Annotated in this window: 52 protein-coding genes and 1 tRNA gene; 29 read left to right on the forward strand and 24 right to left on the reverse strand. The window is 61.0% G+C overall.

Translation table 11 applies throughout. The annotated features are described in order from the left end of the window. Positions 1-311: 311 nt before the first annotated feature. Positions 312-1511 carry a tyrosine--tRNA ligase gene (gene tyrS / locus AC07SI_RS20345; RefSeq protein WP_065904579.1) on the reverse strand — a complete coding sequence of 400 codons (1200 nt, stop codon included), beginning with the start codon at positions 1509-1511 and terminating at the stop codon, positions 312-314. Between the two features lie 209 nt (positions 1512-1720). On the opposite strand from tyrS, the gene AC07SI_RS20350 reads away from it, so the two are divergent. Continuing rightward, a complete protein-coding gene (locus AC07SI_RS20350) occupies positions 1721-3139 on the forward strand; it encodes a peptidoglycan DD-metalloendopeptidase family protein (RefSeq protein WP_495006400.1) in 1419 nt (472 codons plus the stop codon). A gap of 3 nt (positions 3140-3142) precedes the next feature. After that, a complete protein-coding gene (locus tag AC07SI_RS20355) occupies positions 3143-4234 on the forward strand; it encodes an anhydro-N-acetylmuramic acid kinase (protein ID WP_495006401.1) in 1092 nt (363 codons plus the stop codon). 80 nt (positions 4235-4314) lie between these two features. On the opposite strand, the gene erpA is transcribed toward AC07SI_RS20355, so the two are convergent. Further along, positions 4315-4665 carry an iron-sulfur cluster insertion protein ErpA gene (erpA, locus tag AC07SI_RS20360; protein WP_003176443.1) on the reverse strand — a complete coding sequence of 117 codons (351 nt, stop codon included), beginning with the start codon at positions 4663-4665 and terminating at the stop codon, positions 4315-4317. A 146-nt stretch (positions 4666-4811) separates the two neighbouring features. Further along, on the reverse strand, positions 4812-5846 hold the full coding sequence (gene argC / locus AC07SI_RS20365) for an N-acetyl-gamma-glutamyl-phosphate reductase (protein ID WP_106802487.1): 1035 nt from the start codon (positions 5844-5846) through the stop codon (positions 4812-4814). A 136-nt stretch (positions 5847-5982) separates the two neighbouring features. Between argC and hemJ the strand changes: the two genes are divergently transcribed. The 6 genes from hemJ to coq7 all read left to right on the forward strand — a co-directional run bounded on the left by hemJ (position 5983) and on the right by coq7 (position 10451). Beyond that, positions 5983-6411 (forward strand): protoporphyrinogen oxidase HemJ, encoded by a 429-nt coding sequence (hemJ, locus tag AC07SI_RS20370; protein ID WP_106802486.1) that lies wholly within the window; start codon positions 5983-5985, stop codon positions 6409-6411. Between the two features lie 24 nt (positions 6412-6435). Beyond that, entirely contained in the window at positions 6436-7398 is a 963-nt protein-coding gene (locus AC07SI_RS20375; RefSeq protein ID WP_065904588.1) for an NAD(P)H-dependent flavin oxidoreductase, read from the forward strand. 69 nt (positions 7399-7467) lie between these two features. Then, complete coding sequence (locus AC07SI_RS20380; RefSeq protein WP_106802485.1) at positions 7468-8430, forward strand: DUF805 domain-containing protein; 963 nt, start codon at positions 7468-7470, stop codon at positions 8428-8430. A gap of 62 nt (positions 8431-8492) precedes the next feature. Beyond that, a complete protein-coding gene (locus AC07SI_RS20385; RefSeq protein WP_065904592.1) occupies positions 8493-9281 on the forward strand; it encodes an SDR family NAD(P)-dependent oxidoreductase in 789 nt (262 codons plus the stop codon). Positions 9282-9327: 46 nt separating this feature from the next. Beyond that, positions 9328-9666 (forward strand): histidine triad nucleotide-binding protein, encoded by a 339-nt coding sequence (locus tag AC07SI_RS20390; protein WP_010206940.1) that lies wholly within the window; start codon positions 9328-9330, stop codon positions 9664-9666. 137 nt (positions 9667-9803) lie between these two features. After that, positions 9804-10451: a 2-polyprenyl-3-methyl-6-methoxy-1,4-benzoquinone monooxygenase gene (gene coq7 / locus AC07SI_RS20395; RefSeq protein ID WP_017138087.1), complete on the forward strand. Its 648-nt coding sequence runs from the start codon at positions 9804-9806 to the stop codon at positions 10449-10451. 72 nt (positions 10452-10523) lie between these two features. Here the strand turns inward: coq7 and AC07SI_RS20400 are convergent, their stop codons facing one another. After that, positions 10524-10946 (reverse strand): OsmC family protein, encoded by a 423-nt coding sequence (locus AC07SI_RS20400; RefSeq protein WP_005792019.1) that lies wholly within the window; start codon positions 10944-10946, stop codon positions 10524-10526. 248 nt (positions 10947-11194) lie between these two features. Between AC07SI_RS20400 and crp the strand changes: the two genes are divergently transcribed. Beyond that, positions 11195-11839: a cAMP-activated global transcriptional regulator CRP gene (gene crp / locus AC07SI_RS20405; RefSeq protein WP_065904593.1), complete on the forward strand. Its 645-nt coding sequence runs from the start codon at positions 11195-11197 to the stop codon at positions 11837-11839. Here crp and AC07SI_RS20410 read toward each other — a convergent pair. The 14 genes from AC07SI_RS20410 to AC07SI_RS20475 all read right to left on the reverse strand — a co-directional run bounded on the left by AC07SI_RS20410 (position 11836) and on the right by AC07SI_RS20475 (position 27079). Beyond that, a complete protein-coding gene (locus tag AC07SI_RS20410; RefSeq protein ID WP_495006402.1) occupies positions 11836-12531 on the reverse strand; it encodes a lipoate--protein ligase family protein in 696 nt (231 codons plus the stop codon). The two genes, crp and AC07SI_RS20410, sit on opposite strands and share 4 nt — an antisense overlap. A gap of 157 nt (positions 12532-12688) precedes the next feature. Further along, on the reverse strand, positions 12689-13525 hold the full coding sequence (trpC, locus tag AC07SI_RS20415; RefSeq protein WP_213552735.1) for an indole-3-glycerol phosphate synthase TrpC: 837 nt from the start codon (positions 13523-13525) through the stop codon (positions 12689-12691). Then, positions 13522-14571: an anthranilate phosphoribosyltransferase gene (gene trpD / locus AC07SI_RS20420; RefSeq protein ID WP_065904599.1), complete on the reverse strand. Its 1050-nt coding sequence runs from the start codon at positions 14569-14571 to the stop codon at positions 13522-13524. Before trpD ends, trpC begins: the two co-directional genes overlap by 4 nt. A 9-nt stretch (positions 14572-14580) precedes the next feature. Next, positions 14581-15174, reverse strand: coding sequence for an aminodeoxychorismate/anthranilate synthase component II (locus tag AC07SI_RS20425; RefSeq protein ID WP_065904600.1), 594 nt, complete (start codon positions 15172-15174; stop codon positions 14581-14583). 10 nt (positions 15175-15184) lie between these two features. Beyond that, entirely contained in the window at positions 15185-16666 is a 1482-nt protein-coding gene (gene trpE / locus AC07SI_RS20430) for an anthranilate synthase component I (protein ID WP_213552734.1), read from the reverse strand. Positions 16667-16734: 68 nt separating this feature from the next. After that, entirely contained in the window at positions 16735-17553 is an 819-nt protein-coding gene (locus AC07SI_RS20435) for a phosphoglycolate phosphatase (RefSeq protein WP_495006403.1), read from the reverse strand. Continuing rightward, positions 17550-18224 carry a ribulose-phosphate 3-epimerase gene (gene rpe / locus AC07SI_RS20440; RefSeq protein ID WP_065904606.1) on the reverse strand — a complete coding sequence of 225 codons (675 nt, stop codon included), beginning with the start codon at positions 18222-18224 and terminating at the stop codon, positions 17550-17552. Before rpe ends, AC07SI_RS20435 begins: the two co-directional genes overlap by 4 nt. An 84-nt stretch (positions 18225-18308) precedes the next feature. Next, positions 18309-19457, reverse strand: a complete 1149-nt coding sequence (locus AC07SI_RS20445; RefSeq protein ID WP_120450178.1) for an iron-containing alcohol dehydrogenase — start codon at positions 19455-19457, stop codon at positions 18309-18311. A 209-nt stretch (positions 19458-19666) separates the two neighbouring features. After that, positions 19667-20491, reverse strand: a complete 825-nt coding sequence (locus AC07SI_RS20450) for an ABC transporter permease (protein WP_017739612.1) — start codon at positions 20489-20491, stop codon at positions 19667-19669. Positions 20492-20503: 12 nt separating this feature from the next. Beyond that, on the reverse strand, positions 20504-21736 hold the full coding sequence (locus AC07SI_RS20455; RefSeq protein WP_065904609.1) for an ABC transporter permease: 1233 nt from the start codon (positions 21734-21736) through the stop codon (positions 20504-20506). Positions 21737-21933: 197 nt separating this feature from the next. After that, entirely contained in the window at positions 21934-22974 is a 1041-nt protein-coding gene (locus AC07SI_RS20460; protein ID WP_106802479.1) for an ABC transporter substrate-binding protein, read from the reverse strand. 43 nt (positions 22975-23017) lie between these two features. Next, entirely contained in the window at positions 23018-24130 is a 1113-nt protein-coding gene (locus AC07SI_RS20465) for an ABC transporter ATP-binding protein (RefSeq protein ID WP_065904611.1), read from the reverse strand. A 306-nt stretch (positions 24131-24436) separates the two neighbouring features. Beyond that, complete coding sequence (locus AC07SI_RS20470) at positions 24437-25066, reverse strand: response regulator (RefSeq protein ID WP_065904613.1); 630 nt, start codon at positions 25064-25066, stop codon at positions 24437-24439. Between the two features lie 18 nt (positions 25067-25084). Next, complete coding sequence (locus AC07SI_RS20475; protein WP_495006404.1) at positions 25085-27079, reverse strand: PAS domain-containing sensor histidine kinase; 1995 nt, start codon at positions 27077-27079, stop codon at positions 25085-25087. Positions 27080-27156: 77 nt separating this feature from the next. On the opposite strand from AC07SI_RS20475, the gene AC07SI_RS20480 reads away from it, so the two are divergent. Then, entirely contained in the window at positions 27157-28131 is a 975-nt protein-coding gene (locus AC07SI_RS20480; RefSeq protein WP_495006405.1) for an alpha/beta hydrolase family protein, read from the forward strand. Positions 28132-28210: 79 nt separating this feature from the next. Here AC07SI_RS20480 and AC07SI_RS20485 read toward each other — a convergent pair whose 3' ends face one another. Genes AC07SI_RS20485 through AC07SI_RS20495 form a run of 3 tightly spaced genes read right to left on the reverse strand, consistent with a single transcriptional unit; the run spans position 28211 to position 30676 of the window. Further along, positions 28211-28978: a TerB family tellurite resistance protein gene (locus AC07SI_RS20485; RefSeq protein WP_495006406.1), complete on the reverse strand. Its 768-nt coding sequence runs from the start codon at positions 28976-28978 to the stop codon at positions 28211-28213. Position 28979: 1 nt separating this feature from the next. Continuing rightward, positions 28980-29654 (reverse strand): N-acetylmuramate alpha-1-phosphate uridylyltransferase MurU, encoded by a 675-nt coding sequence (gene murU, locus AC07SI_RS20490; RefSeq protein ID WP_065904621.1) that lies wholly within the window; start codon positions 29652-29654, stop codon positions 28980-28982. Then, positions 29651-30676: an aminoglycoside phosphotransferase family protein gene (locus AC07SI_RS20495; protein ID WP_065904623.1), complete on the reverse strand. Its 1026-nt coding sequence runs from the start codon at positions 30674-30676 to the stop codon at positions 29651-29653. Before AC07SI_RS20495 ends, murU begins: the two co-directional genes overlap by 4 nt. 130 nt (positions 30677-30806) lie before the next feature. Here AC07SI_RS20495 and AC07SI_RS20500 point away from each other — a divergent pair, with 130 nt between their 5' ends. From AC07SI_RS20500 to AC07SI_RS20550, 11 genes are all read left to right on the forward strand, one after another. Continuing rightward, entirely contained in the window at positions 30807-33617 is a 2811-nt protein-coding gene (locus AC07SI_RS20500; RefSeq protein WP_065904625.1) for an LPS-assembly protein LptD, read from the forward strand. Further along, complete coding sequence (locus AC07SI_RS20505; protein WP_065904630.1) at positions 33592-34932, forward strand: peptidylprolyl isomerase; 1341 nt, start codon at positions 33592-33594, stop codon at positions 34930-34932. The genes AC07SI_RS20500 and AC07SI_RS20505 overlap by 26 nt, the downstream gene beginning before the upstream one ends. After that, positions 34929-35918, forward strand: coding sequence for a 4-hydroxythreonine-4-phosphate dehydrogenase PdxA (gene pdxA, locus AC07SI_RS20510; RefSeq protein WP_065904632.1), 990 nt, complete (start codon positions 34929-34931; stop codon positions 35916-35918). The genes AC07SI_RS20505 and pdxA overlap by 4 nt, the downstream gene beginning before the upstream one ends. Further along, the gene (gene rsmA, locus AC07SI_RS20515) at positions 35915-36727 is read left to right on the forward strand and encodes a 16S rRNA (adenine(1518)-N(6)/adenine(1519)-N(6))-dimethyltransferase RsmA (protein WP_065904634.1); all 813 of its coding nucleotides are present in this window, start codon (positions 35915-35917) and stop codon (positions 36725-36727) included. The genes pdxA and rsmA overlap by 4 nt, the downstream gene beginning before the upstream one ends. Before the next feature lie 175 nt (positions 36728-36902). Next, positions 36903-37283: a Co2+/Mg2+ efflux facilitator ApaG/CorD gene (gene apaG / locus AC07SI_RS20520; RefSeq protein WP_065904636.1), complete on the forward strand. Its 381-nt coding sequence runs from the start codon at positions 36903-36905 to the stop codon at positions 37281-37283. Further along, complete coding sequence (locus AC07SI_RS20525) at positions 37283-38134, forward strand: symmetrical bis(5'-nucleosyl)-tetraphosphatase (RefSeq protein WP_495006407.1); 852 nt, start codon at positions 37283-37285, stop codon at positions 38132-38134. Before apaG ends, AC07SI_RS20525 begins: the two co-directional genes overlap by 1 nt. A gap of 29 nt (positions 38135-38163) precedes the next feature. Then, positions 38164-38493, forward strand: coding sequence for a thiosulfate sulfurtransferase GlpE (glpE, locus tag AC07SI_RS20530; RefSeq protein WP_065904641.1), 330 nt, complete (start codon positions 38164-38166; stop codon positions 38491-38493). A gap of 285 nt (positions 38494-38778) precedes the next feature. After that, complete coding sequence (locus tag AC07SI_RS20535; protein ID WP_003194732.1) at positions 38779-40701, forward strand: PrkA family serine protein kinase; 1923 nt, start codon at positions 38779-38781, stop codon at positions 40699-40701. Between the two features lie 113 nt (positions 40702-40814). Further along, a complete protein-coding gene (locus tag AC07SI_RS20540; protein WP_065904643.1) occupies positions 40815-42086 on the forward strand; it encodes a YeaH/YhbH family protein in 1272 nt (423 codons plus the stop codon). Beyond that, positions 42083-43648: a SpoVR family protein gene (locus tag AC07SI_RS20545; RefSeq protein WP_065904645.1), complete on the forward strand. Its 1566-nt coding sequence runs from the start codon at positions 42083-42085 to the stop codon at positions 43646-43648. Before AC07SI_RS20540 ends, AC07SI_RS20545 begins: the two co-directional genes overlap by 4 nt. Before the next feature lie 63 nt (positions 43649-43711). Then, the gene (locus AC07SI_RS20550; RefSeq protein WP_495006408.1) at positions 43712-44941 is read left to right on the forward strand and encodes a multifunctional CCA addition/repair protein; all 1230 of its coding nucleotides are present in this window, start codon (positions 43712-43714) and stop codon (positions 44939-44941) included. 57 nt (positions 44942-44998) lie between these two features. Here the strand turns inward: AC07SI_RS20550 and folK are convergent, their stop codons facing one another. Further along, positions 44999-45517, reverse strand: coding sequence for a 2-amino-4-hydroxy-6-hydroxymethyldihydropteridine diphosphokinase (gene folK / locus AC07SI_RS20555; RefSeq protein WP_065904649.1), 519 nt, complete (start codon positions 45515-45517; stop codon positions 44999-45001). Then, a complete protein-coding gene (folB, locus tag AC07SI_RS20560) occupies positions 45508-45861 on the reverse strand; it encodes a dihydroneopterin aldolase (protein WP_495006409.1) in 354 nt (117 codons plus the stop codon). The genes folK and folB overlap by 10 nt, the downstream gene beginning before the upstream one ends. Before the next feature lie 74 nt (positions 45862-45935). Between folB and plsY the strand changes: the two genes are divergently transcribed. Then, complete coding sequence (gene plsY / locus AC07SI_RS20565) at positions 45936-46505, forward strand: glycerol-3-phosphate 1-O-acyltransferase PlsY (protein WP_065904651.1); 570 nt, start codon at positions 45936-45938, stop codon at positions 46503-46505. Positions 46506-46537: 32 nt separating this feature from the next. On the opposite strand, the gene tsaD is transcribed toward plsY, so the two are convergent. Then, positions 46538-47563, reverse strand: a complete 1026-nt coding sequence (tsaD, locus tag AC07SI_RS20570) for a tRNA (adenosine(37)-N6)-threonylcarbamoyltransferase complex transferase subunit TsaD (RefSeq protein WP_065904654.1) — start codon at positions 47561-47563, stop codon at positions 46538-46540. A gap of 202 nt (positions 47564-47765) precedes the next feature. Here tsaD and rpsU point away from each other — a divergent pair, with 202 nt between their 5' ends. The 7 genes from rpsU to AC07SI_RS20605 all read left to right on the forward strand — a co-directional run bounded on the left by rpsU (position 47766) and on the right by AC07SI_RS20605 (position 57505). After that, a complete protein-coding gene (rpsU, locus tag AC07SI_RS20575) occupies positions 47766-47981 on the forward strand; it encodes a 30S ribosomal protein S21 (protein ID WP_002551877.1) in 216 nt (71 codons plus the stop codon). Between the two features lie 444 nt (positions 47982-48425). Beyond that, a complete protein-coding gene (gene dnaG / locus AC07SI_RS20580) occupies positions 48426-50396 on the forward strand; it encodes a DNA primase (RefSeq protein WP_065904655.1) in 1971 nt (656 codons plus the stop codon). Positions 50397-50463: 67 nt separating this feature from the next. Continuing rightward, a complete protein-coding gene (gene rpoD, locus AC07SI_RS20585; protein ID WP_495006410.1) occupies positions 50464-52314 on the forward strand; it encodes an RNA polymerase sigma factor RpoD in 1851 nt (616 codons plus the stop codon). A gap of 136 nt (positions 52315-52450) precedes the next feature. Further along, positions 52451-56194 carry an EAL domain-containing protein gene (locus tag AC07SI_RS20590; RefSeq protein ID WP_282397591.1) on the forward strand — a complete coding sequence of 1248 codons (3744 nt, stop codon included), beginning with the start codon at positions 52451-52453 and terminating at the stop codon, positions 56192-56194. A gap of 15 nt (positions 56195-56209) precedes the next feature. Next, positions 56210-56286, forward strand: a tRNA-Ile gene (locus tag AC07SI_RS20595). 169 nt (positions 56287-56455) lie between these two features. Further along, positions 56456-56974, forward strand: coding sequence for a hypothetical protein (locus AC07SI_RS20600; RefSeq protein ID WP_495006411.1), 519 nt, complete (start codon positions 56456-56458; stop codon positions 56972-56974). Positions 56975-57058: 84 nt separating this feature from the next. Then, positions 57059-57505 (forward strand): Lrp/AsnC family transcriptional regulator, encoded by a 447-nt coding sequence (locus tag AC07SI_RS20605; RefSeq protein WP_065904662.1) that lies wholly within the window; start codon positions 57059-57061, stop codon positions 57503-57505. Positions 57506-57671: the final 166 nt, after the last annotated feature.

The following is a 57671-nucleotide window of genomic DNA, read 5'->3' on the forward strand; positions in this document are numbered from 1 at the left end:
CTTTCGAAGATTTCTTCAACAACTTCAACCACTTGCGCTTCCGATCTCTCGTTAGCGGGAGGCGAATTCTACAGCGTCACACGCTGCTGTCAACACCTCTTTTTCTCCGCTTTCGACCGAGAAGATCGAAACGTTAATAGAGCCAAACACCACTGCTCTACCAACTCCTTCTGGGCTTCGATGAACTGAAGCAAGTCGCTGCCGAATCTCGCGTAACTCTTTGTTTACCAAGGAGTTTTCCGTTTCGACTGCGCCGGAAGTGGGGCGAATTATAGACAGATATAATTCGCCGTCAACACTTAATTTCAGGTTTATTCGGATTTGAGCGTAATACGCGCAAATGCCTTCTTCCCGGCCTGGCAGACGTGGGTAGCGCCCAGCGCGTATATAAAGGTGCGATCGACAACCTCACCATCTATACGCACACCACCGGAGCCCAGGAGGTCACGCGCAACCGCCGAGTTCTTGACCAGGCCTGCCTTATTAAGCACAGCAGCAATCGGCATCGCCTCAGCGGCAGACAGCTCAATCTCCGGCAGATCATCCGGCAGCTCGCCATCCTTCATGCGATTGCCCGCCGCGCGATGCGCACTGGCCGCTGCCTCTTCACCATGGAAGCGCGCAACGATCTCTTCAGCCAGCTTGATCTTGACGTCACGCGGATTGGCGCCCGCCTCGACATCGGCGCGCAGGGCATTGATCTCATCCATGGAGCGGAAGCTCAACAGCTCGAAGTAGCGCCACATCAGCGCGTCGGGAATGGAAACCAGCTTGCCGTACATCACGCCCGGCGCTTCCTGGATGCCGACATAGTTGCCCAGGGACTTGGACATCTTCTTGACGCCATCCAACCCTTCCAGCAACGGCATGGTCAGAATGCACTGGGCCTCCTGCCCATAAGCACGCTGCAGTTCACGCCCCATCAACAGGTTGAACTTCTGGTCAGTGCCGCCCAACTCAACGTCAGCACGCAACGCTACCGAGTCATAGCCCTGAACCAGCGGATATAGGAACTCATGAATGGCGATCGGCTGATTTGTCGAGTAACGCTTGTCGAAGTCATCGCGCTCAAGCATGCGCGCCACGGTGTACTGGGAGGTCAAGCGAATGAAATCCGCCGGACCCATCTGATCCATCCAGGTGGAGTTGAACGCCACCTCGGTTTTCGCCGGATCGAGAATCTTGAACACCTGAGTCTTGTAGGTCTCGGCATTGTCGAGAACCTGCTCGCGCGTCAGCGGCGGACGCGTTGCACTCTTGCCGCTCGGATCACCGATCATCCCGGTGAAGTCACCTATAAGGAAGATGACCTGGTGCCCCAGTTCCTGGAACTGGCGCAGCTTATTAATAAGCACGGTATGCCCCAGGTGCAGATCCGGCGCCGTCGGATCAAAGCCAGCCTTGATACGCAGGGGCTGGCCACGCTTGAGCTTTTCGATCAGCTCGGCCTCGACCAACAGTTCTTCCGCACCACGTTTTATCAGCGCTAGCTGCTCTTCAACCGACTTCATAACAGACCCGCAAGGCTCAGATTCAAAAGGGAACCAACCATACAAGATCAGGGACTAATTACAAGTTTTGCCCTGCGCACGGACACCGTTCAGCAAGCCCAGCGTTCGCGAGCTTGCGCCACAGATGATTTGGTTATATTTTATACAGTTATTTCATCTTCATCATGTCATTCATCTTTTCCATTTCATCTTCAAAGTCAAAATTACTTATGACCACAGAACCGTCTAAAGCGCCGCCGCTTTACCCGAAGACCCACCTGCTCGCAGCAAGTGGTATCGCCGCCCTTCTCAGCCTGGCACTCCTGGTATTCCCTTCCAGTGACGTAGAAGCCAAACGAACATCCCTGAGCCTTGACCTGGAAAGCCCGGTTGAACAACTCACACAAGATCAAGACGCTTCCGACGCACAACAAGCCACAAATGCGCCAACCGAATCGCCGTTCGCACAGATAGAAAGCAGCCCCGAAGACACCCAGCAGGCAACCCAGGACCAGCCTGCACCGGCTGCCGACGCGGCCAAGAACCCTCTGCACCGCGAAGTGATCGTGACCAAGGGCGACACCCTGTCGACCCTGTTCGGGAAAGTCGGCCTCCCTGCCACTACCGTTAACGAGGTACTGGCCAGCGACAAACAAGCCAAGCAATTCACCCAGCTCAAACATGGCCAAAAGCTTGAATTTGAATTCACTCCCGATGGCCAGCTGAACAACCTGCACAGCAATGTCAGCGACCTTGAAAGCATCACCCTGACCAAGGGTGCCAAAGGCTTCGCCTTCAACCGCATTACCACCAAGCCGGTGATGCGCTCCGCCTACGTCCACGGCGTGATCAACAGCTCGCTGTCACAATCCGCCGCGCGCGCTGGCTTGTCCCATAGCATGACCATGGACATGGCCAGCGTGTTTGGCTACGACATCGACTTCGCTCAGGACATCCGCCAGGGCGACGAATTCGACGTGATCTACGAGCAGAAAGTCGCCAACGGCAAAGTGGTCGGTACCGGCAATATTCTCTCCGCGCGCTTCACCAACCGCGGCAAGACCTACACCGCCGTGCGCTACACCAACAAGCAAGGCAACAGCAGCTACTACACCGCCGATGGCAATAGCATGCGCAAGGCCTTCATCCGCACCCCGGTAGACTTCGCTCGTATTAGCTCGCGTTTCTCCATGGGTCGCAAGCATCCAATTCTGAACAAAATTCGCGCTCACAAGGGCGTGGACTACGCAGCCCCGCGCGGCACGCCCATCAAGGCAGCCGGTGACGGCAAAGTGCTGCTGGCCGGACGTCGCGGCGGTTACGGCAATACCGTGATCATCCAGCACGGCAATACCTACCGCACGCTGTATGGCCACATGCAGGGCTTCGCCAAGGGCGTGTCGACCGGCAGTAATGTCAAGCAAGGCCAGGTCATCGGCTACATCGGCACCACCGGCCTGTCGACCGGCCCGCACTTGCACTACGAGTTCCAGGTGAATGGCGTGCACGTCGATCCACTGGGCCAGAAACTGCCAATGGCCGACCCGATCGCCAAGGCCGAGCGCGCACGCTTCCTGCAACAAAGCCAGCCGCTGATGGCGCGCATGGACCAGGAGCGCTCCACCCTGCTCGCCTCGGCGAAGCGCTAAGCCATGCCACGCTATATAGGTGTGATGTCCGGGACCAGCCTTGATGGCCTGGACATAGCCCTGATCGAACAAGACCCGGCGATCAAACTGATCGCCACGCACTACATCCCCATGCCCAGCGCACTGCGCACCGAGCTGCTGGGTCTTTGCGCCAGCGGCCCGGATGAGATAGCGCGCTCGGCCATCGCCCAGCAGCACTGGGTAGAACTCGCCGCGCAAGGCATTCACGCCTTGCTCGAGCAGCAAAACCTCAAGCCCCAGGACATCCGCGCGATTGGCAGCCATGGCCAGACCATCCGCCACGAACCCGCTCGGGGTTTTACGGTGCAGATTGGCAACCCTGCTCTACTCACAGAGCTGACAGGCATCACGGTTGTCAGTGACTTTCGCAGCCGCGATGTGGCTGCCGGCGGCCAGGGCGCGCCATTGGTGCCCGCGTTTCATGAGGCATTGTTTGGTGAACGCACCGGCAACCGTGCCGTATTGAATGTGGGAGGCTTCAGCAATCTCAGCCTGATCGAGACCGGCAAGCCTGTCGCCGGTTTCGACTGCGGCCCGGGCAACGTCTTGTTGGACGCCTGGATTCACCTGCAGCGCGGCGAACACTTTGATCGCGACGGCCAGTGGTCTGCCAGCGGCAAGGTAGAACCCCAACTGCTCAACGCGCTGCTGGCCGATCCCTTCTTTCAGACCCAAGGCCCGAAAAGCACCGGGCGCGAAGTGTTCAACCTCGAGTGGCTGCAACGACACCTCGCACGCTTGCCCGTGTTCGAGCCCCAAAATGTCCAGGCTACCCTGCTGGAACTGACGACCCAGACTATCGTCGAGTCCTTGCAGGCTGCACAGGCCCAGACAGAGACGCTGCTGGTCTGTGGCGGCGGCGCCCACAATGGCACACTGATGAAGCGGCTGGCCGCGCTGCTCCCTGCGACCCAGGTCAGCAGTACTGCCACTTTCGGCGTAGACCCCGACTGGGTCGAAGCGATGGCCTTCGCCTGGCTGGCCCATTGTTGCCTGGCAGGCATTGCCGCCAACCGCCCGAGCGTCACCGGTGCACGCGGACTACGGGTACTGGGTGCCATTTACCCCGCGTAACAATACCCAGACAGCAAAACGCCGCTTGGCCGATCAAAGCCAAGCGGCGTTTTTGTATCCGTTGCAGACCAGGACGTCGATCAGATCGAGAACGAAGACCCGCAACCACAGGTAGTGGTAGCGTTAGGGTTCTTGATCACGAAACGCGACCCCTCCAGACCTTCCTGGTAATCCACCTCGGCACCTGCCAGGTATTGGAAGCTCATCGGATCCACGACCAGGCTCACGCCCTCGCGCTCGACGATGGTGTCGTCATCGGCCACATCTTCATCGAAGGTAAAACCGTACTGAAACCCTGAACAACCGCCGCCCGTAACGAATACGCGCAGCTTCAAGCGATCATTACCCTCTTCATCGACCAGGCTCTTCACCTTGTGCGCAGCACCGTGGGTGAATTGCAAAGCCGTGGGGGTGAAGGATTCAACGCTCATGCTGATAATCTCCCGGCGTAGCGCCGCCATATGCGTAATGGCCGGCATTATCCGCTTCTCCTAGAAAAGCGGTCAACTATTATGGGAGCAGTGGCAAGCTTCAAGCCATGAGCTTCAAGCTTGCCACCTACACCTTGAAGCTGTTTTTAAGGCAGCATGCCCGCGTGGGACAAGCCCAGCTTCTCATCCAGGCCAAACAGGATGTTCATGTTCTGCACCGCCTGGCCCGACGCGCCCTTGACCAGGTTGTCGATCACCGACAGCACCACGACCAGATCGCCATCCTGAGGACGGTGCACGGCAATCCGGCAAACGTTGGCGCCGCGCACGCTGCGGGTTTCCGGGTGGCTGCCGGCTGGCATCACGTCGACGAACGGTTCATTGGCGTAGCGCTTTTCAAACAATGCCTGCAGATCCACCGACCGATCGACCACGGTTGCGTAGAGTGTGGAGTGAATGCCACGGATCATCGGCGTCAGATGCGGCACGAAAGTCAGGCCCACCTCCTTACCTGCGGCACGGCGCAGCCCTTGGCGGATTTCCGGCAGATGGCGATGCCCTTTTACCGCGTATGCCTTCATGCTTTCCGACGTCTCGGAGTACAGCGAACCCACAGCCGCACCACGACCGGCGCCACTCACACCCGACTTGCAGTCCGCGATCAGGCGCGAAGCATCCGCCAGGCCCGCTTCCAGCAATGGCAGGAAACCCAACTGCGTGGCGGTCGGATAGCACCCCGGTACCGCGATCAGCCGCGCTTGCTTGATCTGCTCACGATTGACTTCCGGCAGACCGTAGACCGCTTCCTCCAGCAATTGCGGCGCACCGTGGGGCTGGCCGTACCACTTGGCCCACTCATCGGCGTCCTGCAGGCGAAAGTCCGCCGACAAGTCGATCACCTTGGTGCCCGCAGCCAGCAATTCGCCAGCCAACGCGTGAGCAACGCCGTGAGGAGTGGCAAAGAACACCACATCGCAGGCGCCCAGTGTCTTGATGTCCGGAACGCTGAACGCCAGGCCGTCATAGTGGCCGCGCAGGTTCGGGTACATATCGGCCACGGCCAGTCCGGCCTCGGATCGGGAAGTGATGACCACCACCTCAGCTTGCGGATGCTGAGCCAACAGACGCAGCAATTCGACACCGGTGTAACCCGTGCCGCCGACGATACCGACCTTGACCATAAACCTGCCCTCAACGAACCCACTGGAAAGCCGTCGATAATAGGGGCCGTATCGTCCTGCGACAACCGTCAACGTGACGTACGGGCGCATGAGCCACTACTATCTTCAGTTACCGTGAACCTGGGAATAACTAGAAATGCTCTATCTATGGATCAAAGCCTTCCACATCGTCAGCATCGTCTGCTGGTTTGCCGGGTTGTTCTACCTGCCACGCCTGTTTGTCTACCACGCCCAAAGCGAAGACACCGTCAGCAAGGAACGCTTCAGCATCATGGAGCGCAAGCTCTACCGCGGCATCATGGGCCCGGCGATGGTCGCCAGCCTGGTATTCGGCATCTGGCTGATTGCGCTCAACCCTGCGATCTTTAAATCCGGCGCCTGGATCCACGCCAAGCTCACCCTGGTGGTGTTGCTGATCGGCTACCACCACATGTGCGGCGCGCAGGTAAAACGCTTCGCCCGTGGCGAAAACACCCGCAGCCATGTCTTTTATCGCTGGTTCAATGAAGTGCCCGTTCTGATATTGCTGGCTATCGTAATTTTGGTCGTGGTCAAACCGTTCTAATTTCAATTACTAGGGGTACCTCCAATGTCGCTGCCCGCTTTGCTTGAACAACGTCTGCGCCTGCCGGTCGTCGCTGCGCCGATGTTTCTGATTTCCAACCCCCAGCTGGTCCTGGCGTGCTGTCGCAACGGGGTGGTCGGCAGCTTTCCGGCGCTCAATCAGCGCGAGAGCAGCGGCTTCAAGGCTTGGCTGGAGGAAATCGAAGCGGGCCTGGCGCAGTTGGACAATCCCGCGCCGTATGCCGTCAACCTGATCGTGCATAACAGCAACCCACGGCTTGAGGCTGACCTGGCGATCTGCGTCGAGCACAAGGTGCCCATCGTCATCACCAGCCTCGGTGCAGTGAAGGAGCTGGTGGATGCCGTCCACAGCTACGGCGGCTTGGTATTCCACGATGTCACGACCCGGCGCCATGCCGAAAAGGCCGCTGAAGCCGGCGTGGATGGCTTGATTGCCGTAGCCGCCGGAGCCGGTGGTCATGCTGGCACCTGGAGCCCATTCGCACTGATCGCCGAGATTCGCCAGTTCTTCGACAAGACCCTGCTGCTAGCCGGCTGCCTCAACCATGGACATGAAATCCTCGCGGCCCAGTTGCTGGGCGCAGACCTGGCGTATTTCGGCACGCGCTTTATCGGCACCACCGAAAGCCACGCCCCGGATGCCTATAAAGAGATGCTGCTCACATCGCGCGCCGCCGACATCGTGCACACTCCCGCTGTCTCCGGCGTGCCTGCCAGCTTCATGCGCCAGAGCCTGGAAAACGCCGGTTTCGACCTGGCTGCGCTGCAAGGCAAGGGCGAAGTCAACTTCGGCTCCAAGCTCAAGCCGTTGAGCGACGAAGCGAAAGCCTGGAAGACGGTATGGTCTGCCGGCCAGGGTGTCGGCGAGATTGACGATTTGCCCAGCGTCGATGAACTCGTTGCCCGCCTGGATGCCGAATACCGCAAGGCGCGCGAGCAGGCGGCACAATTGCGCTGGCCACGCTGAACCCATCGCAAGGCCTGCCCATCCGGCAAGCCTGCACCACCTCCCTGAACAAGTGACAAGGAAGCCCGCATGAGCGACAACCGTTTCAAGATTGTGTTTGATGGAGCCTTGCTCCCGGGTGTCGAAAGCACCACGGCCAAACTGAACCTGGCCGAGCTGTTCAAGAGTGAAGTCGAAGCCATCGAGAAACTCTTCACTGGCCGCCCGGTTGCACTCAAACGCGATCTATCCCGTCCGGATGCCGAAACCTACCTCACTGCGCTGAAAAACGCCGGGGTGGATGCGCGCATCGAACCCGAACAACCAGTGGCCTTCAGCCTCGCCGAAACCCACGAGACGGAGTCCTCCAACACTGATTACTCGCGACCGGCGGCCTCACCTTACGCCCCGCCACGCGCCACCGTGGGCGATGACCTGCCGGAATACGCCACCCTCAAGGTCTTCACCATCCATGGGCGCATTGGCCGTCTGCGGTATCTGGCCTGGACGCTGGTACTGACTCTCGCGCTGCTGGTGGCTGGCGGCATTATCAGCACCGTCAGTTTCGCGGTAGCCACGGCCTCGCCAGTATTGGGCACCCTCATTGGCGTGGTGCTCGGCCTGGCACTGTTCGTTGCGCTGGTGTGGGTCAGCGTGCAAATCGGTGTGCAGCGCCTGCACGACCTGGGATGGTCCGGCTGGCTGTACTTTCTCAACCTCGTACCGCTGGTGAACAGCGTCTTCCCGATCCTGCTGCTGGTATTGCCAGGTAATGCGGGCGCCAACCAATACGGCGCACCGCCTCCGCGCAACTCCACGGCGGTAAAAGTCCTCGCCACGTTGTGGCTGGCGTTTATCCCGGTGGTGCTGGCCATCGTCGTCACGCTGGGCATGAACGGTTACCTGGACCAGCTCGAAGCCAACATGGACAGCAGCTACGAAAGCAGCTCCATCACCTCCGATGACGACGCCGATCAAGCCGCCACTGTCGAGGAAGACGACGCGCAAAGTGCTGACGAAGCGGCCGAACCTGTAGACTCTCCAGAACAGTAAAGAAACGCCCGCCGCCTGTGATGCCTCCGTCACAGGCCGGGGGCGTTGCGATGGAGAAAGGCATGACCCGTTACGCTCTGATCACCGGTGCCTCCAGCGGCATCGGCCTGGCCTTGGCCGAAGCCCTTGCCCGTCGCGGCCGCAGCTTGATTCTGGTGGCCCGCCAGCGTGATCAGTTGGAAAGCATTGCAATCGAATTGACTCAACGCTTTGGCGTCGAAGTGCTGTTTCGCGCCTGCGACCTGGGCGAGCCACTGCGCTTGTCCGGGTTCCTGCTGGAGCTGGAAGAAGGCGAGCGGCAGATCGATTTACTGGTGAACTGCGCCGGCATCGGCACCAGCGGCCCATTCCTGGCCCAGGACTGGATGACCGAGCAGGACCTGATCGAAGTCAACATCCTGGCCCTGACCCGCATGTGTCACGCCCTTGGCAATGCCATGGCGTTGCATGGCGGCGGGCAGATCCTCAACGTTGCCTCGGTCGCGGCGTTCCAACCCGGCCCGTGGATGAGCAGCTATTACGCCAGCAAAGCCTATGTACTGCACTTCTCCGAAGGACTGCGTGAAGAACTCAAGACCTGCGGCATCAAGGTTTCGGTACTCTGCCCGGGCCCGACGCGTACCGCGTTCTACGGCACCGCGCAAATGGACACGGCCAAGCTCGAGGGCAGCGACAAGCTGATGAGCCCGGAAGAAGTGGCGCTTTATACCGTGCGTGCGCTGGAAAAGAACAAAGCCATCATCATTCCCGGCCGACGCAACCGCTGGATCGCCTTCAGCCCGCGTTTCAGCCCGCGCTGGCTCACCCGCAAGATTGCCGGGGCCATCAACAAGGCCTATTGCCCGCGCTGATTGCCTGAGTACACTCACCCTGCACTTTCATAATGGAGAAACAGCTGTGGATACTCTGTTCACCAAGATCATCAACAGAGAAATACCCGCGGATATCATCTACGAAGATGATCAAGTCCTTGCCTTCAAGGACATCCACCCGGCAGCCCCCGTGCATTTCCTGGTGATCCCGAAGAAACACATTCCCACCCTCAACGACCTGACTGAGGAAGACAAAGCCCTGGCTGGCCATATTCTGTTCACTGCCCAGCGCCTGGCGGTGGAACAAGGCTGCGAAGAAGGCTTCCGGGTGGTGATGAACTGCAACCCGAAAGGCGGACAGACCGTTTATCACATCCATATGCATGTGCTGGGTCAGCGCCAGATGAACTGGCCGCCGGGCTGATTCCCCGTTGGAGCTTGCGACTGCTTCGTAGTCGAACGGCAGCAAGCTCCCTCGCCACAAGGGCAAATTGACTCAGCGCAAACGCTCCCCCCTCTCTTGCGGTAAACTGGCCGCCGAGATTCTTCCCGGAGGTCAGCATGACTACCCAACGTCACTACTCGCCGATTGATCGCCTGTTGCTGCAAGCCGACATGGCCATGCGCACGCTGCTGCCTTTCAGCGGCCAACCGTATCGCCCGTCGCCCGCCATCGTGCAGCCCGATGCACAGATGAGCGAGACCGATACCCGCCATGTCGCTGGCCTGATGCGTATCAACCATACCGGTGAAGTCTGTGCCCAGGCGCTGTATCAAGGCCAGGCCTTGACCGCCAAGTTGCCGCAGGTGCGTGCAGCCATGGAGCATGCGGCCGAGGAAGAAATCGACCACCTGGCCTGGTGCGAGCAACGCATCCGCCAGTTGGGGAGCCACCCCAGCGTGCTGAACCCGCTGTTTTATGGCTTGTCGTTTGGCATCGGCGCCGCCGCAGGGCTGATCAGCGACAAGGTCAGCCTGGGTTTTGTCGCAGCAACCGAACATCAGGTGTGCAAGCACCTGGATGAACACCTTGAGCAACTGCCGGCCGAAGACGAAAAGTCGCGGGCGATTCTCGAACAAATGCGCATCGACGAAGAGCACCACGCCGAAAGCGCGCTGGATGCCGGCGGCTTTCGTTTCCCGGCTCCGGTGCGGTTTGGCATGAGCGTGCTGGCCAAGGTCATGACCAAAAGCACGTATCGGATCTGAATACAGCAAGCCTGAGTCGCAAAAAAAGGGCGCTTTCAAAGCGCCCTTTCTTTTTGCCAGCAGATTGTGCGATCAACCCAGCTCGATGATTTCGTAATCATGGGTGATGGCCACACCGGCCGCGCCCAGCATGATCGACGCCGAGCAGTACTTCTCTGCCGACAGCTCGATGGCCCGCTTGACCTGGGCTTCCTTCAGCGCCCGCCCCTTGACCACAAAGTGCATGTGGATCTTGGTGAACACCTTGGGATCTTCAGTGGCGCGCTCGGCTTCCAGGAACGCTTCGCAGCTTTCCACGGCCTGGCGGGACTTCTTCAGGATACTGACCACGTCGAAATTGCTGCAACCGCCTACACCCAGCAGGAGCATTTCCATCGGGCGTACGCCCAGGTTACGGCCACCGGCTTCCGGCGGGCCATCCATGACCACCACATGGCCACTGCCCGACTCACCGAGGAACATGGCTTCGCCCGCCCATTGGATGCGTGCCTTCATCGCCCAGACTCCACTGCTAAAAAAGGGTCGCCAGCTTAGCACAGGGGCTGATCACGGCAGTGTTTCCCATGAAAGCGATCAATAGCAGGGTTTCCCGGCTAATTTGGCTAATAGAGACAGAATGTGTCTGGTAAGCTGGCGCCAACTCAATGGCGCATTGCCATCCTTTGTACAGCGTGTATCAATGCCGATACCGCTGGTATAAAAACAAATCCATCTACACCGTGCAGTCTTTTCGGGATACAACCATGGTTGCTCTTACTCCCATACCCAAGATCAAGAATCTCGACAAGCTGCTGATGCACTGCCAGCGCCGGCGCTATCCGGCCAAGCACAACATCATCTGCGCGGGCGAGCGCTCCGAAACGCTGTTCTTCATTATCAAAGGCTCGGTCACCATCCTGATCGAGGATGAAGACGGCCGTGAAATGATCATCGCCTACCTGAACACCGGGGATTTCTTTGGGGAGCTGGGGCTGTTTGAACAGGCCGGCAAGGAGCAGGAGCGCAGTGCCTGGGTGCGCGCCAAGGTCGAATGCGAAGTGGCCGAGATAAGTTACGCCAAATTTCGCGAACTGGCCCAGCACGATCCCGACATTCTCTACGCCCTCAGCGGGCAAATCGCCCAGCGTCTGCGTGACACCACGCGCAAGGTCGGCGACCTGGCGTTCTTTGATGTCACCGGCCGCGTGGCGCGCTGCCTGTTGGAGTTGTGCAAGCAGCCCGACGCCATGACCCATCCCGACGGCATGCAGATCAAAGTCACGCGCCAGGAAATCGGGCGCATTGTCGGCTGTTCACGGGAGATGGTCGGACGGGTGCTCAAGGACCTCGAAGAGCGCAACCTGGTGCACGTCAAAGGCAAGACGATGGTGGTGTTCGGTACCCGTTAAACCGGCAGGAAGCTGGCCAGCATCTGACGGTACAACGTGTCGAGCCGGCTGATGGCGTCCGGCGCGGCGAAGGCTTCGTGCAGGGCGATATGGCTGTCGGCACGCACCCGCTGCTCAAGGCCACACGCCTGGTTGAAGCGATTGACCGCCGCGATCAACTCATCGCGGTCGTTTTCCAGCAACAGCGCACCGTGCACCAACCCCACCGGACGACCGCCGACTTGTCGCCAGCGCTGCGCAGTGCCGACCATCTTGCGACCGTTGAGGTTGACGTTATAGCGACCGTCACAAAACGCCCCGTCGATTTCACCGACCGAGGCGTCACCGCCCAACTCGATCAACAGATCGCAGATCGGCTGGCATAAACGCTGGTAACCGGTTTCGATGCGGCCTTGGTCGCCTTCGCTACGCGGGGGGGCGTAGACCAGGGCAATATTCACCGTGGCACTCGACTGCGGCACCGGCTCGCCGCCGGTTTCGCGCAGCAATACCGGCCAACCGGCGTCCGCCGAGACCTGGCTGGCGGTTTCGAATGCCGGCAGCCGACTCAAGCGGCGGGGCATTACCAGGGCTTGGTCGCTGGGTTGCCAGAACAATAGGCCGAATTCCTGCTCACCCGCGCAAACGGCCGCCAGGAGGTCTTGCTCAGCGGCAAGACCTGCTTGGACAGTCATCGACATTGGCTTGGTCATCGAACACTTACCTCTCTGGATCAGCACAGAACCAAATGTGGGAGCTGGCTTGCCTGCGATGCAGGCACCTCGGTGTATCTATATCACCAAGGTGACGCTATCGCAGGCAAGCCAGCTCCCACAAAAGCCAGCCCCCCACACTTACCGACGTTGAAAGTCAGTCGAGGGTCGAACCACTCACCGCCACGCCACGCTCCGGGAAGAACAGACGCTGCAACTCCGCCCCCGGGTTCTCGGCGCGCATGAAGGTCTCGCCCACCAGGAACGAGTACACCCCACTGATTTCCATCAGTTCCACATCGGCACGGTTGACGATGCCACTCTCGGTAATCACCAGACGGTCGCGCGGAATCCGCGGCAGCAGGTCGAGGGTGTTTTCCAGGCTGACTTCGAAGGTGTGCAGATTACGGTTGTTGACGCCCACCAGCGGCGTGTCGAGGGTTTTCAGCGCACGTTCCAGCTCATCACCGTCGTGTACTTCGACCAGCACATCCAGGCCGACACTCTTGGCCACGGCCGCCAGCTCCGCCATCTTCACATCATCCAGCGCGGAGACGATCAGCAGCACGCAGTCGGCGCCCAAGGCGCGGGCTTCGACGATCTGGTACGGGTCGACCATGAAATCCTTGCGGATCACCGGCAACTTGCACGCCGCGCGAGCCTGCTGCAGGAACAGGTCGCTGCCTTGGAAGTAATCGATATCGGTGAGCACGGAGAGGCAAGTCGCCCCGCCCTTCTCATAGCTCTTGGCAATGTCTTCAGGAACGAAGATCTCGCGAATCACACCCTTGCTGGGCGAAGCCTTCTTGATTTCAGCAATGACGGCAGGCTGTTTTTCCTTGGCCTGCTTGATCAGCGCATTGGCAAAGCCACGCGGTGCGTCAGCGATTTTCGCCTGGCTTTCCAGCTCGGCGAGGCTGACGCGAGCACGGCGCTCGGCGACTTCTTCGGCCTTGCGGGCCAGGATCTTTTCCAGAACGGTCGGCACACTCATCCTTCATTCTCCATCTTGAATACTGCGGTGAATGCTCCCAGTTCTTCGAGCTTCTCGCGAGCCAGACCAGTGTGCAGCGCATCGTGGGCCAAGGCGACACCTTCCTTAAGACTATAGGCGTGGTCGGCTGCGTAAAGTGCCGCGCCAGCATTCAGAACAATCATTTCCGCCGCTTTTTGACCGTTCTCGGTCTTGCGACGCCCGAGGGCATCGCGAATCAGTTCCAGCGATGCCGCCGGGCTTTCCACCGCCAGGCCGTGCAGGCTCTGGCTTTTCATGCCCAAGTCTTCAGGCTCGACCCAGTATTCGGTGACCTGGTCGTCCTTCAACTCCGCCACGAAGGTCGGTGCTGCCAGGCTGAATTCGTCCAGGCCGTCCTTGGAATGCACCACCAGCACATGCTTGCTGCCCAGGCGTTGCAATACTTCCGCCAGGGGCCGGCAAAGGGCCTGGCTGAACACGCCGACCACCTGGTGCTTCACACCGGCCGGATTCGTAAGCGGGCCGAGCATGTTGAACAGGGTGCGCAGGCCGAGGTCCTTGCGCGGGCCGGCGGCGTGCTTCATCGCGCCATGGTGGGACTGGGCAAACATGAAGCCGATGCCGACGTTGTCGATGCAGCGCGCCACTTGTACCGGGGTCAGGTTGAGGTAGATGCCGGCTGCTTCCAGCAGGTCGGCACTGCCGCTCTTGCCGGACACCGCACGGTTGCCGTGCTTGGCCACGGTGCAACCCGCCGCCGCGACCACAAAGGAGGACGCCGTCGACACGTTGAAAATATTCGCACCGTCGCCGCCGGTGCCGACCACGTCGACCACGCCATCGAGGGTCTTGAGCTCAACCTTGTCCGCCAGCTCGCGCATGACCGACACGGCGCCGACGATCTCGTCGATGCTCTCGCTCTTCATGCGCATGGCCATCATGAACGCGCCGATCTGCGCGTCGGTGCATTGACCGGTCATGATCTCGCGCATCACATCGCTCATTTCAGCGGTGCTCAGGTCCAGGTGGCCGACGATACGGCTCAGGGCAGTCTTGATATCCATGGAAAGTCCTTAGCGCGTGCCGCCGCTCTGCTTGAGAAAGTTGGCGAACAGCTCGTAGCCCTGCTCGGTCAGGATCGATTCGGGGTGAAATTGCACCCCTTCGATATTCAGTGTCTTGTGACGCAGGCCCATGATCTCGTCGACCGAACCGTCTTCCAGCTGGGTCCAGGCGGTGAGTTCCAGGCATTCCGGCAGGGTCTCGCGCTTGACCACCAGCGAATGGTAGCGGGTCACGGTCACCGGCAGGTTGAGGCCGTGAAACACGCCCACATCATTATGGAACACCGGGCTGGTCTTGCCGTGCATCACCTGGCGCGCGCGCACCACGTCACCGCCAAAGGCCTGGCCGATGGACTGGTGGCCCAGGCACACGCCCAGGATCGGCAGCTTGCCGGCGAAATATTGGATTGCTTCCAGGGAAATACCCGCCTCGGTCGGCGTGCACGGGCCTGGCGAAACCACGATACGCTCCGGGTTCAGGGCAGCGATCTCGGCCACGCTCAGTTCGTCGTTGCGCACTACCTTGACCTCGGCACCCAGCTCGCCCAGGTACTGCACAACGTTGTAGGTAAAGGAGTCGTAGTTATCAATCATCAGCAACATGGGGGAAACCTCAGGAATTGGGGGTCTGTTCAGCCAGCGCAACGGCGCGGAACATCGCGCGGCGCTTGTTCAGGGTTTCTTCCCATTCGAGGGCCGGCACCGAGTCGGCGACGATCCCGCCGCCGGCCTGCACGTGCAGTTCCCCGTCCTTGATCACCGCCGTACGGATCGCAATGGCGGTGTCCATGTTGCCGTTCCAGGCGAAATAACCCACGGCGCCGCCGTAGACACCGCGCTTGACCGGTTCCAGCTCGTCGATGATCTCCATCGCGCGGATCTTCGGCGCACCCGACAAGGTGCCCGCCGGCAGAATCGCGCGCAGCGCGTCCATCGCGGTCAAGCCGGCTTTCAGCTCACCGGTGACGTTGGACACAATGTGCATCACATTCGAGTAACGCTCGATCACCATCTTCTCGGTGAGTTTCACCGAACCGATTTCCGACACACGCCCCGTGTCGTTGCGGCCCAGGTCGATCAGCATCAGGTGCTCGGCGATTTCCTTGTCGTCACTGAGCAGGTCTTCTTCCAGCGCCAGGTCGGCTTCTTCGGTCGCGCCACGCGGGCGTGTGCCGGCGATCGGGCGCACGGTGATCAGGTTGTCTTCGACCCGCACCAGCACTTCCGGCGAACTGCCCACCACGTGGAAGTCGCCAAAGTTGAAGAAGTACATGTACGGCGTCGGGTTGAAGCAGCGCAGCGCGCGATACAGGTCGATCGGCGCAGCCTTGAAGTCGATGGACATGCGCTGCGACGGCACGACTTGCATGCAGTCACCGGCGAGGATGTATTCCTTGATGGTATCGACCGCGCGCTCGTAGTCATCCTGAGTAAAGCTTGAACGAAAGATCGGGTCGGCTGCCGGTGGACGGCTGAGGTCCAGGCCGCGACGCGGGGTGATCGGCTGGCGCAGTTTTTCCAGCAGGGCTTCGAGGCTGGCCTGGCCCTGCTCGAAGGCGTCGGCCTTGGACGGGTCGGCGAGCACGATCGCGTGCATCTTGCCGGCGAGGTTGTCGAACACCACCACCGCATCCGAGACCATCAACAGAATGTCAGGCACACCCAGCGGATCCGGGTTCGGGCATTTGCCCAGGCGTTTTTCCACGTAGCGCACGCAGTCGTAGCCGAAATACCCCACCAGGCCGCCGTTGAAACGCGGCAGGCCAGGGATGGTCGGCACGTTGTAGCGCGCCTTGAAGGTTTCGACGAACGCCAGCGGGTCTTCCACGTCATGGCTTTCGATCTCGACGCCATCATGGGTGATGCTCACGTGATGGTCGTGCACCCGCAGTACGGTGCGGCACGGCAGGCCGATGATCGAGTAACGGCCCCACTTCTCGCCGCCCTGTACCGATTCGAGCAGGTAGGAGTTGGGCTCGTCGGCCAGTTTCAGGTAGATCGACAGCGGCGTATCGAAGTCGGCCAGGGTTTCACAGGCCAGGGGAATGCGGTTATAGCCGGCAGCGGCCAAACGCAGGAATTCTTCGCGGGTCATGATGTGCCTCGTGGCATGAGGGTCTAACAGTCAGGTATGCAAACGTGCCGCAGCGCGGCCAGGATCAGTCAGGCGCGCCAACGCCAGCGGGCCAGGGCCTTGATGACTTTCATCCAGAGTTTGCGAGTGACCACCACGATGGAATTTCCAGAAGGGGACGGATCGATGTCGGGCAACGTTATCTCAGCGCCCGCTCCCAAGCAACCGGGGATTAACAGTCGCAGGTCATCAATCACCAGCGCCGGCGACTCTTCGGCGATCGGCCGGCCATGGTTGTAGCCGTAACTGAGCGCCACGCACTGCACGCCAGCGGCCTTTGCCGCCAGCACATCACTGCGCGAATCGCCGACAAACAACGACTGGGAGGCCGGGATATTGGCCATTTTCATCACGAAAAACAGCGCTGCCGGGTCGGGCTTCTTCTGCGGCAAGGTATCGCCACCGATGATCCAGCGGAAATACCGGCCGATTTTCATCTGGTCCAACAGCGGCGCGACGAAACGCTCCGGCTTGTTGGTGATCAGGGCCATTTCCACGCCCTGCTTGCTCAGCCATTTGAGCGTGTCGCGCACGCCGGGGTAGACCACGGTCAGTTCGTGGCCGCTTTCATAGGCGGCATTGAACAGTTCCAGGGCGTGCTCGGCCTCGACATCGTCGACGCCTTCGGCATCGATGTGATTGGCCAAGGCCCGGCGCACCAGCATCTGCACGCCGTTGCCGACCCACTCGCGCACCGATTCGATCCCCGCCGGCTTGCGCCCCAGCTTGAGCAGCATCTCGTCCACCGCCGCTGCCAGGTCAGGCACCGAATCGATCAACGTACCGTCCAGATCGAACATCACCAGCCGTGGCAGCTTGCCGGGAAACAGCTGCTCGAAGCCGCTCATGGACGCGCCAGCGCCAGTTCTGCACGCATCTTGTCGATGACTTCCTGGTAATCGGGGGCGTTGAAGATCGCCGAGCCGGCCACAAAGGTGTCGGCGCCTGCTGCTGCGATTTCACGGATATTGTTGACGTTGACCCCGCCGTCGATTTCCAGGCGGATATCGCGGCCCGAGGCATCGATCAGCGCGCGGGCTTCGCGCAGTTTGTTCAGGGTGCCGGGGATGAACTTCTGCCCGCCGAAGCCTGGGTTGACGCTCATCAGCAAGACCATGTCGACCTTGTCCATCACGTATTCAAGCACGCTCAACGGGGTCGCCGGGTTGAACACCAGGCCCGCCTTGCAGCCGCCTTCGCGGATCAGTTGCAGGGTGCGGTCGACGTGCAGCGTGGCTTCCGGGTGGAACGTGATGTAGGTGGCGCCGGCCTCGATGAAGTCGCCGACGATGCGGTCCACCGGGCTGACCATCAGGTGCGCGTCGATCGGCGCGGTGACGCCGTACTTGCGCAGCGCCGCGCAGACCATCGGGCCGATGGTCAGGTTGGGCACGTAGTGGTTGTCCATGACATCGAAGTGCACGAAGTCGGCACCGGCGGCCAACACTTTGTCCACTTCCTCACCCAGGCGGGCGAAGTCGGCGGAGAGAATCGATGGAGCAATGACGAAGGGCTGCATGACGCACCTTTTTTGAGCTAAATCACGATGGCGCGCATTGTATACCTCATGCTTTGCCCTGCGCACCGTGACCTGGCTCAACGGCTAGTACGCAGCCCGATAGATTTTCTCGATATCCGCCGCGCTGAGCTTGCGCGGATTGTTGCGCATCAGGCGCTCGATACCGGCCGCTTCGGTGGCCATGGACGCGATAGCCTCCTCGGGCACGCCAAAGCTGCGCAGGCCTGCCGGGATCTCCACGGCAGCGCACAAGCGTGTCATCGCCTCGACTGCCTGGTCGGCCGCATCGTTGACGCTGAGCCCGCTCACATTCACGCCCATGGCCTGGGCAATGTCCTGCATGCGCTCGACACAGGCCAGCTTGTTCCAGTGCATCACATACGGCAGCAACAGGGCGTTGCTCACGCCGTGGGCGATATTAAAGCGTCCGCCCAGCGGGTACGCCAATGCGTGCACCGCGCCGACCCCGGCGTTACCGAATGCCATGCCGGCCATCAGGCTCGCGGTGGCCATGTCATCGCGGGCCTGCAGGTTGGCCGGGTTGGCGTAGGCCTTGGGCAGCGCCGTGGCAATCAGCTTGATCGCGCCAATGGCCAGGGCATCGGTGATCGGCGAGGCGTTCAGCGACAAATAGGACTCGATGGCATGCACCAGCGCATCCACACCACTGGCCGCGGTGACACTGCGCGGGCAGGTCAAGGTCATTTGCGGGCTGATCAACGCGACATCCGGCAGCAGGTAATCGCTGACGATGCCTTTCTTCAACTGCGCGGCCTTGTCGGAGAGGATCGCCACATTGGTCACCTCGGAGCCGGTGCCGGCAGTGGTAGGGATCGCGATCAGCGGCGGGCCCTTGCGCGGCACCTGGTCGACGCCGAACAAATCCGCCAGCGCGCCGTGGTAACCGGCATAGGCCGCGACACTCTTGGCGATGTCGATGGCACTGCCACCGCCCACGCCGATCAGGCCATCGTGCCCGCCTTCGCGGTACACGCGCATGCAGTCCTCGACGATGGCGATTTCCGGGTCGGGCAGCACGCGGTCGAAGATTTCGTAAGTGCGCTCACCAAGGTGTTCAAGCGCCAGCGCCACGGTGCCGGACTTGACCAGTGCGGCATCGGTGACGATCAGCGGGTTGTCCACATCCAGGCGTGTGAGTTCGGCAGCCAGTTGTTCGATGGCGCCAGCGCCGGTCAGCAGTTTGTGGGCGATCTTGAATGAGGAAGTACTCATGTGCGCGGCCTCTTATTCGGAAATGGGCTGGCACTAGAGTAGCTGAGGGAAATAGGTTGTCAGCCATTCAGCAACTGAATGGTCTGAATGAACACAAAACCAATGTGTGTGGGCTTGCTCGCGAAAGCGGTGTGTCAGTCAACAGACCTTTTACTGATCCACCGCTCTCGCGAGCAAGCCCGCTCCCACATTTTGATCTCCGCTTGGGTTTAGACCTGGGCGGTACGCAGTTTTTCGCTGCGGCCGCGCAGCCATTCCAATGTCAGCAACAGCAAGACCGAGAAGGCAATCAACAAGGTCGCCGCCGCAGCAATGGTCGGGCTGAGGTTCTCGCGGATGCCGCTGAACATCTGGCGCGGCAGGGTCGCTTGCTCGGGGCCGGCGAGGAACAGCGTCACCACCACCTCGTCGAACGACGTGGCGAAGGCGAACAGCGCGCCGGAGATCACCCCCGGTGCAATCAACGGCAGGGTCACCCGGCGAAACGCGGTCAATGGCGAAGCGCCCAGGCTGGCAGCCGCCCGCACCAGATTATGGTTGAACCCCTGCAACGTCGCCGACACGGTGATGATGACAAACGGCACGCCGAGCACGGCGTGCACCACAATCAGCGAGAAGAAACTGTTGCCCAGGCCCAGCGGCGCAAAGAACAGGTAACTGGCCACGCCAATGATCACCACCGGCACCACCATCGGCGAAATCACCAAGGCCATGACCAAGGCTTTGCCGGGGAAATTCCCGCGCGTCAGGCCAATCGCCGCCAGCGTGCCGAACACCATGGCCAGCACCGTGGCCGCCGGGGCGACGATGATGCTGTTCTTCAAGGCACGCATCCATTCGGCCGAGGCGAAGAAGTCCTGGTACCAGTGCAGCGAAAAACCCTGCAGCGGGTACACCAGGAAACTGCCGCTGTTGAACGACAGAGGGATGATCACCAGCACGGGCAGGATCAAGAACAGCAGGATCAGGCCGCAGAGAATCCGCAAGCTGTAGAACCACACCCGCTCGACGGGCGACATATAAGGGCTCAGCATCGCAAGGTCTCCTCAGCTCAGGCGCAGGCGACTGGCGCCCACCAGCCGGTTATAGATCAGGTACAGCACCACGGTCGCCAGCAGCAGCAAGCCGCCCAGCGCCGTCGCCATGCCCCAGTTGATGCTCGTGTTGGTGTAGAAGGCCACGAAGTAGCTGACCATCTGGTCGTTCGGGCTGCCGAGCAGCGCCGGCGTGATGTAGTAACCAATCGCCAGGATGAACACCAGCAGGCATCCGGCGCCGACCCCGGCGTAGGTCTGCGGGAAGTACACGCGCCAGAAGCTCGCGAATGGGTGACAACCCAGGGAAATTGCCGCACGCATATAGGTGGGCGAGATGCCCTTCATCACGCTGTAGATCGGCAGGATCATGAACGGCAGCAGGATGTGCACCATCGAGATGTAGACCCCGGTGCGGTTGAACACCAACTCCACCGGTTTGTCGACCAGGCCCATGCCCATCAACGCGCTATTGATCAGGCCACCGGACTGCAGCAACACGATCCACGCCGCCACCCGCACCAGGATCGAGGTCCAGAACGGCAGCAGCACGAGGATCATCAGCAGGTTGCTTTTGCGCGCCGGCAGGTTGGCCAACAGGTAGGCCAGGGGATAGGCCAGCAGCAGGCACACGAAGGTGATCACCAGGCCCATCCAGAAGGTGCGGGCGAAGATGTCCAGGTAGATCGCCTGGTCCGGCGTGGCCGGGGCGACTTCGCCGAGGTCGTCGATTCGATGATCGACGGCCGCCAGCAGGTAATACGGTGTGAGGCTGCTGGTATTGCGCCGGATCGCCTGCCAGTACGCCGGGTCGCCCCAGCGTTCATCGAGGCTTTCCAGCGCTTCTTTATAGGAAGCGGGTGCGTCGCTGAACGGCAGCGCCCGCGCGGTTTTGGTCAGCAAGCTGCGATAGCCGGCCAGTTCCATGTTCAAGCGCTTGGACAGGTCGCCCAGGGTCTGGTTTTTACGCGCTTCGCCCAGGTCCTCGCTGAGGGCCTGATACACCGGCTCGCCCGGCAAACCCCGGCCATCCCAGGTCTTCACCGCGACCACGGTGCGCGGCAGACCGCCCACCACTTCCGGGTTGCCGACGCTTTTGTAAAGCAGCGCAACAATCGGCACCAGGAACACCAGCAGCAAAAACAGCACCAGCGGCGCAATCAAGGCCTGCGCCTTCCAGCGATTGAGCCGCTCGGCACGCGCCAGGCGCTGCTTGAGGGTGGGGCTGGGAATGGCGATAACCATGGCAAACTCCGGAACTTGAAAATGAATGCGCTCTGCCCAACACAGCAGATTTCATGTGGGGGCGGGCTTGTGTGGGAGCGCGCTGGCTCGCGAATGCGGTGTGACAGTCAGCCCAAGAGGAGACTGATCCACCGTATTCGCGAGCAAGCCCGCTCCCACACTTACCGGTTCGCACATGGGTCCAGCGGTGTTGCAGGTTATTTGGCAGCCCAGGAATTGAAGCGCTGCTCCAATTGCTCGCCGTTATCCGCCCAGAAGCTCACATCGATCTGCACCTGGTTGGCGATGTTCTCTGGCGTGGTCGGCATATCCTTCAGCACATCCTTGGCCAGCAACGGTACGGCTTGGGTATTGGCCGGGCCGTAGGCGATGTTTTCCGAATAGGTTTTCTGCTGCTGCGGCTGCACCGAGAAGGCGATGAATTTCTTCGCCGCTTCCGCGCGATCCTTGGCCAGGCCCTTTGGAATGGCCCAGGCATCGAAGTCGTAGATGCCGCCGTTCCACACCACTTTCAGGTTGCTCTCTTTCTGCACGGCAGCGATGCGACCGTTGTAGGCCGAGCTCATCACCACGTCACCCGAGGCGAGGTACTGCGGCGGCTGTGCACCGGCTTCCCACCACTGGATCGACGGCTTGAGTTCGTCGAGCTTCTTGAACGCACGGTCCTGGCCATCCTTGCCGGCCAGCACTTTGTAGACGTCCTTCGGTGCAACCCCATCAGCCATCAAGGCGAATTCCAGGGTGTACTTGGCGCCCTTGCGCAGGCCGCGCTTGCCCGGGAATTTCTTGGTGTCCCAGAAATCTGCCCAACTGGTCGGCGCAGAAGCCAGCTTGTCGGCGTTGTAGGCCAATACGGTGGACCACACGAAGAAGCCCACGCCGCACGGCTGGATCGCGCCCTTCACGTAGTCGCCCGCGTTGCCGAACAGTTTCGGGTCCAGTGGCTCGAACATGTCTTCGTCGCACCCACGCGACAGTTCCGGGGACTCGACTTCCACCAGGTCCCAGGACACGCTCTTGGTGTCGACCATGGCCTTGACCTTGGCCATTTCGCCGTTGTACTCGCCAGCGACGATCTTGCCGTTGCCGGCGCTTTCCCACGGTGCGTAGAAGGCCTTGACCTGGGCCGCCTTGTTCGCGCCGCCGAAGGACACGACCGTCAGGTCCGGGCCTGCCATGGCCTGTGTCGCGCCCATCAATCCAATCGCCAGGGCCGAATATTTAAGGGATCTCAACATTGTTGTTCTCTCCACGTGCAGGGTTGGTGAAGCCATGGGGCGATCAATTCGCCTCTAGAAGTGGGTCGAGTGCGCGAACGTGCTCGACTTGCCAGCCAATCGGTACCACGTCGCCAACCGCCAACGCTGGGTCCAGCTCGGCGATCGGTTGTTTCACAAAAAAATCGGTCTTGCCGCAGACTTCCAGGCGCACACGCACGTGGTCACCCAGGTAGATGAACTCCGCCACCCGCCCGGAGAAACGGTTGCTGCAGCTCTCGCTGGAACCATTCAGGCTGACGCGCTCAGGGCGAACCGACAGGGTCACCGGGCCGCCGACCTGGCCGACGTTCACCGCCAGCGCCTCGACCTTCTCGCCGCGCGCCAGCTCCACCACGCAACGGTCGCCGGTATGGCTGTGCAGGCGCCCGTTGAGGCGATTGTTCTCGCCGATGAAGTTGGCGACGAAGGTGTTCTTCGGCTCTTCATAGAGGGTGCGCGGCGCAGCAATCTGCTGGATCTCGCCCTGGTGGAACACCGCTACCCGGTCAGACATGGTCAAGGCTTCGCCCTGGTCGTGGGTCACGTACACCACGGTCACGCCGAGCCGCTGGTGCAGGTGCTTGATCTCCATCTGCATGTGTTCACGCAGTTGTTTGTCGAGGGCGCCGAGGGGTTCGTCCATCAGCACCAGTTGCGGCTCGAACACCAGCGCCCGGGCCAATGCCACGCGCTGTTGCTGGCCGCCGGAGAGTTGCGCCGGGTAGCGCTGGGCGAAGGCATCGAGCTGGACCATATTCAGCACGCGCTTGACCCGCTCGCTGATGTCGGTCTTGCTCAAGCCGCGCACCGACAGCGGGAACGCGAGGTTCTCGGCGACGGTCATGTGCGGGAACAACGCGTAGTTCTGGAACACCATGCCGATATCACGCTTGTGCGGCGGCACGTTGTTGATGGAGCGGCCGGCCAGTTGGATTTCGCCGGCAGTCGGCGTTTCAAAGCCGGCGAGCATCATCAGGCTGGTGGTCTTGCCCGACCCGGACGGCCCGAGCAGGGTGAGGAACTCGCCCTTGCGAATCTCCAGGTTGAGGTCCTTGACGATCAGGTTCTCGCCGTCGTAGCTCTTCTGCACGCCACGAAAGCTGACCAGCACATCATTTGAATCCACCTCGCTCATACCCGCACCTTTGTGTTTTGGACTGCCGTGGCACAAGCGTAGTCCAGCCGCGAGACCCCGGAAATCGGGGGCCAGGAGAGAATCGCATCAGCCGGATGGAAGGTTGGGGGTAGGGATCGCCCTACACGAATGGCGGGGACAGGACAGTGCTGCGACAAGATGCGCGCTGCAAGCGGCAAGAATGGGCATCTACCTGCGAAACACCTGTCGCAAACAGACACGCCCCTTCCCTGTAGAAGCCCGGCTCGGCGGCGATGCGTACGAAGAATCGCTTTCGCCGGCAAGGAATAGACGTCACTCCGCGTCTTACAAAAGCTTGTGCTCCATGGCGTACTTCACCAGTTCCGCCAACGAAGTGATATTGAGCTTCTGCATCAGCCGCGCCTTGTGGGTGCTGATGGTCTTGCTGCTCAGCGCCAGCTGCTGGGCGATGTCATTGACATTGGCGCCCTGGGCCAGGCGCTCGAACACCGAGAACTCCCGCTCCGACAGCAGCGAATGCAGCGGACGGGCGTCGGTCAGGCCGACTTCAAAGACCATGCGATCCGCCAGGTCCGGATCGATGTAGCGCCCACCGGCCGCCACCTTGCGGATCGCCGTGAGCAACAGCGCCGGGTCGCTGTCCTTGGTTGCGTAACCGGCAGCACCGACCTTCAGGGCGCGGGCGGCCATCTGCGCTTCATCGTGCATGGACAGCACCAGGATCGCCGGCGGATTGCTCAACGCGCGTATCCGCGCAATCGCCTCCAAACCGTTGACGCCAGGCATCGAGATATCCAGCAACACCACCTCGCAGGGCACATGGCGCAAGGTCTCGAGCAACTGCTCGCCATTGCTCGCCTCGCCCACGACCTGCAGGTCTTTGGCCAGGCCGATCAATTGCTTGATGCCTTCTCGAACGATGGTGTGGTCTTCGGCTACCAGTACGCGAATCACAAGGCCTTCCTCTTAGGGTTATGCATCCAACGGCACCGTGACACTCAGGGTCGTGCCCTCCTCCAGCTCGCTGTCCAGGCTCAGTTGCCCGCCCATGATCAACACCCGCTCGCGCATGCCCACCAGGCCAAACGACACGGGACGCCCCTTGGCCTGGACGAAACCGACGCCGTCATCACTGATGGTCAGCCGCAGGTGGGGACCTTCCACCACCAGCGTCAGCTCGACAGTATGCGCCTGGGCATGGCGCATCACATTGGTCAGCGCTTCCTGCAGGATCCGGAACAGGCCGATGGCCTTGGCATCACTCAGGGTCGGCAGGTTCTCCGGGACTTGCACCAGGCAGGGGATTTGCGTGCGCGCTTCAAAGCGCCGCGCCTGCCACTCGATGGCCGAGGCGATCCCGGCATCCAGGATCGGCGGGCGCAGCGCCGTCGCCACGTCCCGCACCAGTTGGAACAGCTGGGCGATCAGGCGCTTCATGCTGTTCAGGCGCTCATGCAGGCCTGGGTCCAACTGTGCATAGGCCAATTCGCACATGGAGGTTTCCAGCTTGAGCACGGTGAGCATTTGCCCCAGCTCGTCGTGGACTTCGCGGGCGATGCGCGCTTTTTCTTCTTCGCGCACCGTTTCCAGGTGGGCCGACAACTCGCGCAACTGCGCTTCACTTTGCAACAGGGCTGCCAGGGTACGGCGCAGTTCGGTGACGTCGTTGAGGTAGACCACCAGGTATTCAGCTTCGGCAAACCGCAGAAAACTCAGGGACACGTTCGCCGGCAGGATGCTGCCATCGGCGCGCCGGCAATCGGTGGCGAAGTTCTGTGGCCCCTCTTCGCTGGCCCGCGCGCGCTTCCACAGGTTGAGCCAACGGTCCATATCCAGGGAAGGATCGAGGTCGGCCAGCGGCCGCTCAATCAGGGCGCCGGCGTTATAACCGAGCATGTTTTCGGCCGCGCGGTTGGCGTAGCGCACGTGGCTGTCCCAGTTGACCCACAGGATGCCAACGGTGCTTTGGTCGATGGAGAACTGCGTCAAGCGCAAGGCTTCAGCACCGGCGGCGCGGGCCGCGCTTTCTTCGCGGGCGGCCAGCAGGCCTTGCTCGAGCACGCGTTGCTGGCGGCGCTGCCAGAACACAATGGCCAGGCTGGCGAGCAGGAGCAGCCCCAAAAACAGGCTGAGGTTTTGCCACAGGCCCGGGGATTCCGTCATGCGTGGGTATTTGGGCTGCAGCCAGCGGTTGTGCAGTTGGTCCAGGTCACGGGCCGGGATAGCGCGCAAAGCGCTTTGCATGATGCCGGCCAGTTCCGGCCAATCCCGGCGCGTGGCCACTCGCAGCAGCTGCGGCAGGCCGATATCGCCCACCACCGCCAGCCCGGCGAACTCGGCCTCGCCGGACAAGCGGCTCAACTGCGCTTGATCCACCACGGCATACCGGGCCTGTTGGCTGACGAGCAACTGCAGGGCCTGGCGCTCCATGGGCACACCTTGCAGATTGAGGCCGGGATACGTACCGCGCAGGTAATCGGCCACGGCACTGGGCATGCGCACCGCGACACGCGATTGCTCGTCGAGCTTTTCCAGTTCGACCGCTCCGCTACCGTCACGGACACCCACGATGTGTTGCGGCACGCGCATATAGGGATCGGTGAACAGCCACAGGCGCAAACCGGCCGGGGTCTGTTGCAGGCCGGGGGCGATGTCCACTTCGCCATCGCCGAGGGCCGCCTCCAACTGCTCCTGGCTGGGGAAGTTGCGCCAGGTCAGTTCGATATTCAGCGCCTTGGCCAGCCATTGCATCAGCTCGACATTGGCCCCGGACAACCGCTGCAGGCGGCGGTCGTATTGTGCGTACGGCGCCTGCAACACCAGGCCCACCCGCAACTCCGGGTGCCGGGCCAGCCATTCGCGTTGGGCCGCATTCAGCTGCGCTTGTGGGGCCGCGGGCGCAGGGGCGGCGTTCGCCATCAAGGCAAAGCATAAACAGCCGATAACCAGCAGACAGCGAAAACCCATGATCCACGTCTCACATCACTGACAAATACTGACCAACCCATTAGGCTGCTGGAATCACTTCTGGCCGGGAATTAACGATGCCCTTTCTCCACCGTTCGGCACTGCCAGCATTGTGCCTGTCGCTTCTCTTTACCAGTGCCTTTTCCGTACAGGCGGCGGATGCACCCGCGCCTGCGGCGGAAAAACCGGTCGAACGCCTGCCCTTGCCCGAGCGCAGCCAGGAAGAAGCCAGTGCCCTTGAGCGAAAGATCCCGCAACAGGAACAGCAACAGTTGCAGGCCGGCAGCGACTCATTCCTCGCCCTGTGGAAACCGGCCAACAGCGCCGAACCCGAAGGCGTGGTGATTATCGTACCGGGCGCCGGCGAAAATGCTGACTGGCCGCAAGCAATCGGCCCGTTGCGACGCAAGTTTCCGGACGCCGGGTGGGGCAGTCTCAGCCTGTCGTTGCCGGACACCAGCATGGACACGCTGCCGCCGCGCGTCATGGAAGCGTCCAAGGCCACTGTCGACACCAGCAGCAAAGACGCGAGCACCGCCGACAAACCCATCGAACAGGCCGCCAGTGCCGAAGCCGAAGGCACTGACCCGGCCGTGGTACCCGGCGCCGACGAGCAAGACAAGACCGACGCCTCACGCATCTTCGCGCGCATCGATGCCGCGGTGGCCTTCGCCCAGACCCAGGGCGCACGCAGTGTGGCGCTGGTCGGTCATGGCACCGGGGCCTGGTGGGCCGCGCGTTACTTGAGCGAGAAGCAGCCGTCCCAGGTACAGAAATTTGTCATGGTCGCGGCGCAGACGCCCACCGGCCGCCAACCGGACGTCGAGCAGTTGGCTCCCGGCCTGAAACTGCCGACCGCCGATGTCTTCTATCAAGACACCGCCCTGGCACGCAAAAACGCCCTGGCCCGTGCGCAGGCGGCCAAGCGCTTGAAGAATGAAGGGTATAAGCAAGTGACATTGAAGACCCTGCCCGGCAACAGCGCGGCCGAGCAGGAGCAGTTGTATCGGCGGATTCGCGGCTGGCTGAGCCCGCAGGCAAGCAGCGACTAACCCCGGGTTTCCGCAGACCTCCTGTGGGAGCAGGCTTGCTCGCTCTCACAATAGGGTTGTCACACTCACATCGCGTGACTTAACGGAAATCCCGGCGCTCGCGAATCAACGCATAGGCGCTGTGCAATTCGCGGGTGCGCTCGGTCGCCTCACGCACTTGCGCGGGAGTTGCGCCACTGCCGGCAATCTTGTCCGGGTGGTGGCGGCTGAGCAAGCGGCGGTAGGCGCGCTTGATCACCGACGGCTCGCTGGTGGAGGTCACGCCAAGCAAACGCAGCGCGTCCTGATAACTGCCACCGCGATTGACCAATGGCTTGCGCTCCGGCGTGTAGTCCGCGGCCAGTGCCTGCAGTTGCTGCGGCGTCCAGCCCAGCCACTTGCCCCACAGGTCGATCAGGTCACGCTCGGCGTCATCCGCCCGGCCGTCCGCCCAGACCATCCGCCAGCACGCACGCAACACACCTTCGGCTGCATGCGGCTGAGCCTTGAGCATACGCAGGTAGGTGCGCACACGGTCAGACCCGGATTTGCCGCGATTGAACGCCGCGATCGCCCGGCGCTGGGCCGAGTCGGTCATGTCCAGCGAACGCATCTCCTGGCGCGCCTGCTGGATATGCCCGTCCACCACGCGACCATTGCTCTTGGCCAGGCGCCCCAGCAGCACGAACAATAATTCATCATTGCGCAACGCCGGGCGCCCGCCCAGGCGCTCGCGCAACTGTGCCCAGCTTTGCAGTTGCAGGCGGCGGTCCAGCGCCTGCCCCAACAGCGCACCCAACAAGGCCCCCGGAATGCTGGCAATGGCAAAGCCAGCCCCGGCGCCGATCAGCGTCCCTGGCCACAACATGCTACTGCCCCGCTGTCAGCAGGGTTTCGACTTGCGCCAGGCGCTCCAGCGTGCCGACATCAATCCAGCGTCCCGCCATGTGTTCCCCCGTCACCAAACCTTTGGCCATCGCCGCGCGCAGCAGCGGCGCCAGCTTGAAGGCACCGGCACTGCAACCCGCGAACAATTTCGGGTCGAGCACTGAAATGCCACTGAAGGTCAGGTTATCGGCACCGGGCGCCGCATCATGAAGCACGCCTTGATCAAGGTAGAAATCACCGCCGGAGGGGTGATGCGCCGGGTTGTCGACCATCACCAGATGCGCCAGGCCCTGCAGCGGTTGGCGCAGCCGGGTGAAGTCGTAGTCGGTCCAGATATCACCATTGACCACCAGGAAGGGTTCATCCCCCAGCAGCGGCAAGGCCTGGAAAATCCCGCCGCCGGTTTCCAGCGGCTCGCCTTCCGGGGAGTAGCGGATGCGCAAGCCAAATTGTGCGCCGTCGCCCAGGTAGCTTTCGATCTGCTGGCCCAGCCAGGCGTGGTTGATCACGATATCGGTGAAGCCGGCCTTGGCCAGCGCCTCCAGGTGATATTCGATCAGGCGCTTGCCACCGGCCTGCACCAGCGGCTTGGGCGTGTGCAAGGTGAGCGGGCGCATGCGCTCGCCTTTGCCCGCCGCCAGGATCATCGCCTTCATACGCTGGCCTCGGCGGGCTGGCGCAGGCTGGTCAGCAACTCAGCCAGTTCGCTCAACTCGGCACGTTCGGCCAGCACTGCTTCTATATAAGCAAAGAAGCGCGGCACGTCGGCCAGGTAGCGCGGCTTGCCATCGCGATGGCAAATGCGCGCAAAGATGCCGATAACCTTGAGGTGACGCTGGACGCCCATCAGGTCGCTGGCGCGCAGGAACTCGTCGAAATCCGCCTGCACCGCAATGCCGGCCTGCCCCGCGCGCTGCCAATAGCCGCGTTGCCATTCCCGTACGCGGGCCTGGGGCCAACTGAGGAATGCATCCTTGAACAGGCAGGTGATGTCGTAGGTGACAGGGCCGTAGACCGCGTCCTGGAAATCCAGCACGCCGGGGTTCGGCTCGCTGATCATCAGGTTGCGTGGCATATAGTCGCGGTGCACCAGCACTTTGGGCTGCGCCAGGGCGCTGTCGATCAGCCGATCACTGACGCGCTGCCAGAGCGCTTGCTGCTGTGTATCGAACTCGATACCCAGGTGCCTGCGCACGTACCACTCCGGAAACAATTCCAGCTCGCGGCGCAGCAAGGCGACGTCGTAGCTGGGCAACGGCGCATCCATCGGCAACTGCTGAAAGGCCAGCAATGCATCGATGGCATCGGCGAACAATCGGTCGGCGTTTTGCTCGTCGATGACGTCCAGGTAGGTTTTTCTGCCCAGGTCATTGAGTAAAAGAAAGCCTCGCGACAAATCTTCTGCATAAATTTTTGGAACATTTATGCCGGACTTCGCAAGCAAATGAGCGATATCGACGAAAGGTTTGCAGTTTTCCTGGGGGGGTGGAGCGTCCATCACGACGAACGTGCGACCACCCCCTTCCCACCGGAAATACCGCCTGAAACTCGCGTCGCTGCTGGCCGCGGTCAATGTGGCCGGGGGTACGGCACCCCAGCCTTGAGCGTTGAAAAGGATCGGCAACTGCTCATCCAGCCAGACTTCCAGCTGTTGTAAACGTAGATCTTGCTCGGGCATTACAAGGGTCTCCGACGGCGCTAGCCGTCAAGCGGGTCATGCTTTATTATCACGCATCTTTTTCAGACCATCGAGAGGCGTGCGGCCCACACCGCGGGCAGATGGCACGCAGGAAGCCCGGACTAATAAGATGGCATTGAAATCCCCCGCGTTTCGTAGAAAATTTCCGTTGCTGGTAACCGGCAGTCTGCTGGCCATGCAACCCTTCGCCACCTCATTCGTGGTCGCCGCGGAACAGTATGACTGCTCAGTCTCTGCTTCGGGTGCCTGGGATTGCGCGCCGAAAACCGCCGCTGCCCCTCTACCACCGCGCCCGGTGCATGACGGCGCTGCCGTCAGCTCGGCCAACAGTACGGCTCAGGCCGATACCGGTGGCAAAGCCGATGCCGAGCCTAAGACCGCACTGGTTACCGAAGCCAAGGGCCGTGGCCTGCGTTCGCGCAGCGCCGACTACAGCCACCTGGACTGGGTACCGCGCGACAAGCTGACCGCAGCCCAGTTGGCCGAAACCGGTCCTTACTGCGGCGGTGCGTACATCGAGCCGATTCGTCCTGGCATGAACGACAAGACGAACAAGAGCGATGCGCCCACCTTCATCGGTGCCAAGGCCTCTCGCTACGAGCAGGAACAACAGGTCGCGACCCTGGCCGGTGACGTCGTCATGCGCCAGGGCAGCATGCAGCTGGAGTCCGAGGAAGCCAGCCTGTACCAGGCTGAAAACCGCGGCGAGCTGAACGGCAATGTGCGCATGCGCGACAACGGTGCCCTGATCGTCGGCGACCACGCCGAGGTCCAGCTGGACACCGGCGCGGCGCAGATCGACAACGCCGAGTACGTGCTGCACAAGTCGCGCATCCGCGGCAACGCGCTGTACGCCAAGCGTGCCGAAAACGCGATCATCCGTCTCAAGGACGGTACGTACACCACGTGCGAGCCAGACAGCAACGCCTGGCAACTCAAGGGCAACAACATCACGTTGAACCCGGCCACCGGCTTCGGTACGGCTACCAACGCGACGTTGCGGGTCAAGAACATCCCGATCCTGTACACCCCGTACATCTATTTCCCGATCGACGACCGTCGTCAATCCGGCTTCCTGCCACCAAGCTTCAGCAGCGGCAGCGAAACCGGCTTTACTTTGGTAACGCCGTACTACTTCAACCTGGCGCCCAACTATGACGCCACGTTGTACCCGCAATACATGACCAAGCGTGGCCTGATGATGGAAGGCGAGTTCCGCTACCTCACCAAGTCCAGCGAAGGTCAGGTCGGCGGCGCGTACCTGAACGACGACAACGACGAACGCAAGCGCCAGACCGATTACGAAAAAACCCGCTACATGCTCAACTGGCAACACAAGGGCGGGCTGGATTCGCGTGTACTGACCCAGGTCGACTACACCACGATCAGCGATCCTTACTACTTCCAGGACCTCAAGTCCTACCAGGAAGGTGTCGAGAGCCAGGACTACGTCAACCAGCAGGGTTCCGTCACTTATCGCGGCGACACCTTCCAGGCACGTCTGAACCTGCAGGCCTACCAGTTGGCCACGATTTCCCAGGTCACCCCGTATGACCGCCTGCCGCAGATCACCTTCAACGGTACCCTGCCGTACCATCCAGGTGGCTTGAACTTCAGCTACGAGACCGAAGCCGTACGCTTCGACCGCGACCTGGAAAACGGTAGCTTCACCAACGAAAACGGCGAGATTGAACCGCGCCTGGACACCTATGTTCGTGGCCTGACCCGTGCAAACGGTACTCGCCTGAACGTAGCGCCAGCCGTCGAATACCCGATGAACTGGACCTACGGCTTCGTGACGCCGAAGCTCAAGTACGTCTACACCAAGTACGACCTGGACCTGGACAACATCGGCAAGAACCAGATCGTTGCTGATCAGGCTGCAGCCACCGCTGCCAACCCGTACGCGGGCGGCACCTTCAAGAGCTCCCAGGACCGTGCGCTTCCGGTGGCCAGCATCGACAGCGGCCTGTACTTCGATCGCAACACCAACTGGTTCGGTAAAGATTATCGCCAGACCCTTGAGCCGCGTGCGTTCTACCTGTACGTACCGAACAAGGACCAGAGCGATATCCCGGTGTTTGACACCAGCGAGTACTCGTTCAGCTATGCGTCGCTGTTCCGCGACAACCGCTTCAGCGGCTCCGACCGTATCGGCGACGAGAACAAGCTGTCCCTGGGCTTGACCAGCCGCTGGATCGAAGACAACGGCTTCGAGCGTCAGCGCGTATCCGTGGGCCAGGCGCTGTACTTCAAAGATCGTGAAGTGCAACTGCCGGGCATCCTGGCTTCCGACCGTGCCGACGCACAGTCCGATGTCTCGCCAATCGCCCTGGACTACGAGTTCCGCTTCAACCGCGACTGGCGCGCCACTGCCGACTACAACTGGGACACCGAGAATCACAGTCCTCGTTCCGGCAGCGCGATGCTTCACTACCAGCCGGAAGACAACCCGAACAAGATCATCAACGTCGGCTATCGATATCGTAACGACCAGGTCGTCTACAACCAGCTGACCGGCAAATGGCAGTTCGGTGGTGACTATGGCCAGCCAGGCGATCCGAACTTCGTGAAGGATTACTACAAAATCCAGCAACACGACTTCTCGATGATGTGGCCGATCATTCCACAGTGGAACCTGATCACCCGCTGGCAGTATGACTACGCTCGCAACCGTACCCTGGAAGCCTTCGGTGGTTTCGAGTACGACAACTGCTGCTGGAAACTGCGCTTGATCAACCGTTACTGGGTTTCCAACGACGAATACAGCCAGATCGCCCCGCTTAACGAAAAGGGTGACCACGGGCTCTTCCTGCAAATCGTCCTCAAAGGACTCGGCGGCCTGACCGGCGCCAAGGTAGAGAGCTTCCTCGACAAAGGCATTGAAGGTTATCGTGAACGTGAAGACCAAGCTTTCTGATTGTCTGCGCCCGCTAGTGCTGGGCGCGCTGTTCCTGGGTACCGCATCGGCTCACGCTGCGGTTCAAGAACTGGATAAAGTAGTGGCCATCGTCGATAACGACGTGATCATGCAGAGCCAACTGGACCAGCGCGTCAAGGAAGTCCAGCAAACCATCGCCAAGCGTGGCGGTGGCGTGCCGCCTACCAGCGTCCTGGACCAGCAGGTGCTTGAGCGCCTGATCGTCGAGAACCTGCAACTGCAGATCGGCGACCGTTCCGGCATCCGTATTTCGGATGAAGAACTGAACCAGGCCGTGGGCACCATTGCCCAGCGCAACAACATGAGCATTGACCAGTTCCGCGCGGCCCTGGCCCACGATGGTTTGTCCTATGAGGACGCCCGTGACCAGATCCGTCGTGAAATGATCATCAGCCGTGTGCGCCAGCGTCGTGTGGCCGAACGCGTTCAGGTGTCCGAGCAGGAAGTGAAGAACTTCCTGGCGTCGGACCTGGGCAAGATGCAGCTGTCCGAAGAGCTGCACCTGGCCAACATCCTGATCGCCACGCCTGACAGCGCCACATCCGAGCAGCTGAATGCCGCTGCGGCCAAGACCCAGGCTATCTATGATCGCCTGAAGGCCGGTGCCGACTTCGCCCAAATGGCGATCGCCCAGTCGGGCAGCGACAACGCCCTCGAAGGCGGTGACATGGGCTGGCGTAAAGCTGCTCAATTGCCACCTCCGTTCGACCGCGAGCTGAGCGCGATGGAAGTCGGTGGCATCACCCAGCCTGCACGCACGCCGGGTGGCTTCATCATCCTCAAGCTCCTGGAAAAACGTGGCGGCGAGACCTCGCTGAAAGACGAAGTGCATGTTCGTCATATCCTGGTCAAACCAAGCGAAATCCGCAGCGAAGCGCAAACCAAGGAACTGGCCCAGAAAATCTATGACCGCATTGAAAGCGGTGAAGACTTCGCCACCCTGGCCAAGAGCTTCTCGGAAGACCCGGGTTCTGCCCTCAACGGCGGCGACTTGAACTGGATCGACCCGAAAGCCCTGGTGCCGGAGTTCCAGCAGGTGATGGCCGAGACGCCACAAGGCGTGCTGTCCAAGCCGTTCAAGACCCAATATGGCTGGCACGTACTGGAAGTCCTTGGCCGTCGCGCCACCGACAACACCAGTCAGGCCCGCGAGCAACAAGCACTGAACGTACTGCGTAACCGCAAATACGACGAAGAGCTGCAAACCTGGCTGCGTCAGATCCGTGACGAAGCTTATGTAGAGAACAAGCTGCCAGGCGCCGAGCAAACAGGCACCGACCAGGCAGCCCAGTGAAACCCCAGCGTTTCGCGGTGACACCCGGCGAGCCGGCCGGCATTGGTCCAGACCTGTGCCTGCTGCTCGCCTCGCAACCCCAGCCACACCCCCTGATTGCCATTACCAGCCGTGACCTGCTCCTTGAGCGGGCCGCGCAGCTGGGTGTGGCGGTCAATCTGCTGGACGTGGCGCCGGGCAACTGGCCTGACCTGCCTGCTCCTGCCGGCAGCCTGTACGTGTGGGACACCCCGCTTGCAGCCAAGGTCGTGGCCGGGCAGCTGAACAAGGCCAATGCGGCCTTTGTCCTGCAAACCCTGACACGTGCTGGCCAGGGCTGCATCGACGGCGACTTCGCCGGCATGATCACCGCGCCGGTGCACAAGGGCGTGATCAACGAATCCGGTATCGCCTTTTCCGGCCACACCGAATTCCTTGCCGAGCTGACGCACACCGAACAAGTCGTGATGATGTTGGCCACGCGCGGCCTGCGGGTCGCCCTGGTGACCACGCACCTGCCACTGCGCGAGATTGCCGACGCCATCACCGTTGAACGTGTCGAACGCGTAACGCGCATCCTGCACGCCGACCTGCAACATAAATTCGGCATTGCCCAACCGCGCATCCTGGTTTGTGGGCTCAATCCCCACGCCGGTGAAGGCGGCCATTTGGGCCATGAAGAAATCGACATCATCGAACCAACCCTGGAGCGTCTGCGCCAAGAAGGCATGGACCTGCGCGGCCCGTTGCCTGCAGACACTCTGTTTACCCCCAAATATCTGGAGCACTGCGATGCAGTGCTGGCGATGTACCATGACCAGGGGCTGCCCGTGCTGAAATACAAAGGCTTCGGCGCCGCAGTCAACGTGACACTGGGCCTGCCGATCATCCGCACCTCCGTCGACCATGGCACCGCCCTGGACCTGGCAGGCAGCGGCAAGATCGATACCGGCAGCCTGCACGTGGCCCTGGAAACCGCCTATCAGATGGCCGAGACCCGTATATGACCGAGCATTACCAACACCGGGCGCGCAAGCGCTTCGGGCAAAACTTCCTGCACGACGCTGGCGTGATCGACCGTATCCTGCGCTCCATCCATGCCAAGCCCGAAGACCGCCTGCTGGAAATCGGCCCGGGCCAGGGCGCACTGACCCAAGGCCTGTTGGCCAGCGGCGGCCAACTGGACGTGGTGGAACTGGACAAGGACCTGATCCCGATCCTCAACCAGCAGTTCGCTGGCAAGCCCAACTTCAATCTGCACCAGGGCGACGCACTGAAGTTCGACTTCAACACCCTCAATGCCGCGCCCAACAGCCTGCGCGTAGTCGGCAACCTGCCGTACAACATCTCCACACCGCTGATTTTCCACCTGCTGAACAACGCCGGGATCATCCGCGACATGCACTTCATGCTGCAGAAAGAAGTGGTCGAACGCCTGGCTGCAGGGCCTGGTGGTGGTGATTGGGGCCGCCTGTCGATCATGGTCCAGTACCACTGCCGCGTGGAACATCTGTTCAACGTCGGCCCAGGTGCGTTCAATCCACCGCCCAAGGTTGACTCAGCCATCGTGCGCCTGGTGCCGCACGCCGTGCTGCCGCACCCGGCCAAGGATCACAAGCTGCTCGAGCGCGTGGTGCGCGAAGCGTTCAACCAGCGCCGCAAGACCCTGCGCAACACGCTCAAGGCGCTGCTGAGCAACGCCGAAATCGAAGCCGCCGGCGTCGACGGCAGCCTGCGCCCCGAGCAACTGGATCTGGCGGCGTTCGTGCGCCTGGCGGACCAGCTTGCCATTCAGCCCGCCCCCGCCGTCGAATAACCCCGTAGCAGCCGGCTTGCCGGCGATGGCGCCCTCAACCTCGCTATCGCCAACAAGCCGGCTCTAACAGGGGCGTGCCCACCCGGCCAGACGGCATGTCTGGCCTAGTGCCCACCTATTGGCCTAGACTGATCCGCATCTGCTGTCCTCCGCTTTTGCTTTTAAGGCCTCTTGCATGTCCGATCCTCGCTACCAGATCGACGTCAGCGTCGTCACCCGCTTCCTGGCGGACCAATCGCAACCTGAACAGAACCGCTTCGCCTTTGCCTACACCATCACGGTGAAAAACAACGGGCTGGTGCCGGCCAAGCTGCTGTCACGCCACTGGGTGATCACCGACGGTGACGGCCAGGTCGAGGAAGTGCGCGGCGCCGGGGTGGTCGGCCAGCAACCGTTGATCGACATTGGCGCCAGCCACACCTACAGCAGCGGCACGGTGATGACCTCCAAGGTCGGCACCATGCAAGGCTCCTATCAGATGAAAGCCACCGACGGCCAACTGTTCGACGCCGTCATTGCACCCTTTCGCCTTGCCGTGCCGGGAGCCCTGCACTGATGGCGACGTACGCGGTCGGTGACCTGCAAGGCTGCCTGGAGCCCCTCAAGTGCCTGCTCGAGCGCGTCGCCTTCGACCCGGCGCACGATCGCCTGTGGCTGGTGGGTGACCTGGTCAATCGTGGCCCGCAATCGCTGGAGACGCTGCGCTACCTCTATAGCCTGCGCGACTCGCTGGTGTGCGTACTCGGCAACCACGATCTGCACTTGCTGGCGGCCGGCAATAACATCGAACGCCTGAAAAAGGGCGACACCCTGCGCGAAATCCTCGAAGCCCCGGATCGGGCCGAATTGCTCGACTGGCTGCGTCGGCAAAAACTCATGCATTACGACGAAGGCCGCAACATGGCCATGGTGCATGCTGGCATCCCGCCGCAGTGGACGTTGAAGAAAGCCCTCAAGTGCGCCGCCGAAGTCGAGACCGCGCTGGCTGATGACACCCTCTACACCACCTACCTCGACGGCATGTATGGCAATGAGCCAGTGAAGTGGGACAACGACCTTACCGGCGTGACCCGCCTGCGGGTCATCACCAACTACTTCACCCGCATGCGCTTCTGCACTGCCGAGGGCAAGCTGGACCTCAAGAGCAAGGAAGGCGCCGACACCGCGCTGCCCGGCTACAAGCCCTGGTTCGCCCATAAAGAGCGCAAGACCCGCGACACGCAGATTGTCTTCGGTCATTGGGCGGCCCTTGAGGGTAAATGCGACGAGCCCGGCGTGTTCGCCCTCGACACCGGCTGTGTGTGGGGCGGCACCATGACCCTGATGAACATCGACACTGGCGAGCGCCACGGCTGCCAGTGTCAATCCACCCTTCCCGTTACACTGCCGGCTGCCGCCAAGCGCTAGACGCCGCCGCCATGCCCAAGGAGCCCGCCATGAGCGAATTCAAACGTATCCCTCCCGAACAAGCCCAGGCCCTGCGCGAGCAAGGTGCCGTGGTGGTCGACATCCGCGACCAGCCGACGTATGTGGCAGGTCACATCACCGGTGCCCAGCACCTGGACAACGTCAACATCGCCGATTTCATCCGCGCCGCCGACCTAGACGCGCCGCTGATCGTGGCCTGCTACCACGGCAACTCCAGCCAGAGCGCGGCCGCCTATCTGGTCAGCCAGGGCTTCTCCGACGTCTACAGCCTGGACGGTGGCTTTGAGCTGTGGCGTACGACGTATCCTGCAGAAATTGCTTCAGGGGATTCGCAATAATTTTTTTCACACCCCGCTACCCCGCGTGACGCTTGGGCTCGCGCCGCTTCTGACGAACGGCGCAGCCAAACTAATTGCGCATCGCGCCTTGACCTCTCCGATTCCGAACTATCCTTAAGCGCAGGCCATCCGAATCAGGGGAGAGCCGGTACACCGGCGTGCGGGTCATCGGTAGCGTTTCAGGGTGTTCTGGGGGGAAAACGGCCATTGGCGTTCGTCAATGACTGCCAGCATCGACTGATTGATCCGGCGTCGGCTCCACGTATCGAGCGAGGTGACGACGTCATGAGTATTTTCAGCCACTTCCAACAACGCTTCGCATCCACACAGCAGGAAGAACTCACGCTTCAAGAGTATCTCGAGCTGTGCAAACAGGATCGCAGCACCTACGCGTCTGCCGCCGAGCGCCTGCTATTGGCGATTGGCGAGCCGGAGCTGGTGGAAACCGCCAACAATTCGCGCCTGTCGCGAATATTCTCCAACAAGGTGATCCGCCGCTATCCGGCCTTTGAAGACTTCCACGGCATGGAAGAATGCATAGACCAGATCGTCTCCTACTTCCGCCACGCCGCCCAAGGCCTGGAGGAGAAGAAACAGATCCTCTACCTGCTCGGCCCCGTCGGCGGCGGTAAATCGTCCCTGGCCGAAAAACTCAAACAACTGATCGAGAAGGTGCCCTTCTACGCCATCAAGGGCTCACCGGTCTTCGAGTCGCCCCTGGGCCTGTTCAACGCCACGGAAGATGGCGCGATCCTCGAAGAAGACTTCGGCATCCCACGCCGCTACCTCAACACCATCATGTCGCCCTGGGCCACCAAGCGCCTGGCAGAGTTCGGCGGCGACATCAGCCAGTTCCGCGTCGTGAAACTCTACCCATCGATCCTCAACCAGATCGGCGTGGCCAAGACCGAACCTGGCGACGAGAACAACCAGGACATCTCGGCGCTGGTCGGCAAGGTCGATATCCGCAAACTGGAAGAATTCCCACAGAACGACGCCGACGCCTATAGCTACTCGGGCGCACTGTGCCGGGCCAACCAGGGCCTGATGGAGTTCGTGGAGATGTTCAAGGCGCCGATCAAGGTGCTGCACCCATTGCTCACCGCCACCCAGGAAGGCAACTACAACAGTACCGAAGGCCTCGGCGCGATTCCGTTCACCGGGATCCTGCTGGCCCACTCCAACGAATCGGAATGGCACACCTTCCGCAACAACAAGAACAACGAGGCCTTCATCGACCGGATCTACATCGTCAAGGTGCCGTACTGCCTGCGCGTCAGCGATGAGATCAAGATCTACGACAAGCTGCTGTTCAACAGCTCCCTGGCCAAGGCGCATTGCGCACCCGACACCCTGAAGATGCTCGCCCAGTTCACCGTGCTGTCGCGCCTCAAGGAGCCGGAGAACTCGAATATCTATTCGAAGATGCGCGTATACGACGGCGAAAACCTCAAGGACACCGATCCCAAGGCCAAGTCGATCCAGGAATATCGCGACACGGCAGGTGTGGATGAGGGCATGAACGGCCTGTCGACACGTTTCGCGTTCAAGATCCTGTCCAAGGTCTTCAACTTCGACCCCCATGAGATTGCCGCCAACCCGGTGCACTTGCTGTATGTGCTGGAGCAGCAGATCGAACAGGAACAATTCCAGGCCGAAACCCGCGAGCGCTACCTGCGCTTCCTCAAGGAATACCTGGCACCGCGCTACATCGAGTTCATTGGCAAGGAAATCCAGACGGCTTACCTGGAGTCCTACAGCGAATACGGCCAGAACATTTTCGACCGCTACGTGCTGTACGCCGACTTCTGGATCCAGGACCAGGAATACCGCGACCCGGAAACTGGCGAAATCCTCAACCGCGTGGCCCTCAACGAGGAACTGGAAAAAATCGAAAAACCCGCCGGCATCAGCAATCCGAAGGATTTCCGCAACGAGATCGTCAACTTCGTGTTGCGCGCCCGCGCCAACAACAACGGCAAGAACCCCACCTGGCTCAGCTACGAGAAGCTGCGGGTGGTCATCGAGAAGAAAATGTTCTCCAACACCGAGGATCTGCTGCCGGTCATCAGCTTCAATGCCAAGGCCAGCAAGGAGGATCAGCAAAAACACAACGACTTCGTCACACGAATGGTCGAGCGTGGCTACACCGACAAACAGGTACGGCTGCTCTCCGAGTGGTACCTGCGAGTTCGTAAATCGCAGTAAGGCAGCGGCAGGCGTGCGCTGCCAGGTCTTTGGCCTGGCAGCTGACCGCTTGTCTCTAAGCTTCCAGCTCGCGGCTTGAAGCTTGTAACGTGAAGCTGCCCGGAGGGCTCCCCATGAGCTATGTGATCGACCGACGCCTCAATGGCAAGAACAAGAGCACGGTAAACCGCCAGCGTTTCCTGCGGCGTTACCGTGACCACATCAAAAAGGCCGTTGAAGAGGCCGTCAGCCGCCGCTCCATCACCGACATGGAGCATGGCGAACAGATCAGCATTCCCGGAAGGGACATCGACGAACCGGTGCTTCACCATGGCCGGGGCGGCAAACAGACCGTCGTGCATCCCGGCAACAAGGAATTCACCACCGGCGAACATATCCAGCGCCCCCAAGGCGGTGGCGGCGGCAAGGGCCCGGGCAAGGCCGGCAATTCCGGCGAAGGCATGGATGAGTTCGTGTTCCAGATCACCCAGGAAGAGTTCCTCGAGTTCATGTTCGAGGACCTGGAGCTGCCCAACCTGGTCAAGCGCAACCTGACCGGCACCGATACCTACAAGACCGTACGCGCCGGGATCAGCAACGAGGGCAACCCGTCCCGGATCAACATCATTCGTACCCTGCGCTCGGCCCACGCCCGGCGTATCGCCCTGTCCGGCAGCAGCCGCGCCAAACTGAAGGAAGCCAAGGAAGAACTGGCACGCCTGAAACGCGAAGAACCGGACAACTTCGGCGATATTCAGGAAATGGAAGCGGAAATCGAAAAACTCAGCGCGCGCATCCATCGCGTGCCGTTTCTCGACACCTTCGACCTCAAGTACAACCTGCTGGTCAAGCAGCCCAACCCCAGCTCCAAGGCCGTGATGTTCTGCCTGATGGACGTGTCCGGCTCCATGACCCAGGCAACCAAGGACATCGCCAAGCGGTTCTTCATCCTGCTGTACCTGTTCCTGAAGCGGAACTACGACAAGATCGACGTGGTGTTTATCCGTCATCACACCAGCGCCCGGGAAGTCGACGAGGAGGAGTTCTTCTACTCACGGGAAACCGGCGGCACCATCGTCTCCAGCGCCCTGAAGCTGATGCAGGAGATCATGGCCGAACGCTACCCGGCCAACGAGTGGAACATCTACGCCGCCCAGGCTTCCGACGGCGACAACTGGAACGACGATTCACCGATCTGCCGCGACATCCTGATCAACCAGATCATGCCGTTCGTGCAGTACTACACGTACGTCGAGATCACCCCCCGTGAGCACCAGGCCCTGTGGTTCGAATACGAGCGCATCGGCGAAGCCTTTGCCGATACATTCGCGCAACAGCAACTGGTCTCGGCCGGCGATATCTACCCGGTCTTCCGTGAACTCTTCCAGCGCAGGTTAGTGACATGACCGCCAAAAAAGAGCATAAGCGCCAACCCATTTCCACGGGGTCTGAATGGACCTTCGAACTGATCCAGGCCTATGACCGGGAAATCAGCCGCATCGCGGCGGGTTATGCCCTGGACACCTACCCCAACCAGATCGAAGTGATCACCGCCGAACAGATGATGGATGCCTACGCCTCTGTCGGCATGCCTCTGGGTTACCACCACTGGTCCTACGGCAAACACTTCCTCAGCACCGAGAAGTCCTACACCCGCGGGCAGATGGGCCTTGCCTACGAGATCGTGATCAACTCCGACCCGTGCATCGCCTACCTGATGGAAGAAAACACCATCTGCATGCAGGCGTTGGTGGTGGCCCACGCCTGCTATGGCCACAACAGCTTCTTCAAGGGCAACTACCTGTTCCGCACCTGGACCGACGCCAGCTCGATCATCGATTACCTGGTATTCGCCAAGCAGTACATCATGCAGTGTGAGGAACGCCACGGCATCGACGCGGTGGAAGACCTGCTCGACTCCTGCCACGCCCTGATGAACTACGGCGTTGACCGCTACAAACGCCCTTATCCGATTTCCGCCGAGGAAGAACGCCTGCGCCAGAAGGAGCGCGAGGAGCATCTGCAGAAGCAGATCAATGACCTGTGGCGCACCATTCCTAAAAAGGCTGGCAAAAACAACGACAAAGACAATGCACGCTTCCCCGCCGAACCTCAGGAAAACATCCTGTACTTCCTGGAAAAACACGCGCCGCTGCTGGAGCCATGGCAACGGGAAATCGTGCGCATCGTGCGCAAGATCGCCCAGTATTTTTATCCACAGCGCCAGACCCAGGTGATGAACGAAGGCTGGGCGACGTTCTGGCACTACACCTTGATGAACGACCTGTACGACGAAGGCCTGGTCACTGACGGCTTCATGATGGAGTTCCTCACGTCCCACACCAGTGTGGTGTTCCAGCCGGGCTTTGACAGCCCGTACTACAGCGGCATCAACCCGTATGCCCTGGGGTTTGCCATGTACCGCGACATCCGGCGCATGTGCGAACACCCCACCGAGGAGGATCGCCGCTGGTTCCCGGAGATCGCCGGCAGCGACTGGCTCTCGACCATCAAGTTCGCCATGAGCAGCTTCAAGGACGAGAGTTTCATCCTGCAGTACCTGTCGCCTCAGGTTATTCGCGATCTCAAGCTGTTCAGTATTCTGGATGACGACCTCAAGGATGACCTGGTGGTACCAGCCATCCATGACGAACCCGGATATCGCGTGATCCGCGAAACCCTGGCGGCGCAGTACAACCTGGGCAACCGTGAACCCAACGTGCAGATCTACAGCATCGACGTACGTGGCGACCGCTCGCTGACCCTGCGCCATCAGCAGCACGACCGCAAACCGCTGGGTGAATCCACCGAGGAAGTGCTCAAGCACCTGCACCGGCTGTGGGGGTTCGACATCCATCTGGAGACCCTGCAGGGCGATCAGGTGATGAAGACCCACCACGTGCCACCGCGCAGCGATCACAACGACAACGACTACGGCCGCCTGGACCTGGCCGTCGTTCATCTCTGAAACAGCAAAGCCTCCATTGGTCAGGCACAGGCGGTATCCTGTGCCGCTAATGGAGGCTTTTTCATGAAAATCTACAAAGTCGGCGGCGCCGTACGGGACCGCCTGCTGGGCATCGAGGTCACCGATATCGACCGTGTCGTCGTCGGTGCAACGACCGAAGAGATGCTCGCCAAGGGCTACAAGCCGGTGGGTGCTGACTTCCCGGTATTCCTGGACCCGAAAAACGGCGATGAATACGCCCTGGCCCGCACTGAACGCAAGAGCGGCAGGGGTTATGGTGGTTTTGTATTCCACGCCAGCCCCGAGGTCACGCTGGAAGAAGACCTGATCCGCCGCGACCTGACCATCAACGCCATGGCCGAAGACGACGACGGCAGCCTGACCGACCCTTACCACGGCCAACGCGACCTTGAAGCGCGCATCTTGCGCCACGTTTCCCCCGCGTTCGCCGAAGATCCCCTGCGTGTACTGCGTGTTGCCCGCTTTGCCGCGCGCTACGCACACCTGGGCTTCACCGTCGCACCTGAGACCCTGGAACTGATGCGTCAGCTCAGCGAATCCGGTGAACTGGAGGCCCTCACGCCAGAGCGCAGCTGGAAAGAAATCTCCCGCGCACTGATGGAAGATCAGCCACAGGTCTTTATCCAGGTCCTGCGAGACTGCAACGCGCTGAAAACATTGATGCCGGAAGTGGACGCACTGTTCGGCGTGCCACAACCCGAAGCCCATCATCCCGAGATCGACACCGGTGTACACACCTTGAGCGTGCTGCAGCAGGCTGCCTTGCACCAACAGCCGCTGACCGTGCGCTGGGCCTGCCTGCTGCATGACCTGGGCAAGGGATTAACGCCTGTGGATAAGTTGCCACAGCATATTGCCCACGAACACCGGGGCTTGAAGCTGATCAAGGCGGTCAACGAGCGCTTCAAAGTGCCCAGGGACTGCCAGGAATTGGCACTGCTGGTCGGCCAGTATCACACCCATGGTCATCGCGCGCTGGAGCTCAAAGCCTCGACACTCCTTGATTTGCTGCAGAGTTTCGATGCCTACCGGCGGCCGCAGCGCTTTGAAGAGTTTGTGGTGAGTTGTGAGATGGACGCGCGAGGCCGTAAAGGTCTGGAGCAAAGGAGTTATCCACAGGCGGATTATTTGCGCGGCGCGGCCAAGGTCGCGCGCGAAGTTGCAGTCGCGCCCTTGCTGGAGAAGGGTTTCAAAGGCCCGGAGTTGGGCGAGGCACTCAAGCGCGAACGGCTCAAGGCATTAAAAATCTACAAGGAACACCACGCCCTGTAGCAGTCGGCTTGCCGGCGATCGTGTATCCGCGGTCGCTATCGCCGGCAAGCCGGACTTCTACAGGAGCGTGTTCGGCGTCAGTTGCTGGCCTTGCCACTCAAACGCGACCGGGGCCAGCACCTGGTCAATCTGCGCATCGCGCCACAGCTCAGCCAGGGTCTTGCCGACCTCAGGGTGCACACGCTCCGGCGCCATCAACGACAGCGGCCACAGCACAAACGCATTCTTCAGGATCTCCGCACGCGGCAGGATCAAACCATCGAAATTGCCCACCAGTTCGCCATACAGCAGCACGTCGATGTCCAGCGGCAGGCCCTTGCGGTCTGGCGCATAGCGACCGTTATCGGCCTCGATGAACTTGAGCCGACGGTCCAGCTCCATCAACGGCAGGTCGGTATAGCCCGACACCACCAGGTTGAAAAAGGGCCCGCTCTTGATGCCCACCGGCTGGCTTTCGAACACCGCCGAGCAGCGCATATCCGTCAAAAAGCTCGCCAGGGCGTCCAGGCCTGCGTGCAAACGCGGCTCGCGCTCGATATTGCTACCGAGACCAAGGTACACCTGAGTTAGCGACATCCGCGCTCGATCTCCACGCCCACGCCCTTGGCAGCCGGCACGGCTCCCGGCTTGGTCAACTTGAGGTGCAGCCAGGGAATCTGGAATTCACTCATCAGCACTTCGGCCAGGCGCTCGGCGAAGGTTTCCACCAGTTGGTACTGGGACTGCTCGGCAAAGGCCTGGATACGCGCGCACACGCTGGCGTAATCCAGGGCCAGGGTCAGGTCGTCACCCGCAGCCGCCGGGCGATTGTCCCAGGCAAAACTCAGGTCCAGACGCAGACATTGGCGAATGCCACGCTCCCAGTCGTAGGCCCCGATCACGGTGTCGACTTCCAGGCCTTCGATAAACACTCTGTCCAAGCACTCTTCTCCGCAGCACGACAAGGGCGCGATGCCCCGTTAGAATCAGGGCGTCCTCGCCCGGAATAGTTAGCATGTTTTGGTCACTGGCGATTCTCGCCTACCTGCTCGGCTCGCTGTCCTTTGCCATTTTGCTCAGCCGCCTGACGGGAAATCCCGACCCGCGAATGAGTGGCTCAGGCAATGCCGGCGCCACCAATATGTTGCGCCTGGCGGGCAAGAAACTTGCCGTCCTGACGTTGCTCGGCGACGTCTGCAAGGGCCTCTTGCCCGTACTGATCGCCAATGCTGCCGGCCTGTCCCTGCAGCAGCAGGCCTGGGTGGGCGTGTGCGCCGTCCTGGGCCATCTGTTTCCGCTGTACTTCCGCTTTCGCGGCGGCAAAGGGGTCGCGACGGCAGCCGGCATGCTGCTGGGGATCTACCCGCCGGCGGCGTTGCTGGCCGTGCTGGCCTGGCTGCTGACGTTCTACCTGACCCGCACCAGCTCACTGGCCGCATTGATCGCCACCCCGCTCACCCTGCCGTTGCTGGCCTGGCAGGAACCGGCAGCGCTGCTGCCGATGAGCGTGTTGACGCTGCTGATCGTCTGGCGCCACCGGGGCAATTTACGCGACCTGTTTGCCGGGCGCGAACGGCATTTTTAAATACCCCCAATGCGCGCGGCCCACGCTGCACCTCACAGCGGTGACAACTGCTCCATCGGCCAACGTGCCTGCACGCTGATCGCCAGGCTTTCATGTTGCCCGGCCTGCAGGCGCTGGCAACCGGCATAGGCGATCATCGCGCCGTTGTCGGTGCAGAACTCCGGCCGCGCGTAGAACACATCACCCTTCATGTCGCCGAGCATTTTCTCCAGCGAAGCGCGCAAGGCCTTGTTGGCGCTGACGCCGCCTGCGATCACCAGGCGCTTCATACCAGCCTGTTTCAGGGCACGCTTGCACTTGATGGTCAAAGTCTCCACCACGGCCTGCTGGAACGCCAGCGCGATGTCGCAACGGGCTTGCTCACTGTCGTCCCCGGCGCTGACGCTCTGCTGCCAGGTGTTCAGCGCCGAGGTTTTCAAGCCGCTGAAGCTGAACATCAGGCCCGGCCGATCGCACATCGGGCGCGGGAAGGTGTAGCGGCCCGGCACGCCCTTTTCAGCGAGCCGGGCGATTTCCGGACCACCGGGATAATTGAGCCCCATCATCTTCGCGGTCTTGTCGAATGCTTCACCGGCAGCGTCATCCAGCGACTCGCCCAACAACGTGTATTGGCCGATCCCGTCGACCTGGACCAGCTGCGTATGACCGCCGGAAACCAACAAAGCGACGAACGGGAACTGCGGCGGGGTTTTTTCCAGCATCGGCGCCAATAAATGGCCTTCCATGTGGTGCACACCCAGGGCCGGAATCCCCCAGGCGAAGGCCAGCGCCTGGGCGCAAGAGGCCCCAACCAGCAGGGCTCCGACCAATCCGGGGCCAGCGGTGTAGGCAATGGCGTCGATCTCGGTCGGCACGCAACCGGCTTCGTCCAGCACCTGGCGAATCAACGGCAGCATGCGCTTGACGTGATCACGGCTGGCGAGCTCGGGCACCACGCCGCCATAAGCGCGGTGCAGGTCGATCTGACTGAACAGCGCATCGGCCAGGAGCCCGCGTTCACTGTCGTAAAGTGCGACACCGGTTTCGTCGCAGGAGGTTTCAAGTCCCAGTACTAGCATGGGTTTGCGCCTTGTAGAGGCTGAATTCGAAGGCGCGCATAATAGTCGCCACTCCCCCTCCCGACTAGCGGTTTTCGATCAGAGGCTTTGCATTCCGGGCAATGAGGGGTTAACATCCGCAACCCTTAAAAACCGACGACCTCAGCCGCGAATTTTTTGCGACGAGAACGTTGATCCCGGTAATGAAAGAAGGTAGCTCTGGATGCCAGCCGTCAAAGTAAAAGAGAACGAACCCTTCGACGTAGCTCTGCGTCGTTTCAAGCGCTCCTGCGAAAAAGCCGGTGTTCTGGCTGAAGTTCGTAGCCGCGAATTTTACGAGAAGCCAACTTCTGAGCGTAAGCGTAAAGCAGCAGCCGCTGTTAAGCGTCACGCCAAGAAAGTTCAGCGCGAGCAGCGCCGCGCCGTTCGTCTGTACTAATACACAGACGTTCGTAGCAAGCTTCTGCCAAGCCCGGCCCTCAGCCGGGCTGTTGGCATTTGCGGATATCGCTTGATGCTTCACCGTCGACGCCGCACACGCGACCGAGACACTGCTTCACACGTCAGGACTGGCTCTTCTGCCAGCGGTGCACGTCTCTTCTGACGAGCCTAACAAGGCTACTGACGAGCACACTTATTCCATAAACAGGCGATCAACTGGATCGACTGTGCCCATCAAGGCGTTTCCGAGGCCCACCGTTGGCCAATACCGGGCGTCAGGGCAACATTTCCACACCGAAGACTGATTAGAAACTAACGTCAGTGAATATTCGGCAGATACACTTCCGTACACCCCATGCAGACGCTAGATGCTCGAGCACTCGATACGCGCGCTTGAACACTTCACGGGCCCTCATTTACACGCAGTGATGACGAGAACGCCATGGCCGGGCTGATTCCCCAGAGCTTTATTGACGACCTTCTGAACCGCACCGACATCGTCGATGTTGTCAGCTCGCGCGTGCAAATGAAGAAGGCCGGCAAGAACTACACCGCCTGCTGCCCGTTCCACAAAGAAAAGACCCCCTCGTTCAGCGTCAGCCCTGACAAGCAGTTCTACTACTGCTTCGGCTGCGGCGCCGGCGGCAACGCCCTCGGCTTCATCATGGACCACGACAACCTGGACTTCCCCCAGGCCGTCGAGGAACTGGCCAAAGCCGCCGGCATGGAAATCCCCCGCGAGGAAAGTGGCCGTGCGCACAAACCGCGCCAGCCTACCGATTCGCCGCTGTACCCGCTGCTGACGGCCGCTGCCGACTTCTATCGTCAGGCGCTTAAAAGCCATCCGCAGCGCAAGGCCGCCGTCGACTACCTCAAGGGTCGCGGACTCACCGGTGAAATCGCCCGTGACTTCGGCCTCGGTTTCGCCCCGCCGGGCTGGGATAACCTCTACAAGCACCTGAGCAGCGACACCCTGCAGCAAAAAGCCATGATCGATGCCGGCCTGCTGGTGGAAAACGCCGAGACCGGCAAGCGCTATGACCGTTTCCGCGACCGCGTGATGTTTCCGATCCGCGACAGCCGGGGCCGCATCATCGCCTTCGGCGGCCGCGTGCTGGGTGACGACAAGCCCAAATACCTGAACTCCCCGGAAACCCCGGTGTTTCACAAGGGCCAGGAGCTGTACGGGCTGTTCGAGGCGCGCAAGAACAACCGCAACCTCGATGAAATCATTGTGGTTGAAGGCTACATGGACGTGATCGCGCTGGCTCAGCAAGGCCTGCGCAATGCGGTGGCCACCCTTGGCACCGCGACCAGCGAAGAACACATGAAGCGCCTGTTTCGCGTGGTGCCCAGCGTATTGTTCTGCTTCGACGGCGACCAGGCCGGCCGCAACGCCGCCTGGCGCGCCCTCGAAGCCACGCTGTCGAGCCTGCAGGACGGGCGCCGCGCTCGCTTTCTGTTCTTGCCCGAAGGCGAAGACCCGGACACCCTGGTCCGCTCCGAAGGCACCGACGCGTTCCGCGCGCGCATCAACCAACATGCACAGCCGCTGGCCGACTACTTCTTCCAGCAACTGACCGAAGAAGCCGATCCACGCTCGCTTGAAGGCAAGGCCCACATGGCCACCCTCGCTGCGCCGCTGATCGACAAAGTCCCAGGCGCGAACCTGAAATCGCTGATGCGCATGCGCCTGCTCGAAATCACCGGATTGAGCGGTGAAGCCGTCAGCCAGCTGGTGCACAACGCCCCGCAGGACGCGCCGCCTGCCTACGACCCAGGCATGGATTACGACGCCATGCCGGACTATTCGGATTTCCATCAACCGCAGGAGGCCTACGCGCCACAGCAGGAATGGACGCCGAAAAAACCCGGCGCCGGCGGCAAGAAATGGGACAAGAAGCCCTGGAGCAAGAATGGCAAGCGCGGTGATCGCGACGAAGCCTACGCCCCGCGCACGCCGGTTGCCGTGGAGGCACCGACGTTGATTGCCCTGCGCACGCTTATCCACCACCCGCAACTGGCGGGCAAGGTTGAAAGTGCCGAACATTTTGCCAACGAGAGCAACACTTACGCCCAGGTGCTGATCGCCCTGATCGAAGCCGTGCAGAAAAATCCTAAGCTAAACTCTATTCAGCTGATGGCTCGTTGGCATGGAACCGAACAAGGCCGCTTGTTGAAAGCCCTCGCGGAAAAGGAGTGGCTAATTGACGGCGATAACCTTGAACAACAGTTTTTAGACACCATTACTAGGTTATCCGCGGGTCAGCACACGCAGACCCTCGATGAACTGATCAAGAGAGCAAGGCAGCCGGGATTGTCGGCTGAAGAGCAAATTCAGATAGCAAAACAGATGCGCGACCTCTTAAAACAGAATGTTTCCGCATCAAACCCGACCTCAGCTGGCGTGTGAGGTCATAGCTCGGGTATAATCCTCGGCTTGTTTTTTGCCCGCCAAGACCTTCAGTGGATAGGGTGTTATGTCCGGAAAAGCGCAACAGCAGTCTCGTATCAAAGAGTTGATCACCCTTGGTCGTGAGCAGAAGTATCTGACTTACGCAGAGGTCAACGATCACCTGCCTGAGGATATTTCAGATCCAGAGCAGGTGGAAGACATCATCCGCATGATTAACGACATGGGGATCCCCGTACACGAGAGTGCTCCGGATGCGGACGCCCTTATGTTGGCCGACGCCGATACCGACGAGGCAGCCGCTGAAGAAGCCGCTGCCGCGCTGGCCGCGGTGGAGACCGACATCGGTCGCACGACTGACCCTGTGCGCATGTATATGCGTGAAATGGGTACCGTCGAGTTGCTGACACGTGAAGGCGAAATCGAAATCGCCAAGCGTATCGAAGAGGGTATCCGTGAAGTGATGGGCGCAATCGCGCACTTCCCAGGCACGGTTGACCACATTCTCTCCGAGTACACTCGCGTCACCACCGAAGGTGGCCGCCTGTCCGACGTCCTCAGCGGTTATATCGATCCGGACGACGGCATTGCGCCGCCTGCCGCCGAAATACCGCCGCCTGTCGATGCCAAGGCCGCGAAAGCCGACGACGATTCCGAAGACGACGACGCTGAAGCCAGCGGCGATGACGAAGATGAAGTCGAAAGCGGTCCGGACCCGATCATTGCTGCCCAGCGTTTCGGTGCGGTTTCCGATCAAATGGAAATCACCCGCAAGGCCCTGAAAAAGCACGGTCGCGCCAACAAGCAGGCAATTGCCGAGCTGCTGGCCCTGGCTGAGCTGTTCATGCCGATCAAGCTAGTACCGAAGCAATTCGAAGGCCTGGTTGAGCGTGTTCGCAGCGCCCTTGAGCGTCTGCGTGCACAAGAACGCGCAATCATGCAGCTGTGTGTGCGTGATGCACGCATGCCGCGTGCCGACTTCCTGCGCCAGTTCCCGGGCAACGAAGTTGACGAAAGCTGGACCGACGCACTGGCCAAGGGCAAGGCGAAATACGCCGAAGCCATTGGTCGCCTGCAGCCCGACATCATCCGTTGCCAGCAGAAGCTGACCGCGCTTGAGACCGAAACCGGTCTGACGATTGCCGAGATCAAGGACATCAACCGTCGCATGTCGATCGGTGAGGCCAAGGCCCGCCGCGCGAAGAAAGAGATGGTTGAAGCGAACTTGCGTCTGGTGATCTCCATCGCCAAGAAGTACACCAACCGTGGCCTGCAATTCCTCGATCTGATCCAGGAAGGCAACATCGGCTTGATGAAGGCTGTGGACAAGTTCGAATACCGTCGCGGCTACAAGTTCTCGACCTATGCCACCTGGTGGATCCGTCAGGCGATCACTCGCTCGATCGCCGACCAGGCCCGCACCATCCGTATTCCGGTGCACATGATCGAGACGATCAACAAGCTCAACCGTATTTCCCGGCAGATGTTGCAGGAAATGGGTCGCGAACCGACCCCGGAAGAGCTGGGCGAACGCATGGAAATGCCTGAGGACAAGATCCGCAAGGTATTGAAGATCGCTAAAGAGCCGATCTCCATGGAAACCCCGATCGGTGATGACGAAGACTCCCATCTGGGCGACTTCATCGAAGACTCGACCATGCAGTCGCCAATCGATGTCGCCACCGTTGAGAGCCTTAAAGAAGCGACTCGCGACGTACTGTCCGGCCTCACTGCCCGTGAAGCCAAGGTACTGCGCATGCGTTTCGGCATCGACATGAATACCGACCACACCCTTGAGGAAGTCGGTAAGCAGTTTGACGTGACCCGTGAGCGGATCCGTCAGATCGAAGCCAAGGCGCTGCGCAAGTTGCGCCACCCGACGCGAAGCGAGCATCTGCGCTCCTTCCTCGACGAGTGATACCAGAACCCCCGGCCCAGGCCGGGGGTTTTGTTTTGTATCGATTTAACTCGACAGATTAACTGCCCCCGCACCACCCCTCCCCCGCAATGCCCGTCTACACTCGAAACATTCCCCGTGCCATAACGAGACCGTTATGCCCAGATTGCCGACTGTGTTACTGCTGTCGCTGCTGACCTGGACCGCAACGGCTGGCGCGTTGACTCTTACTGATGATGAGCGTGGCTGGCTGGCGGACCATCAGGAGCTGCGCCTGGGGGTGGACGCGTCGTGGCCACCTTTTGAATACCGCGACGAAAACGGCCGCTACCAAGGCCTGGCGGCGGATTACGTGCGCCTGATCCAGGACCGCCTCGGCGTGAGGGTCAAGCTGATCGAGCCTGTGAACTGGAGCGCGGTGCTGGAGCAGGCCCGCAACAACCAGCTCGACCTGCTGCCAGGCATCATGTCCACGCCGGAGCGCCAGGGCTACATGGCGTTCACGCGCCCATACCTGGACTTCCCTATCGTCATCCTGGCCCATGAAGGCGGCGCCACTCCCCGCACCCTGAAGGACCTCTACGGCCTGAAGATTGCCGTGGTCGAGAACTACGCTCCCCATGAGCTGCTGCGCACTCATCATCCCGACCTCAACTTGGTGGCCATGCCAAACGTCAGCTCGACGTTACAGGCCCTGGCTACCGATGAGGTGGATGCGGTGGTCGGCGACCTGGCCTCCAGCGTCTGGAGCCTGCGCCAGCTCAAACTGGATGGTTTGTACGTCAGCGGCGAAACCCCCTATCGCTACCAACTGGCGATGGGCGTGCCACGAGACAACAAAATGCTGGTGGGCATCCTGGACAAGGTCCTGGCCGACCTCAGCCCGCAGGAAACCGACGCGATCCAGCAACATTGGGTCGGCAGCTTTACCGATCACCGCACATTCTGGACCGATCTGCTGATGTACGGCCTGCCTGCGGTGCTGTTGCTGAGCACCGTCCTGGCCATCGTGATTCGGATCAATCGCCGGCTCAGCTCGGAAATTTCCCGCCGTGTCGCCCTCGAACAGGAACTGCGCAGCAGCGAATATCACTATCGCGGGCTGGTGGAGAGCCTGTCCGCCATTGCCTGGGAAGCCAGCGTCACCGACTTCACCTATAGCTACGTCTCACCACATGCCGAGGAATTGCTCGGCTATCCCCGCGCGCATTGGCTGATTCCAGGCTTCTGGCGCAACATCATCCACCCGGCCGACCTGACGCGGACCGAAGCCTATTGCTACCGCGAAACCCGCGCCAGCCGCGATCACAGTGTCGATTACCGGGTGATCACTGCCGACGGTCGCTGCCTGTGGGTGCGCGACATTGTCAGCCTGATCGAACACGGCCACGAACCGGTACTGCGCGGCTTGATGATCGACATCAGCGAAGCCAAGCGCACCGAGGAGGCGCTGCAACTGTCCGAGCAGAAATTTGCCTCCGTGTTCCAGCAGTGCCCGGACATTCTGGTGATCGCGCGGCTGTCCGATGGCTGCCTGCTGGAGGTCAACAAAGCGTTCGAGGACCAGGTTGGCCTGACGGCCGAGGAAGTGCTCGGCAAAACTGCGACGTCCCTGAATATCTGGGGCATCCCGGGCATCGGCCCCGACCTGCTGAAACGTGTGCAAACCACCAGTATCCGCAACCTCGAAATGCCTTTCCGGCGCAGCAACGGCCAGGCGTTCACCGGGCTGATTTCAGCCGAGCCGTTCCAGCTCGACACCACCGAAGCCTTAGTGGTGGTGGTGCGCGACATCACCCAACTCAAGGAAACCCAGCAACAACTGCAAACCTCCGAGGAGAAGTTCGCCAAAGCCTTCCACGCCTCCCCTGACGGCTTGCTGCTGAGCCGGCAACGCGATGGCCTGCTGATTGAAGTCAACGATGGTTTCAGCCGCATCACCGGCTTCAACAGTGCCACCTCCCTCGACCAGTCCACCCTGGACCTGGGCATCTGGGTCGACCTCAACGAGCGCAAGCACATGCTGGAGTTGATGCACCGCGATGGTTTTGTGCGTGACTTCATCTGCCATATCCGTCGCAGCGACGGGCAGATCCGGCTATGTGAAGTGTCCAGCCGCCCGCTGCCGATTGCCGGTGAAGATTGCATGCTGACCATCGCCCGCGACATTACCGAACGCCAGCTGATGCAGGAAAAACTGCAACAGGCCGCGACGGTGTTTGAAAGCACCGCCGAAGGCGTCTTGATCACCGACATTCGGCAGAACATCAGCGCCGTCAACCGCGCCTTCAGCGAAATCACCGGATACAGCGAGGCTGAAGCCCTGGGCAATACACCGCGCCTGCTCGCCTCCGGCCTGCATGACAGCGCGTTTTACGCCGCGATGTGGCACCAATTGACTGCCCAGGGGCACTGGCAGGGCGAGATTTCCAACCGGCGCAAGAACGGCGAGCTGTACCCCAGCTGGCTGACCATCAGCGCCGTGCGCAACCGTGACCAGATGATCACGCACTTCGTCGCCGTCTTTGCCGATATCTCCAGCCTCAAACTGGCCCAGGCCCGTCTCGACTACCAGGCGCACCACGATCCACTGACCGGTCTGCCCAACCGCACCCTGTTCGAGAGCCGCTTGCAGGCCGCCCTCAATGGCCATCAGGAAACCGGCAAACAGGGTGCCGTGCTGTTTCTCGACCTGGACCGCTTCAAACATATCAACGACAGCCTCGGCCATCCGATCGGCGACTTGCTGCTCAAAGACATCGCGGTGCGCCTCAAGGAGCAACTGCGCGACATCGACACCGTTGCGCGCCTGGGCGGTGATGAATTCATCATCCTGCTCCCCGGCCTGCAACATGCCAGCGACGCCCAGTACCTGGCGAACAAGCTGCTGGCCTGCTTCACGCCGCCCTTCCAGGCCGGCGAACACGAGTTTTTCATCAGCGCCAGCATTGGCACCAGCCTCTATCCCCAGGATGGCACCGACGTCGCCACCTTGGTCAAAAACGCCGACGCGGCGATGTACCGCTCCAAGGCCAAGGGCCGTAACCGCGTCGAAAGCTACACCCGCGACCTTACCGCCCAGGCCAACGAGCGCGTGGCGCTGGAACATGAACTGCGCCGCGCCATTGAGCGCGACGAGCTGAGCCTGTATTACCAACCCAAACTCAGCCTGGAAACCCACGAACTGATCGGCGCCGAAGCACTGATTCGCTGGCGTCACCCCACCTTTGGCGACGTACCGCCCGAACACTTCATTGCCCTGGCCGAAGAGAACGGCATGATCCTGCAGATTGGCGACTGGGTGCTGGAGCAGGCCTGCCGGCAAATGCATGCCTGGCAATCCGCCTTCGATGATTTCGGCCCGCTGTCGGTCAACCTCGCTGGCGCGCAACTGCGTCACCCCGGCCTGCTGGGGCGCATCGAACAGCTGCTGCATGACTACCGCCTCGACCCCGGCTGCCTGCAACTGGAGATCACCGAAAACTTCATCATGAGCCAGGCCGAAGAAGCGCTGGAAGTCCTGCACCAGCTCAAACGCCTGGGTGTACAGCTGGCAATCGATGACTTCGGCACCGGCTACTCGTCCCTCAGCTACCTCAAGCGCCTGCCGCTGGATTTCCTGAAAATCGACCAATCCTTCGTCCGCGGCCTGCCCGACGACCCGCACGACGCCGCGATCGTGCGCGCCATCATTGCCTTGGGCCACAGCATGCAATTCACCATCATCGCCGAAGGTGTGGAGAACCCTGCGCAACAGGCATTCCTCGCCGCCGAGGGCTGTGAACAGATGCAAGGCTACATCGTCAGCCTGCCCCTGCCGCCGGAGCTTTTTGCAGCGACGTTTCTTCGTATGGACCTTGAGGACTTTTCGGATAGCACAGCGGAGAAACCATCGTTATAATCCGCGACCTGTTTAGGGCCTATAGCTCAGTTGGTCAGAGCAGAGGACTCATAATCCTTTGGTCCACGGTTCAAGTCCGTGTGGGCCCACCAAACAAGAAAGCCGCGCATTGCGCGGCTTTCGTCGTTTCTGGCGCCTGCAAATTCGGGGCGCTGCTGCGCTCGGCCTCGGCAATGAAAGATTTGTTAATTGTTCGCGCCAGCTGCGACGCAGACCATGGCCGGCGATCAATATCGACTTCAGTACGAGGAAACCGGCTCCATGCCTCAAGCCCCACGTTCGCCGCACGCGCTCATCCGCCCCCTGTTCAACCTGGGCAGCGCTCTCGCCATCACCCTTGCGACCTTCAGCTGCGCGCATGCAGCAACGCCCGCCCCGGCCACGATCAAGGCGTTCAAACTGTGTACGGGCGCGGACAATGCGTCGCACGTCCTGGTCGGCAGCATCGACCAGAACATGCGCAATGACGTCACCGCCATTCACTTCAAGCAAAGCCCGGCGCATGCCGCTTACGGTTGGCATAACGACCCGGAGCCGCAATACGTGATGACACTGTCCGGCACCCTGGCGTTCGCTACGCGGGGTGGCGAGACGTTCACGTTGCATCCCGGTGAAGTGCTGGTCGCCGAAGACAACACCGGCTCAGGCCATCGCTGGAACCTCATCGACGACCAGCCTTGGCGGCGTGGCTACGTGGTGTTGAAGCCCGGCGCAGTCGATTCGTTTGTGCCCGACGACCCCGTCGCGGCGAAGGTGTGCAAGGCGCCCGCCGCGAGCTGAGCGCAGCCTGGAACCGAACGTGCGGTTCCAGGACGCAAGCCTGTAACATGCCACTCCATTGCCGTCCGCTCTGGAGCTTTGCCCTTGCCCGTCCTCGATGAAATCGATCGTCAACTGATCGCCGCCCTGCAGATCAACGCGCGTGAAAGCGTGGCCATGCTCGCTCGGCAGCTGGGCATCGCGCGTACCACGGTGACGTCGCGCCTGGCACGGCTGGAGAAAACCCAGGTGATCACCGGTTACGGCGTGCGCCTGGGACAGCGTGTCGTGGATGGCGGTTTGCAGGCTTATGTCGGGATCACTGTACAGGCGCGCTCGGGCAAGGAGGTGCTGCGCAAGTTGAGTGCCATGGCCCAGGTGCAGCAGCTGTGTGCAGTGAGTGGTGAGTTCGATTACGTTGCCTGGCTGCGCACCGATTCGCCGGAGCAACTGGACCAACTGCTGGACCAGATCGGCAGTGTCGACGGTGTGGAAAAAACCACCACCTCGATCATCCTCAGTAACAAATTGGACCGCGGCCAACCAATTTGACCAGCAACCTCGTCATATTGACTGAAACCAATTCATTCCGACGACACATTGCGTCTTATTAACGAGCGCAACGCTCCCTAAACTGGCTGCCATCTTTTCCTATACTCAGCGGGTCACGTCCTGCCGAGTCGTCAGCAAGGGTCAGCCATGAGCATTCCGTCCAGCA

The sequence above is a fragment of the Pseudomonas sp. GW821-FHT05D12 genome (genome assembly GCF_059419825.1).

Coding starts and splice junctions, on each gene's coding strand:
- tyrS (WP_065904579.1), bottom strand. CDS start 1,511: ATGAAGTCGGTTGAAGAGCAGCTAGCGCTGATAAAACGTGGTGCGGAA.
- AC07SI_RS20350 (WP_495006400.1), top strand. CDS start 1,721: ATGACCACAGAACCGTCTAAAGCGCCGCCGCTTTACCCGAAGACCCAC.
- AC07SI_RS20355 (WP_495006401.1), top strand. CDS start 3,143: ATGCCACGCTATATAGGTGTGATGTCCGGGACCAGCCTTGATGGCCTG.
- erpA (WP_003176443.1), bottom strand. CDS start 4,665: ATGAGCGTTGAATCCTTCACCCCCACGGCTTTGCAATTCACCCACGGT.
- argC (WP_106802487.1), bottom strand. CDS start 5,846: ATGGTCAAGGTCGGTATCGTCGGCGGCACGGGTTACACCGGTGTCGAA.
- hemJ (WP_106802486.1), top strand. CDS start 5,983: ATGCTCTATCTATGGATCAAAGCCTTCCACATCGTCAGCATCGTCTGC.
- AC07SI_RS20375 (WP_065904588.1), top strand. CDS start 6,436: ATGTCGCTGCCCGCTTTGCTTGAACAACGTCTGCGCCTGCCGGTCGTC.
- AC07SI_RS20380 (WP_106802485.1), top strand. CDS start 7,468: ATGAGCGACAACCGTTTCAAGATTGTGTTTGATGGAGCCTTGCTCCCG.
- AC07SI_RS20385 (WP_065904592.1), top strand. CDS start 8,493: ATGACCCGTTACGCTCTGATCACCGGTGCCTCCAGCGGCATCGGCCTG.
- coq7 (WP_017138087.1), top strand. CDS start 9,804: ATGACTACCCAACGTCACTACTCGCCGATTGATCGCCTGTTGCTGCAA.
- AC07SI_RS20400 (WP_005792019.1), bottom strand. CDS start 10,946: ATGAAGGCACGCATCCAATGGGCGGGCGAAGCCATGTTCCTCGGTGAG.
- crp (WP_065904593.1), top strand. CDS start 11,195: ATGGTTGCTCTTACTCCCATACCCAAGATCAAGAATCTCGACAAGCTG.
- AC07SI_RS20410 (WP_495006402.1), bottom strand. CDS start 12,531: ATGACCAAGCCAATGTCGATGACTGTCCAAGCAGGTCTTGCCGCTGAG.
- trpC (WP_213552735.1), bottom strand. CDS start 13,525: ATGAGTGTGCCGACCGTTCTGGAAAAGATCCTGGCCCGCAAGGCCGAA.
- trpD (WP_065904599.1), bottom strand. CDS start 14,571: ATGGATATCAAGACTGCCCTGAGCCGTATCGTCGGCCACCTGGACCTG.
- AC07SI_RS20425 (WP_065904600.1), bottom strand. CDS start 15,174: ATGTTGCTGATGATTGATAACTACGACTCCTTTACCTACAACGTTGTG.
- trpE (WP_213552734.1), bottom strand. CDS start 16,666: ATGACCCGCGAAGAATTCCTGCGTTTGGCCGCTGCCGGCTATAACCGC.
- AC07SI_RS20435 (WP_495006403.1), bottom strand. CDS start 17,553: ATGAGCGGCTTCGAGCAGCTGTTTCCCGGCAAGCTGCCACGGCTGGTG.
- rpe (WP_065904606.1), bottom strand. CDS start 18,224: ATGCAGCCCTTCGTCATTGCTCCATCGATTCTCTCCGCCGACTTCGCC.
- AC07SI_RS20445 (WP_120450178.1), bottom strand. CDS start 19,457: ATGAGTACTTCCTCATTCAAGATCGCCCACAAACTGCTGACCGGCGCT.
- AC07SI_RS20450 (WP_017739612.1), bottom strand. CDS start 20,491: ATGCTGAGCCCTTATATGTCGCCCGTCGAGCGGGTGTGGTTCTACAGC.
- AC07SI_RS20455 (WP_065904609.1), bottom strand. CDS start 21,736: ATGGTTATCGCCATTCCCAGCCCCACCCTCAAGCAGCGCCTGGCGCGT.
- AC07SI_RS20460 (WP_106802479.1), bottom strand. CDS start 22,974: ATGTTGAGATCCCTTAAATATTCGGCCCTGGCGATTGGATTGATGGGC.
- AC07SI_RS20465 (WP_065904611.1), bottom strand. CDS start 24,130: ATGAGCGAGGTGGATTCAAATGATGTGCTGGTCAGCTTTCGTGGCGTG.
- AC07SI_RS20475 (WP_495006404.1), bottom strand. CDS start 27,079: ATGGGTTTTCGCTGTCTGCTGGTTATCGGCTGTTTATGCTTTGCCTTG.
- AC07SI_RS20480 (WP_495006405.1), top strand. CDS start 27,157: ATGCCCTTTCTCCACCGTTCGGCACTGCCAGCATTGTGCCTGTCGCTT.
- AC07SI_RS20485 (WP_495006406.1), bottom strand. CDS start 28,978: ATGTTGTGGCCAGGGACGCTGATCGGCGCCGGGGCTGGCTTTGCCATT.
- murU (WP_065904621.1), bottom strand. CDS start 29,654: ATGAAGGCGATGATCCTGGCGGCGGGCAAAGGCGAGCGCATGCGCCCG.
- AC07SI_RS20495 (WP_065904623.1), bottom strand. CDS start 30,676: ATGCCCGAGCAAGATCTACGTTTACAACAGCTGGAAGTCTGGCTGGAT.
- AC07SI_RS20500 (WP_065904625.1), top strand. CDS start 30,807: ATGGCATTGAAATCCCCCGCGTTTCGTAGAAAATTTCCGTTGCTGGTA.
- rsmA (WP_065904634.1), top strand. CDS start 35,915: ATGACCGAGCATTACCAACACCGGGCGCGCAAGCGCTTCGGGCAAAAC.
- apaG (WP_065904636.1), top strand. CDS start 36,903: ATGTCCGATCCTCGCTACCAGATCGACGTCAGCGTCGTCACCCGCTTC.
- AC07SI_RS20525 (WP_495006407.1), top strand. CDS start 37,283: ATGGCGACGTACGCGGTCGGTGACCTGCAAGGCTGCCTGGAGCCCCTC.
- glpE (WP_065904641.1), top strand. CDS start 38,164: ATGAGCGAATTCAAACGTATCCCTCCCGAACAAGCCCAGGCCCTGCGC.
- AC07SI_RS20535 (WP_003194732.1), top strand. CDS start 38,779: ATGAGTATTTTCAGCCACTTCCAACAACGCTTCGCATCCACACAGCAG.
- AC07SI_RS20540 (WP_065904643.1), top strand. CDS start 40,815: ATGAGCTATGTGATCGACCGACGCCTCAATGGCAAGAACAAGAGCACG.
- AC07SI_RS20545 (WP_065904645.1), top strand. CDS start 42,083: ATGACCGCCAAAAAAGAGCATAAGCGCCAACCCATTTCCACGGGGTCT.
- AC07SI_RS20550 (WP_495006408.1), top strand. CDS start 43,712: ATGAAAATCTACAAAGTCGGCGGCGCCGTACGGGACCGCCTGCTGGGC.
- folK (WP_065904649.1), bottom strand. CDS start 45,517: ATGTCGCTAACTCAGGTGTACCTTGGTCTCGGTAGCAATATCGAGCGC.
- plsY (WP_065904651.1), top strand. CDS start 45,936: ATGTTTTGGTCACTGGCGATTCTCGCCTACCTGCTCGGCTCGCTGTCC.
- tsaD (WP_065904654.1), bottom strand. CDS start 47,563: ATGCTAGTACTGGGACTTGAAACCTCCTGCGACGAAACCGGTGTCGCA.
- rpsU (WP_002551877.1), top strand. CDS start 47,766: ATGCCAGCCGTCAAAGTAAAAGAGAACGAACCCTTCGACGTAGCTCTG.
- dnaG (WP_065904655.1), top strand. CDS start 48,426: ATGGCCGGGCTGATTCCCCAGAGCTTTATTGACGACCTTCTGAACCGC.
- rpoD (WP_495006410.1), top strand. CDS start 50,464: ATGTCCGGAAAAGCGCAACAGCAGTCTCGTATCAAAGAGTTGATCACC.
- AC07SI_RS20590 (WP_282397591.1), top strand. CDS start 52,451: ATGCCCAGATTGCCGACTGTGTTACTGCTGTCGCTGCTGACCTGGACC.
- AC07SI_RS20600 (WP_495006411.1), top strand. CDS start 56,456: ATGCCTCAAGCCCCACGTTCGCCGCACGCGCTCATCCGCCCCCTGTTC.